The organism is Mycobacterium sp. FW102-FHT13B02 (assembly GCF_058790275.1).
This window is the reverse complement of the sequence record NZ_JBYTCM010000004.1, coordinates 1-57,671: the sequence shown is the minus strand read 5'-3', so window position 1 is coordinate 57,671 and position 57,671 is coordinate 1. Positions and strand designations below refer to the sequence as shown.

At 67.4% G+C, this 57,671-nt stretch carries 48 protein-coding genes, 3 tRNA genes and 2 pseudogenes; 24 read left to right on the top strand and 29 right to left on the bottom strand.

The genetic code is table 11. From position 1 onward, the window contains the following. Nucleotides 1-79: 79 nt before the first annotated feature. Nucleotides 80-162: transfer RNA gene (locus AC3WTE_RS08365), tRNA-Leu, on the bottom strand. Nucleotides 163-438: 276 nt separating this feature from the next. Here AC3WTE_RS08365 and AC3WTE_RS08360 point away from each other — a divergent pair. The 7 genes from AC3WTE_RS08360 (at nt 439) to pknB (ending at nt 10,228) form a co-directional block, all read left to right on the top strand. Further along, nucleotides 439-1,956 carry an FHA domain-containing protein gene (locus tag AC3WTE_RS08360; protein WP_492436895.1) on the top strand — a complete coding sequence of 506 codons (1,518 nt, stop codon included), beginning with the start codon at nt 439-441 and terminating at the stop codon, nt 1,954-1,956. A gap of 124 nt (nt 1,957-2,080) precedes the next feature. Next, nucleotides 2,081-2,548, top strand: a complete 468-nt coding sequence (locus AC3WTE_RS08355; RefSeq protein ID WP_138232339.1) for an FHA domain-containing protein FhaB/FipA — start codon at nt 2,081-2,083, stop codon at nt 2,546-2,548. After that, on the top strand, nt 2,545-4,107 hold the full coding sequence (locus tag AC3WTE_RS08350; RefSeq protein WP_492436894.1) for a PP2C family protein-serine/threonine phosphatase: 1,563 nt from the start codon (nt 2,545-2,547) through the stop codon (nt 4,105-4,107). Before AC3WTE_RS08355 ends, AC3WTE_RS08350 begins: the two co-directional genes overlap by 4 nt. 34 nt (nt 4,108-4,141) lie before the next feature. Beyond that, nucleotides 4,142-5,647 (top strand): FtsW/RodA/SpoVE family cell cycle protein, encoded by a 1,506-nt coding sequence (locus AC3WTE_RS08345; RefSeq protein WP_492436893.1) that lies wholly within the window; start codon nt 4,142-4,144, stop codon nt 5,645-5,647. Continuing rightward, on the top strand, nt 5,644-7,122 hold the full coding sequence (gene pbpA / locus AC3WTE_RS08340; RefSeq protein WP_492436892.1) for a D,D-transpeptidase PbpA: 1,479 nt from the start codon (nt 5,644-5,646) through the stop codon (nt 7,120-7,122). The genes AC3WTE_RS08345 and pbpA overlap by 4 nt, the downstream gene beginning before the upstream one ends. Next, nucleotides 7,119-8,348 carry a protein kinase domain-containing protein gene (locus AC3WTE_RS08335; RefSeq protein ID WP_492436891.1) on the top strand — a complete coding sequence of 410 codons (1,230 nt, stop codon included), beginning with the start codon at nt 7,119-7,121 and terminating at the stop codon, nt 8,346-8,348. The genes pbpA and AC3WTE_RS08335 overlap by 4 nt, the downstream gene beginning before the upstream one ends. Then, nucleotides 8,345-10,228: a Stk1 family PASTA domain-containing Ser/Thr kinase gene (pknB, locus tag AC3WTE_RS08330; protein WP_492436890.1), complete on the top strand. Its 1,884-nt coding sequence runs from the start codon at nt 8,345-8,347 to the stop codon at nt 10,226-10,228. The genes AC3WTE_RS08335 and pknB overlap by 4 nt, the downstream gene beginning before the upstream one ends. Before the next feature lie 20 nt (nt 10,229-10,248). On the opposite strand, the gene AC3WTE_RS08325 is transcribed toward pknB, so the two are convergent. Further along, on the bottom strand, nt 10,249-10,917 hold the full coding sequence (locus AC3WTE_RS08325) for an aminodeoxychorismate/anthranilate synthase component II (protein WP_492436889.1): 669 nt from the start codon (nt 10,915-10,917) through the stop codon (nt 10,249-10,251). A 33-nt stretch (nt 10,918-10,950) separates the two neighbouring features. Then, complete coding sequence (locus tag AC3WTE_RS08320; RefSeq protein WP_492436888.1) at nt 10,951-11,772, bottom strand: DUF881 domain-containing protein; 822 nt, start codon at nt 11,770-11,772, stop codon at nt 10,951-10,953. An 80-nt stretch (nt 11,773-11,852) separates the two neighbouring features. Between AC3WTE_RS08320 and crgA the strand changes: the two genes are divergently transcribed. Both crgA and AC3WTE_RS08310 read left to right on the top strand, forming a co-directional pair. Next, the gene (crgA, locus tag AC3WTE_RS08315) at nt 11,853-12,137 is read left to right on the top strand and encodes a cell division protein CrgA (protein WP_155900292.1); all 285 of its coding nucleotides are present in this window, start codon (nt 11,853-11,855) and stop codon (nt 12,135-12,137) included. Between the two features lie 148 nt (nt 12,138-12,285). Continuing rightward, nucleotides 12,286-12,699 (top strand): PH domain-containing protein, encoded by a 414-nt coding sequence (locus AC3WTE_RS08310; protein ID WP_492436887.1) that lies wholly within the window; start codon nt 12,286-12,288, stop codon nt 12,697-12,699. Nucleotides 12,700-12,820: 121 nt separating this feature from the next. Here the strand turns inward: AC3WTE_RS08310 and AC3WTE_RS08305 are convergent, their stop codons facing one another. Continuing rightward, entirely contained in the window at nt 12,821-13,348 is a 528-nt protein-coding gene (locus AC3WTE_RS08305) for a peptidylprolyl isomerase (protein WP_492436886.1), read from the bottom strand. A 133-nt stretch (nt 13,349-13,481) separates the two neighbouring features. On the opposite strand from AC3WTE_RS08305, the gene cwsA reads away from it, so the two are divergent. Further along, the gene (gene cwsA / locus AC3WTE_RS08300) at nt 13,482-13,850 is read left to right on the top strand and encodes a cell wall synthesis protein CwsA (protein WP_492436885.1); all 369 of its coding nucleotides are present in this window, start codon (nt 13,482-13,484) and stop codon (nt 13,848-13,850) included. Between the two features lie 68 nt (nt 13,851-13,918). On the opposite strand, the gene AC3WTE_RS08295 is transcribed toward cwsA, so the two are convergent. From AC3WTE_RS08295 to dnaA, 12 genes and pseudogenes are all read right to left on the bottom strand, one after another. Beyond that, on the bottom strand, nt 13,919-14,284 hold the full coding sequence (locus tag AC3WTE_RS08295; protein WP_492436884.1) for a hypothetical protein: 366 nt from the start codon (nt 14,282-14,284) through the stop codon (nt 13,919-13,921). A 118-nt stretch (nt 14,285-14,402) separates the two neighbouring features. After that, nucleotides 14,403-14,475 (bottom strand) — tRNA-Ala (locus AC3WTE_RS08290). Beyond that, nucleotides 14,466-14,588, bottom strand: coding sequence for a hypothetical protein (locus AC3WTE_RS08285; RefSeq protein ID WP_492436882.1), 123 nt, complete (start codon nt 14,586-14,588; stop codon nt 14,466-14,468). The genes AC3WTE_RS08290 and AC3WTE_RS08285 overlap by 10 nt, the downstream gene beginning before the upstream one ends. 42 nt (nt 14,589-14,630) lie before the next feature. Further along, nucleotides 14,631-14,704 (bottom strand) — tRNA-Ile (locus AC3WTE_RS08280). Between the two features lie 91 nt (nt 14,705-14,795). Beyond that, on the bottom strand, nt 14,796-15,713 hold the full coding sequence (locus AC3WTE_RS08275) for a DUF3566 domain-containing protein (protein WP_492436881.1): 918 nt from the start codon (nt 15,711-15,713) through the stop codon (nt 14,796-14,798). 42 nt (nt 15,714-15,755) lie between these two features. Then, nucleotides 15,756-18,275 (bottom strand): DNA gyrase subunit A, encoded by a 2,520-nt coding sequence (gene gyrA, locus AC3WTE_RS08270; RefSeq protein WP_492436879.1) that lies wholly within the window; start codon nt 18,273-18,275, stop codon nt 15,756-15,758. Between the two features lie 91 nt (nt 18,276-18,366). Next, nucleotides 18,367-20,394, bottom strand: a complete 2,028-nt coding sequence (gene gyrB / locus AC3WTE_RS08265) for a DNA topoisomerase (ATP-hydrolyzing) subunit B (RefSeq protein ID WP_492436878.1) — start codon at nt 20,392-20,394, stop codon at nt 18,367-18,369. Between the two features lie 219 nt (nt 20,395-20,613). Further along, entirely contained in the window at nt 20,614-21,222 is a 609-nt protein-coding gene (locus AC3WTE_RS08260) for a DUF721 family protein (protein WP_492436877.1), read from the bottom strand. Further along, on the bottom strand, nt 21,219-22,382 hold the full coding sequence (gene recF / locus AC3WTE_RS08255) for a DNA replication/repair protein RecF (protein WP_492436876.1): 1,164 nt from the start codon (nt 22,380-22,382) through the stop codon (nt 21,219-21,221). The genes AC3WTE_RS08260 and recF overlap by 4 nt, the downstream gene beginning before the upstream one ends. Continuing rightward, nucleotides 22,383-23,291: pseudogene (gene gnd, locus AC3WTE_RS08250) on the bottom strand (phosphogluconate dehydrogenase (NAD(+)-dependent, decarboxylating)); the annotation flags it as partial. It lies immediately after the preceding gene. Between the two features lie 13 nt (nt 23,292-23,304). Further along, nucleotides 23,305-24,495 (bottom strand): DNA polymerase III subunit beta, encoded by a 1,191-nt coding sequence (gene dnaN, locus AC3WTE_RS08245; protein WP_492436875.1) that lies wholly within the window; start codon nt 24,493-24,495, stop codon nt 23,305-23,307. A 644-nt stretch (nt 24,496-25,139) separates the two neighbouring features. Beyond that, nucleotides 25,140-26,609 (bottom strand): chromosomal replication initiator protein DnaA, encoded by a 1,470-nt coding sequence (dnaA, locus tag AC3WTE_RS08240; RefSeq protein WP_492436873.1) that lies wholly within the window; start codon nt 26,607-26,609, stop codon nt 25,140-25,142. Nucleotides 26,610-27,206: 597 nt separating this feature from the next. Between dnaA and rpmH the strand changes: the two genes are divergently transcribed. The 10 genes from rpmH (at nt 27,207) to pip (ending at nt 34,512) form a co-directional block, all read left to right on the top strand. Further along, complete coding sequence (gene rpmH, locus AC3WTE_RS08235; protein WP_162460742.1) at nt 27,207-27,350, top strand: 50S ribosomal protein L34; 144 nt, start codon at nt 27,207-27,209, stop codon at nt 27,348-27,350. A gap of 22 nt (nt 27,351-27,372) precedes the next feature. Next, complete coding sequence (rnpA, locus tag AC3WTE_RS08230) at nt 27,373-27,750, top strand: ribonuclease P protein component (RefSeq protein WP_492436871.1); 378 nt, start codon at nt 27,373-27,375, stop codon at nt 27,748-27,750. Beyond that, the gene (yidD, locus tag AC3WTE_RS08225) at nt 27,747-28,022 is read left to right on the top strand and encodes a membrane protein insertion efficiency factor YidD (protein ID WP_492436869.1); all 276 of its coding nucleotides are present in this window, start codon (nt 27,747-27,749) and stop codon (nt 28,020-28,022) included. Before rnpA ends, yidD begins: the two co-directional genes overlap by 4 nt. Beyond that, nucleotides 28,012-29,079, top strand: coding sequence for a membrane protein insertase YidC (gene yidC, locus AC3WTE_RS08220; RefSeq protein ID WP_492436868.1), 1,068 nt, complete (start codon nt 28,012-28,014; stop codon nt 29,077-29,079). Before yidD ends, yidC begins: the two co-directional genes overlap by 11 nt. A gap of 58 nt (nt 29,080-29,137) precedes the next feature. Beyond that, nucleotides 29,138-29,692, top strand: coding sequence for a Jag family protein (locus AC3WTE_RS08215; protein ID WP_492436867.1), 555 nt, complete (start codon nt 29,138-29,140; stop codon nt 29,690-29,692). 66 nt (nt 29,693-29,758) lie between these two features. After that, nucleotides 29,759-30,442: a 16S rRNA (guanine(527)-N(7))-methyltransferase RsmG gene (gene rsmG, locus AC3WTE_RS08210; RefSeq protein ID WP_492436866.1), complete on the top strand. Its 684-nt coding sequence runs from the start codon at nt 29,759-29,761 to the stop codon at nt 30,440-30,442. Between the two features lie 149 nt (nt 30,443-30,591). Next, nucleotides 30,592-31,461 (top strand): ParA family protein, encoded by an 870-nt coding sequence (locus tag AC3WTE_RS08205; protein WP_459370556.1) that lies wholly within the window; start codon nt 30,592-30,594, stop codon nt 31,459-31,461. 2 nt (nt 31,462-31,463) lie between these two features. After that, nucleotides 31,464-32,489: a ParB/RepB/Spo0J family partition protein gene (locus tag AC3WTE_RS08200; protein ID WP_492436865.1), complete on the top strand. Its 1,026-nt coding sequence runs from the start codon at nt 31,464-31,466 to the stop codon at nt 32,487-32,489. Between the two features lie 230 nt (nt 32,490-32,719). After that, nucleotides 32,720-33,472 (top strand): acetyltransferase, encoded by a 753-nt coding sequence (locus AC3WTE_RS08195; RefSeq protein WP_492436864.1) that lies wholly within the window; start codon nt 32,720-32,722, stop codon nt 33,470-33,472. An 89-nt stretch (nt 33,473-33,561) separates the two neighbouring features. Next, complete coding sequence (gene pip, locus AC3WTE_RS08190) at nt 33,562-34,512, top strand: prolyl aminopeptidase (protein ID WP_492437334.1); 951 nt, start codon at nt 33,562-33,564, stop codon at nt 34,510-34,512. 2,136 nt (nt 34,513-36,648) lie between these two features. Here the strand turns inward: pip and AC3WTE_RS08185 are convergent. The 9 genes and pseudogenes from AC3WTE_RS08185 to AC3WTE_RS08145 form a co-directional block, all read right to left on the bottom strand. Beyond that, nucleotides 36,649-37,101: pseudogene (locus AC3WTE_RS08185) on the bottom strand (AAA family ATPase); the annotation flags it as partial. Nucleotides 37,102-37,210: 109 nt separating this feature from the next. Beyond that, the gene (locus tag AC3WTE_RS08180; protein ID WP_492436863.1) at nt 37,211-38,404 is read right to left on the bottom strand and encodes an N-acetylmuramoyl-L-alanine amidase; all 1,194 of its coding nucleotides are present in this window, start codon (nt 38,402-38,404) and stop codon (nt 37,211-37,213) included. Between the two features lie 158 nt (nt 38,405-38,562). After that, a complete protein-coding gene (gene trxA / locus AC3WTE_RS08175; RefSeq protein WP_138232308.1) occupies nt 38,563-38,895 on the bottom strand; it encodes a thioredoxin in 333 nt (110 codons plus the stop codon). Between the two features lie 41 nt (nt 38,896-38,936). Continuing rightward, nucleotides 38,937-39,902, bottom strand: a complete 966-nt coding sequence (gene trxB / locus AC3WTE_RS08170) for a thioredoxin-disulfide reductase (RefSeq protein WP_492436862.1) — start codon at nt 39,900-39,902, stop codon at nt 38,937-38,939. 121 nt (nt 39,903-40,023) lie between these two features. After that, nucleotides 40,024-40,788, bottom strand: coding sequence for an RsmA family anti-sigma factor (locus AC3WTE_RS08165; RefSeq protein WP_492436861.1), 765 nt, complete (start codon nt 40,786-40,788; stop codon nt 40,024-40,026). An 86-nt stretch (nt 40,789-40,874) separates the two neighbouring features. After that, nucleotides 40,875-41,426, bottom strand: coding sequence for an RNA polymerase sigma factor SigM (sigM, locus tag AC3WTE_RS08160; RefSeq protein WP_492436860.1), 552 nt, complete (start codon nt 41,424-41,426; stop codon nt 40,875-40,877). A 96-nt stretch (nt 41,427-41,522) separates the two neighbouring features. Beyond that, nucleotides 41,523-44,909, bottom strand: a complete 3,387-nt coding sequence (gene murJ / locus AC3WTE_RS08155; protein ID WP_492436859.1) for a murein biosynthesis integral membrane protein MurJ — start codon at nt 44,907-44,909, stop codon at nt 41,523-41,525. After that, complete coding sequence (locus AC3WTE_RS08150; protein ID WP_492436858.1) at nt 44,906-47,329, bottom strand: hypothetical protein; 2,424 nt, start codon at nt 47,327-47,329, stop codon at nt 44,906-44,908. Before AC3WTE_RS08150 ends, murJ begins: the two co-directional genes overlap by 4 nt. After that, nucleotides 47,326-48,123 (bottom strand): NUDIX hydrolase, encoded by a 798-nt coding sequence (locus AC3WTE_RS08145; protein ID WP_492436857.1) that lies wholly within the window; start codon nt 48,121-48,123, stop codon nt 47,326-47,328. Before AC3WTE_RS08145 ends, AC3WTE_RS08150 begins: the two co-directional genes overlap by 4 nt. Before the next feature lie 198 nt (nt 48,124-48,321). Here AC3WTE_RS08145 and AC3WTE_RS08140 point away from each other — a divergent pair, with 198 nt between their 5' ends. After that, nucleotides 48,322-49,752, top strand: coding sequence for a CCA tRNA nucleotidyltransferase (locus tag AC3WTE_RS08140; RefSeq protein WP_492437333.1), 1,431 nt, complete (start codon nt 48,322-48,324; stop codon nt 49,750-49,752). An 18-nt stretch (nt 49,753-49,770) separates the two neighbouring features. Further along, entirely contained in the window at nt 49,771-50,262 is a 492-nt protein-coding gene (locus AC3WTE_RS08135; protein WP_492436856.1) for a pullulanase, read from the top strand. Here AC3WTE_RS08135 and AC3WTE_RS08130 read toward each other — a convergent pair. Both AC3WTE_RS08130 and AC3WTE_RS08125 read right to left on the bottom strand, forming a co-directional pair. Next, the gene (locus AC3WTE_RS08130) at nt 50,259-51,041 is read right to left on the bottom strand and encodes a TIGR03084 family metal-binding protein (protein ID WP_492436855.1); all 783 of its coding nucleotides are present in this window, start codon (nt 51,039-51,041) and stop codon (nt 50,259-50,261) included. The two genes, AC3WTE_RS08135 and AC3WTE_RS08130, sit on opposite strands and share 4 nt — an antisense overlap. A gap of 9 nt (nt 51,042-51,050) precedes the next feature. Continuing rightward, nucleotides 51,051-52,340 (bottom strand): MFS transporter, encoded by a 1,290-nt coding sequence (locus tag AC3WTE_RS08125; RefSeq protein ID WP_492436854.1) that lies wholly within the window; start codon nt 52,338-52,340, stop codon nt 51,051-51,053. Between the two features lie 118 nt (nt 52,341-52,458). Between AC3WTE_RS08125 and AC3WTE_RS08120 the strand changes: the two genes are divergently transcribed. Continuing rightward, entirely contained in the window at nt 52,459-53,079 is a 621-nt protein-coding gene (locus tag AC3WTE_RS08120; protein ID WP_492437332.1) for a YqgE/AlgH family protein, read from the top strand. Here AC3WTE_RS08120 and AC3WTE_RS08115 read toward each other — a convergent pair. Together AC3WTE_RS08115 and AC3WTE_RS08110 are read right to left on the bottom strand one after the other, a co-directional pair. Continuing rightward, nucleotides 53,076-53,432: a hypothetical protein gene (locus AC3WTE_RS08115; RefSeq protein WP_492436853.1), complete on the bottom strand. Its 357-nt coding sequence runs from the start codon at nt 53,430-53,432 to the stop codon at nt 53,076-53,078. The genes AC3WTE_RS08120 and AC3WTE_RS08115 overlap by 4 nt on opposite strands. Before the next feature lie 49 nt (nt 53,433-53,481). Then, on the bottom strand, nt 53,482-54,486 hold the full coding sequence (locus AC3WTE_RS08110; RefSeq protein WP_492436852.1) for an LpqN/LpqT family lipoprotein: 1,005 nt from the start codon (nt 54,484-54,486) through the stop codon (nt 53,482-53,484). 195 nt (nt 54,487-54,681) lie between these two features. On the opposite strand from AC3WTE_RS08110, the gene leuS reads away from it, so the two are divergent. Then, the gene (gene leuS / locus AC3WTE_RS08105; RefSeq protein WP_492436851.1) at nt 54,682-57,564 is read left to right on the top strand and encodes a leucine--tRNA ligase; all 2,883 of its coding nucleotides are present in this window, start codon (nt 54,682-54,684) and stop codon (nt 57,562-57,564) included. Nucleotides 57,565-57,671 lie beyond the last annotated feature (107 nt).

Below are 57,671 nucleotides of genomic sequence, written 5' to 3'. Positions count from 1 at the left end.
CAGTCCACCAAACACAAAGGTCACGAACCCTTTTGGGTTCGTGACCTTATGCGCATCAGTTCGTAGAACTGCTGTTGAGTGGGCGAAGGGGGACTTGAACCCCCACGTCCCGAAGGACACTGGCACCTGAAGCCAGCGCGTCTGCCATTCCGCCACTCGCCCCAAACAACTGGGAGAGAGTATCACCACCCCTACCCCCGCCTCCAAATCCGCTGCTGACCACCGGCTTCTGCACAATTCGCCTCGCGGAAACCGGAAAATCGCGCGAACGGCTGGTCCGCGTGCCGGCCCGCCACCTCCTGACCTGCACCTTTGGAATTCTCACGATTCTGTTGGTCACGTATTGCAAGGTCAGGCCGATACCATGCGTAACAGTGATGTCCGCATTTATTGCTCACATCACATCTGGACCACCGAGACGAAGCGAGGCAGGGGTACATGGGTCTGGTCGACCGGATCGAGCGCAAGCTCGAGACCACGGTCGGAGACGCTTTTGCCCGCGTCTTCGGGGGGTCGATCGCGCCCCCGGAAGTCGAGGCCGCATTACAGCGGGAAGCAGAATCCGGTGCCCACGATGTCGGTGGCGGCCGTATTTTGGCACCGAACCAATACGTCATTACGCTCAGTAACACCGATTTCGAGAAGGTGAACGCCGATCCTGACCTCACACCCAGTGCTTTTGCCAAACACCTCGAGGGATTCGTCCATGAGCGGGGATGGCAAACGTATGGTGAGGTGGTCGTCAGGTTTGAGCCGTCACCTGGCCTTCATACCGGCCAATTCCGCGCCCACGGCGTGGTCAACCCCGACTCAACCGCCGGGCCACCGCGGCCGGCACCCAGCGACCGCGTGCACACCGCAGAACCAGGAGTACCAACGATGACTGACAACCCGACCCACCGCCCCGGCCAGGGACAGGGCCAGCCAGGCGACGAGTACGACTACGGACGGCAGCCCGACGAGCAGCGCGGTCAGCAGTACCCGCAGGACCCGAACCAGGGCTACGGCCAGCCCCCGCAGGGTTACGGACAGCAGGGCGGCTACGGACAGGGTGGCCCCGGCTACGGCGGACAGCCGGGCGGATACGGGCAGCAGGGTGACCAGGCCGGTTACGGCGCGGGACCCTCCGGCTACGGCCAGGGCGGCTTCGGCGGCCCCCAAGGTGGTCCTCCCGGACCGCCGCCCGTCGGCCCGCAGGGTGGCTACGGCCAGCCCGAGCAGGGTTACGGCCAGCCCAACTACGGCCAGCAGCCCGACCAGGGTTACGGCGGCCAGCACGGCGGCTACGGACAGCCCCCGCAGGGTGGCTACGGCCAGCCCGAGCAGGGTTATGGCCAGCAGGGCGGTTACGGACAGCCCCCGCAGGGTGGCTATGGACAGCCCGACCAGGGCTACGGTCAACCGACTGGCCAGCCCCAGCAGAATTACGGTCAGCCGAGCTACGGCCAGCCTTCGGGCCAGGGCGGCTACGGCGAGCAGAACTACGGACAGCCGCAGCAGGGCTACGGCCAACCCCCGGTGGATCAGGGCTACGGCCAGGCCCCTGCGGACCAGGGTTATGCCCCGGCCCCGGCCGGCTACGGCGACCAGGGCTACGGCGCCGGCGCCGGCTATGCCGAGCCCGACTACGGACAGCCGGGCGGCTACGGCGGTGGCTACGGTGCCGCCGGCGCGAACATCACCCTGCAGCTGGATGACGGCAGTGGCCGCACCTACCAGCTGCGCGAAGGCGCGAACGTCATCGGCCGCGGCCAGGATGCCCAGTTCCGTCTGCCCGACACCGGCGTCTCGCGTCGTCACCTCGAGATCCGCTGGGACGGGCACACCGCACTGCTGTCGGATCTGAACTCGACCAACGGCACCACCGTCAACAACGCCCCGGTTCAGGAGTGGCAGCTGGCCGACGGCGACGTCATCCGGGTGGGTCACTCCGAGATCGTGGTCCGCGTTCACTGAGCCCGGTTTCCCTCACCGGCCGGATGATGTGCACACCGGCCGGTGATCGCCAAAGTATCGTGACGATGCCGACGGCTACCGGGCACCGGGCCCAGCCTCGACGCGGCAACGGAGAGGACGTCGGATGCAGGGGTTAGTTCTGCAGCTGACGCGTGTCGGTTTCCTGCTGTTGCTCTGGCTTTTCATCTGGTCGGTCCTGCGCGTGCTGCGCACCGACATCTACGCACCCACCGGAGCCGTCATGGTGCGACGCGGCCTGGCGATCCGGGGCACTTTGCTGCCCAATCGGGACCGCCGCCGGTACGCACGCCAGTTGGTGGTGACCGAAGGCGCCCTCGCCGGTACCCGGATCACCCTGACCAGCCAGCCCGTCCTGATCGGCCGGGCCGACGACTCCACCCTGGTGCTCACCGACGACTACGCCTCGACACGGCACGCCCGGCTGTCGCCCAGAGGCTCCGAGTGGTACGTCGAAGACCTAGGATCGACCAACGGTACATACCTGGACAGGGCGAAAGTGACGACGGCGGTAAGGGTTCCAATGGGAACGCCGGTTCGAATCGGCAAGACGGTAATTGAGCTGCGCCCGTGACACTCGTACTCCGATATGCCGCGCGCAGTGACCGCGGCCTGGTCCGCGCCAACAACGAGGACTCCGTCTACGCCGGGGCCCGCCTGCTGGCCTTGGCCGACGGCATGGGTGGCCACGCCGCGGGCGAGGTCGCCTCGCAGCTGGTCATCGCGGCATTGGCGCACCTGGACGACGACGAACCCGGCGGCGACCTGCTGGCCAAGCTCAATGACGCGGTCCACGACGGCAACACCGCCATCGCCGCGCACGTCGAGGCCGATCCCGAACTCGAGGGCATGGGCACGACCCTGAGTGCCATCCTGTTCGCGGGTACACGGCTGGGCATGGTGCACATCGGCGACTCCCGCGGCTACCTCATGCGCGACGGCGAGCTGACACAGATCACCAAGGACGACACCTTCGTCCAGACCCTGGTCGACGACGGCCGCATCACTGCCGAAGAGGCCCACAGCCACCCGCAGCGCTCACTGATCATGAAGGCGCTGACCGGCCACGAGGTCGAGCCGACGCTGACCATGCGCGAAGTCCGCGCCGGCGACCGCTACCTGCTGTGCTCGGACGGGTTGTCCGACCCGGTCAGCCACGAAACCATCCAGGCCGCCATGCAGATCCCGGATGTCGTCGACTGTGCCGACCGGCTCATCGAGCTGGCACTGCGCGGCGGCGGCCCGGACAACGTCACCGTTGTCGTGGCCGACGTCGTCGACTACGAATACGGCCAGACCGCACCTATCCTGGCGGGCGCGGTGTCCGGTCAGGACGACGACACCCTGCCGCCCAACACCGCGGCCGGACGCGCCTCCGCCTTCAACCCGAAGCGCGCGGCAGCGGCGGCGAAAAAGCCGGTGGCACAACCTGATCCACCGCAGCGCAAGCGCCACACCCGACGTAACCTGATCATCGGCGCCATCCTGCTGATCCTGCTGCTCGTCAGCGGACTGGCCATCGGGCGCTACCTGATCCGCAGCAACTATTACGTGTCCGGCTACAACGGCTCGGTCTACATCATGCGCGGGATACCGGGCTCCCTGCTCGGCCTCCCGCTGCAAGAGCCGTACTTGCTGGCCTGCCTGGACACCCACTCCGAGATGACGATCATCGGCGTCGACGACACCCATCCCGGCTGCCAGCCCATGAAGGTCGCCGACCTGCGCGAGTCGGGCCGGGCCCAGGTCACCGCCGGCCTGCCCACCGGCACGGTCGACGACGCGATCCGTCAGCTCAAGGAACTCAGTCGCAGCTCGCTGCTGCCGCTGTGTGCGCCGCCCGTCGTCGCCCCGCCCGCCCCGGCGCCCGCTCCCGGCGCACCCGCGCCGTCGCTGTCTGTGGTGCCCCAGCCGCCGCGCGGTCCGGCCCCCGGACCTGAGGCCCCGGCCTCCACGACGCCGGCCCCCACCACTGCGCCGACCGCGGCTCCCAGCCCGGCACCGGTCCCCAACCCGTCCAGCCCAGCGCCTGTCCCGGCCACCCCCTCCGTGCCCGCGGCTCCGTCCCCGACGGCCACGGCACTCCCTCCGCCACCTCAGGAGCCGGGCACAAACTGCCGGAACGCGTCATGACCGGAGGACGACCGGAGCGAGCGGGAGTCGACGCATGACCACGCCGGGGGGAGCGCAGCGACAGGAGGACACTCCGGGGGGAGCGAAGCGACGGGAAGACACCCCGGGGCGAGCGAAGCGACGGGAAGACACCCAGCCGCAGTCCCCGGTCGCGGTCGCTCCTCCACTGCCAAACCGGCGGAATTCCGAGTTGGTCCTGTTGGGATTCGCCGCCGTGATCACGACGGTGGCGCTGCTGATCGTCGAGGCCAATCAGGAGAGCGGCCTGCGGATGGACCTCATCCAGTTCATGGTCGGCTTCATCGTGCTGTTCGGCGGCGCTCACCTGGCCGTGCGCCGCTACGCGCCCTACGCCGACCCGCTGCTGTTGCCCGTGGTCGCGCTCCTGAACGGCCTGGGCCTGGTGATGATCTACCGGCTGGACCTGTCGGCGCACGCCCGGCCGGCGGGCATCGTGCCGGGCGGCAACGCCAACCAGCAGCTGCTGTGGACGCTGCTGAGCATCCTGGTGTTCACAGCGATGCTGATGGTCGTGCATGACCACCGGATGCTGGCCCGCTACGGCTACATCTGCGGCCTGGCCGGCCTGGTACTCCTCGCCATCCCCGCGGTGCTCCCCGATTCGGTGGCCGAGCAGTACGGCGCCAAAATCTGGATCCGGTTGCCGGGCTTCTCGATTCAGCCCGCGGAGTTCTCCAAGATCCTGCTGCTGATCTTCTTCGCCAGCGTGCTGGTCACCAAGCGCAGCCTGTTCACCAGCGCCGGCAAGCACATGTTCGGCATGGACCTGCCCCGGCCGCGCGACCTGGCGCCGCTCATGGTGGCCTGGGTCGGCTCCATCGGCGTCATGGTCTTCGAGAAGGACCTCGGGGCGTCCCTGCTGCTGTACGCGACGTTCCTGGTGCTGCTGTACGTGGCGACCGAGAAGCTCAGCTGGGTGGTCATCGGGCTGAGCTTGTTCTGCTTGGGAAGCTTTGTGGCATACCAACTTTTCGACCACGTGCGGGTGCGCGTGCAGAACTGGCTGGACCCGTTTGCCGATCCCGACGGCGCCGGTTATCAGATGGTGCAGTCCCTCTTCAGCTTCGCCACCGGCGGCATCTTCGGCACCGGCCTGGGGAACGGGCAGCCCGGCACCGTGCCCGACGCCTCCACCGACTTCATCATCTCCGCGGTGGGCGAGGAGCTCGGGCTCGTCGGGCTGGCCGCGGTGCTGATGCTCTACACCATCGTCATCATCCGGGGCCTGCGCACCGCCATCGCGGTGCGCGACAGCTTCGGCAAGCTGCTGGCCGCCGGCCTCGCCGCCGCGCTGGCACTGCAGCTGTTCATCGTCGTCGGCGGTGTCACGAAACTGATCCCGCAGACCGGCCTCACCACGCCATGGATGTCCTACGGCGGCTCGTCACTGTTGTCCAACTACGTGCTGCTGGCCCTGCTGCTGCGGGTCTCACACGTGGCCCGCCGGCCGCTGTCGACCCCGAGCCCCAACACCTCGTCGATCGCGTCGGCCAACACCGAGGTGATCGAGAAGCAATGAACACCTCGCTCCGTCGCGTCTCCGGACTGGTCATGGCACTGGTCGTGCTGCTGCTACTCAACGCCACCACCACCCAGGTGTTCGCGGCCGACAGCCTGCGCGCTGATCCGCGGAACCAGCGGGTGCTGCTCGACGAATACTCGCGCCAGCGCGGTCAGATCACGGCCAACGGCCAGCTGCTGGCGTACTCGATGCCGACCAACGGCCGGTTCCGGTACCTGCGCATCTACCCGAACCCGCTGGTCTACGCGCCCGTCACCGGCTTCTACTCCTTGCAGTACTCGAGCACCGGCCTCGAACGCGCCGAGGACAGCATCCTCAACGGCTCGGACGAGCGGCTGTTCGGCAACCGCATCGCGGACTTCTTCACGGGCCGTGACCCGCGCGGCGGCAACGTCGACACCACGATCGTGCCGCGAGTGCAGCAGGCCGCGTGGGACGCGATGCAGCAGGGCTGCGGCGGCAATCCGTGCAAGGGCTCGGTGGTCGCGCTGGATCCGTCCACCGGCAAGATTCTGGCCATGGTGTCGTCTCCGTCGTACGACCCCAACCTGCTCGCTTCGCACGAGGGCGACAAGCAGTCCGCCGCCTGGCAGGAGCTGCGCGACAACCCCGACTCACCACTGCAGAACCGGGCGATCTCCGAGACCTACCCACCCGGGTCGACGTTCAAGGTGCTGACCACCGCCGCAGCGCTGCAGGCCGGCGCCACCCCGGACACCCAGCTGACCTCGGCGGCACGAATCACGTTGCCGGACAGCACCGCAACGCTGGAGAACTACGGTGGCGCGACGTGCGGCGGCAGCCCGACGGTGTCGCTGCGCGAGGCATTCGCCAAGTCCTGCAACACCGCCTTCGTCGAACTGGGACTGCACAACGGCGCCGACGCGATGCGGACCATGGCCAAGCAGTTCGGCCTGGACACCCCCCCGCCGTCGATCCCGCTGCAGGTCGCGGAGTCGACCGTCGGCCCGATCTCCGACGCCCCGGCCCTGGGGATCTCCAGCATCGGCCAGAAGGATGTCGCCCTGACCCCGCTGCAGAACGCGATGATCGCCGCGACGGTCGCCAACGGCGGCGTCAGCATGGCCCCTTACCTGGTCGACGACCTGAAGGGACCCGACCTTTCCAACATCGCGGCCACCTCGCCCCATCAGCAGCGGCGGGCCATCTCATCCCAGGTCGCGGCTACACTTACGGATCTGATGGTCGGCGCCGAGCAGGTGACGCAGCAGAAGGGAGCCATAGCCGGCGTGCAGATCGCATCCAAGACGGGCACGGCCGAACACGGCACCGATCCACGTAACACCCCACCACATGCGTGGTACATCGCTTTTGCCCCGGCGAAATCCCCGAAGGTCGCAGTCGCCGTCCTCGTGGAGAATGGTGGAGACCGTTTGTCCGCAACCGGCGGTGCGCTGGCCGCACCCATCGGGCGGGCCACCATCGCCGCGGCGCTACGGGAGGGATCATGAGCGCGCGGGTCGGAGTCACACTTTCCGGCCGCTATCGACTTCAGCGACTCATCGCCACAGGTGGCATGGGTCAGGTCTGGGAAGGCGTCGACAGCAGGCTCGGCCGACAGGTCGCCATCAAGGTGTTGAAGGCCGAGTACTCCACCGACCCCGAGTTCGTCGAGCGGTTCCGCGCCGAAGCGCGCACGGTCGCCATGCTGAACCACCCCGGCATCGCCAGCGTCTACGACTACGGTGAGACCGAGCTCGACGATTCCGGCCGCACCGCCTACCTCGTCATGGAACTCGTCAACGGCGAGCCGTTGAACTCGGTGATCAAGCGCACCGGCCGGCTGTCACTGCGGCACTCGCTGGACATGCTGGAGCAGACGGGCCGGGCCCTGCAGGTCGCGCACAGCGCCGGCCTAGTGCACCGCGACGTCAAGCCCGGCAACATCATGATCACCCCGACCGGCCAGGTGAAGCTGACCGACTTCGGTATCGCCAAGGCCGTCGACGCGGCCCCCGTCACGCAGACCGGCATGGTGATGGGCACCGCCCAGTACATCGCTCCCGAGCAGGCCCTGGGCCACGACGCCACCGCCGCCAGCGACGTCTACTCGCTCGGTGTCGTCGGCTACGAGTCCGTGTCCGGCCGCCGGCCATTCACCGGCGACGGCGCCCTGACCGTCGCGATGAAGCACATCAAGGAAGCGCCGCCGCCATTGCCGGCCGACCTGCCCCCGAACGTCCGCGAGCTGATCGAGATCTCGCTCGCGAAGGACCCCGTCCACCGGTACCGCAGCGGTGGCCCGTTCGCCGACGCCGTCGCGGCGGTCCGCGCCGGACGCCGTCCCCCGCGGCCAAACCAGGCACCGACCATCGGACGGGCCGCCCCCGCGGCGATCCCGTCGAGCACCCAGGCCCGGGCAGCCGTAGAGCCCGCCCGTCCGGCTCCCGCGACGCCGCGGCCGCGGCCCGCAACCGGGAACCACCGCACGTCCCCGCCTGCTCGGCGGACGTTCTCGCCCGGTCAGCGCGCGCTGCTGTGGGCCGCGGGTGTGCTGGGTGCGCTGGCCATCGTCATCGCGATCCTGATCGTGCTGAACGCCCAGGACCGGCAGGACCACAAGAACCAGCAGCAGCCCACCGTCACCAACACCATCACCGAGACCACGAAGACGCCCGGCGCACCGGCGGGTCAGTCGGCTTCGCTCCCTGAGCTGTCAGGACCGGCCATCACATGACCACGCCCCAGCACCTCTCCGACCGCTACGAACTGGGGGACATCCTCGGTTTCGGTGGCATGTCAGAGGTCCATATCGCCCGCGACCTGCGGTTGCACCGCGACGTGGCGGTCAAGGTGCTGCGCGCCGACCTGGCTCGGGACCCCAGCTTCTACCTGCGGTTCCGCCGCGAAGCCCAGAACGCCGCGGCACTGAACCACCCGGCCATCGTCGCGGTCTACGACACCGGTGAGGCCGAGACGCCGAACGGACCGCTGCCGTACATCGTCATGGAATACGTCGACGGCGTGACGCTGCGCGACATCGTGCACACCGAGGGTCCGCTGCCGCAGCAGCGGGCCATCGAGATCATCGCCGACGCCTGTCAGGCCCTGAACTTCAGCCACCAGCACGGCATCGTGCACCGGGACATCAAACCGGCGAACATCATGATCAGCAAGTCCAACTCGGTCAAGGTCATGGACTTCGGCATCGCCCGTGCCATCGCCGACAGCAGCAACCGGATGACGCAGACCGCGGCGGTCATCGGCACCGCCCAGTACCTGTCGCCCGAGCAGGCCAGTGGGCAGAACGTCGACGCCCGCTCGGACGTCTACTCGCTGGGTTGCGTGCTCTACGAACTGATCACCGGTGAGCCACCCTTCGTCGGTGACTCCCCGGTCGCGGTGGCCTACCAGCACGTCCGTGAGGACCCGGTGCCGCCGTCGCAGCGGCACGCGGGCATCTCGCCGGAGTTGGACGCCGTCGTGCTCAAGGCCCTCGCGAAGAACCCGGACAACCGCTACCAGAGCGCCGCGGACATGCGGAACGACCTCATCCGCGTGCACGCCGGCGAGGCTCCCGATGCGCCCAAGGTGCTCACCGACGCCGAGCGCACCGCGATGATGGGCACCGGCGGGTTCGGTGGACCGCGGAGCATGATGCCGCAGCAGATCAGCGTCGATCCGCAGCCGTACCGGTCGACGGACCGGACCGCAACGCCCATCGGCCGCTGGCTCATCGCCGTGGCCATCCTGGCCGTGCTGACGGTCGTCGTGACCGTCGCGATCAACCTGATCAACGGCAGGCCGCACGACCAGCAGATTCCGGATGTCCGCGGGCTGGCTCAGGCCGACGCCGTCGCCAACCTGCAGAACCGCGGCTTCAAGACCCGCACGCAGCAGCGGCCCGACTCCACGGTGGCGCCCGACCACGTGATCGGCACCGAGCCGTCGGCCAACACGTCGGTCGCCGCCGGTGACGAGATCACCATCAACATCTCGACCGGTCCGGAACAACGCGAGGTGCCGGACGTCTCGAAGCTCTCGCCCGCGGACGCGATGGCCAAGCTGCAGTCCGCTGGTTTCCGGAACATCCAGCAGACGGTCTCGCAGTCGCTGCCGGAACAGAAGGACCGGGTCATCGCGACCAACCCGCCGGCGCATCAGACGTCGGCGATCACCAACGTGATCACCATCATCGTCGGCTCCGGGCCGGGCCTGGTGCCGATTCCGGATGTCAACGGGCAGACCGTGGACGTCGCGACGAAGAACCTCAACACCGTCGGCTTCCTGACCATCCTGACGGCCCCGACCGACAGCCCGAAGCCGGCCGGCGAGATCATCGGCACCGACCCGCCCGCGGGCGCCCCGACCGCCAAGGACGCGCCGATCACCCTGAAGGTGTCTCAGGGCAACCAGTTCGTCATGCCGAACCTGTCGGGCCAGTTCTGGACCGACGCCGAGCCGAACCTGCGGGCCCTGGGCTGGACCGGCGTGCTGATCAAGGGTGCCGACGTGCAGAACAGTGGCCAGCGCAGCAATTCGGTGGTGAGCCAGATGCCGGCGGCCGGCAGCGGCGTCAACTTCAACGCCTCGATCACGCTGAGCTTCGCCTCGTAAGCGAGGCTCAGCGAGTTCGATCAGGCGGTGCGGGTTGCGGCCGAGACCGCGTCGGCGACTTCCTGCTCGAGGCGACTGACCAGCCCCTCGTCGAGAGCCTGACCGCAGAACGCGAGCCAGTTGGCCAGCATCCGGTGGCCGCCCTGGGTGAGGATGCTCTCCGGGTGGAACTGCACGCCGTGGATCGGCAGCTCGCGGTGCCGGACCGCCATGATCACGCCGCTGTCGGTCTGCCCGATGGCCTCGAGCTCATCAGGCAGTGTCTCCGGCAGGATGGTCAGCGAGTGGTAGCGCGTCGCCGTGAACGGGTCCGGAAGTCCTTGCAGCACACCACTGTTCGCGTGGTGGACCAGACTGGTCTTGCCGTGCAGCAGTTCCGGCGCGCGATCCACCGTGCCACCGAAAGCCACCCCGATGGCCTGGTGTCCGAGACACACCCCGAGTAGGGGAGTGCGCGTCTCGGCGCAGGCGCGGACCAGGGGAATGGAGGCGCCCGCGCGTTCGGGAGTGCCGGGGCCGGGGCTCACCAAGATCCCGTCGAACTCCGCGGCCACGGCGGCGACGCCTTCCGGGGTGGAGACGCGCTCGTCGTCGCTACGCCAGACCTGCGCGTGCACCCCGAGCTGGCCCAGGTACTGGACCAGGTTGAACACGAAGCTGTCGTAGTTGTCGAGGACGAGAACCTGCATGTCGTCAGGCTACTGGGTCACCCGCCGACCCGATCAATACGTAACCGGTCCGGCCGGTTGGGCGTACTTGAGTTTCACCGGCATCCGGTGGCCGACGACGTCCACCGACGCCCGCGGCTCCTCGGTGTAGCCGAGCCCGAACCGCACCACGTACTGCTTGTACAGCGTCACCAGCGGCGCGGCGGCGAGCGCGGCGCGCATGCCGTCGACGTTGCCGATGACGGTGATGACGTACGGCGGGCTGTACGTACGGCCGTTGAGCAGCAGGGTGTTGCCGACGCAGCGCGGGGCAGAAGTGGCCAGGATCCGCTGGTCCTGCATCTGAACGGCCTCGGCACCACCCAGCCACAGCGCGTTGAGCACCGCCTGGACGTCCTGCTGGTGCACCACCAGATCGTCGGGCGTGGCGTCGCGGGGGTATTGACCCTGCGCGTTGCGCTGCGCGTCGTTGAGGGTGATCACCAGGCCCGGGCCACGCATGGGATCGAGACCCAGTTCGAGCCCGAGTTCGTTGGCCCGGCTGGTGATGGCACCGAGCGCGGCATCGGCGCCGGGCGTACCGCCGTGATGGTTGTCGAGCTGATGCTGCAGGCTGTCGCGTTCGGCGGTCCGGGCAGCTACCGTGCGCTGGGCTTCCTTGACCATGTCGACGAGGCGGGGCGCATCGCTGCGCCGGATCTCGCTGCCCCCGGACACGCTGTGGGTGGTCGCGAGCAGAAGGCCCGCGAGCACACAGACCACCGGCACGCCGAAACGCCAGGCGGAGTGCCGCGACGGCTGGGCAGGTTCCGTGGTCCCAGCTGTCCGCCAGGGGCTGCGAGGCGACACGTCTTCTGCGTTAGGCTCTGAGTGCATACCGCTCCATCGTCGCACCGAATTGCCGGTTTTGCTCTACCGGCGCGGGAGTGCGGCACCGACTGTCCGCGAAGGTACCAATGCCCAAGTCCAAGGTTCGCAAGAAGAACGACTTCACCATCAACCCGGTGAGTCGGACGCCGGTGAAGGTCAAGGCCGGACCGTCGAGCGTGTGGTTCGTGGTGTTCTTCTGCTCGCTCATGCTGATCGGGCTGATCTGGCTGGCGGTGTTTCAGCTCGCCGCGCTCAACCCGGCCGGTACTCCCCACCTGCTGAAGTGGATGGCCGACCTCGCCCAGTGGAACTACGCGATTGCCTTCGCGTTCATGATCACCGGCCTGCTGCTGACCATGCGGTGGCGCTGACCTGGGTTTTCAGCCCCGGATCGTGACAACCGGGTCTCGCTGCGTAACCCAATCGGCAACCTCAAGGCCACACAATCACATCGATGTGATTCATCCCCATTGGGGATAGTGCCTGTGGATAACTTGCCCCCGAGGGTGTGGATATCTCATGGAACAAACTCAATGGAGCCCGCCGACGGCCGGCATCGCGGCCTGCGGAGCGGGCGGTCTCGTCCTCGCCGCGGTCGCCCTGACGTCGGTCACTGACCTGCCGGGACGCTTTCTCGGCGGCATCGCCGCCATCGGTCTGCTGGTCTTCGCGATCATGTCCTGGCGCGCCCGCCCGAAGCTGGCGATCACGCCGGCGGGGTTGGTGGTGCGCGGGTGGTTCAGCACGCAGACTTATACACAGGCCGACCTCAAGAGTGTGCGCATCACCGAGTTCCGGCGGCTCACCCGCAAGGTCCGGCTGCTCGAGCTCGACACCGTCGACGACCGACTGCTGGTCTTCACCCGCTGGGACGTCGGCACCGACCCCATCAACGTCCTGGACGCTCTCACCGAGGCCGGTCTCATTCCGTAATTTCGTTGATCCTGTACCGGTGGCGCAGAAGTACGAGTAGCCCAGACCCCCACTACAGGCTCAACGCAAACGGCGCGACAGCCCCGGTGGGGGACTGCCGCGCCGCGCGTCAGGCTGAGAACTAGGAAACGGTGACCGAGTCGACGACGACCGGCTCCGTCGGGCGGTCGCCGCGGTCGACGGCGGTGGAGGCGATGGCGTCCACAACCTTCTGCGACTCCGGGTCGACGACCTCACCGAAGATGGTGTGGCGACGGTTCAGGTGCGGGGTCGGGCCGACGGTGATGAAGAACTGCGAACCGTTGGTGCCCGGGCCGGCGTTGGCCATGGCAAGCAGGTACGGCTTGTCGAACTGCAGCTCCGGGTGGAACTCGTCGGCGAACTGGTAGCCCGGGCCGCCGCGACCGGTACCGGTCGGGTCGCCGCCCTGGATCATGAAACCGTCGATGACACGGTGGAAGATGACGCCGTCGTAGAACGGGCCGGAGGTGCCGCCAGAGGCGTTCTCGGTGGAGTAATCCTTGGTGCCCTGAGCCAGTCCAACAAAGTTGGCGACGGTCTTGGGCGCGTGGTTACCGAACAAAGCAATCTTGATGTCGCCGCGGTTGGTGTGCAGCGTCGCGGTCGCAGTCTGAATGGGGCTCGTCACGGAAAGTCAGTCTGCCACTCACATTTAAGACCCCGAAGTCGCCCCCCACCGAATAACGTGGAGGGCCGAGCGAAGAACCGAGCCCCTGCTTCGGTCGCTCCATATAAATCGTGTCCGCCAGAGAGGTTGGTTGATGAGCACTGTCACCGAGAATGTCCCCGAGGTCAGCCGCCCCAGCTCCGGTGCCCGCCTGGGTCGTGGGCTGAAGTACTCCATCGTCGGGCCGCTGCTGATCCTGCGCGGCGTGCTCGGGCTCGGCGTCGGATCCACCGTGGGTACCGCGCGTTGGGTAGGTCGGCGGTGCCACCGCAGCGAGGACGCCGCGGGTGATCTGGCCGTGGTGGTGCAGTCGGGCAGCAAGCGTCGGCGCCCGCTGTTGATCGCGGGCGCGACGGTCGCGGTCCTGGCCCTCGGCGGCATCACGTTCTCGATCGTCCGGCGCTCGATGCAGCCCGAGCCCTCGCCGCTGCCCCCGAGCGTGGATGTGACGCCGCAGCCCTAGCCTTTCGCATCGAGACTGAGCTTGTGTTGCCAGATCCAGGCCGGATTTGGCACACAAGCTCACGTTCGTCACCGTGCGCAGGCTGCGATGAGGGCATCCGGGTCGGTCACGCTGACCCCGAGTTCGCGCAGGGTTACCGGCACACCGCAGACGTTGGCCTTGACGGGCGGCTCGATGGTCAGCGCCACGACGCCGTCTGACGAGCCGTTAATCAGCCAGCGTCCGCGCCAGCCATGCACACCCCACGACGTAATACGGCCTTGCCAGCGGGAGGCGTCCTTGATGGAAGCCAACGGAATCTCGGCGGAGAAGCCCCAACCCATCGACACGTGCAGCGCGCCGTCGCGCACGTCGACCTCGCTGTGTTTCGGTCCGAGGCCGAACGGCACCGACAGCGGCAACATCCACTTTGCGTAGCTGATCTCTGTCGTCATGACGGCCAGGGTAGGACGGCGAGGTTGGAGCCGCTTTGGAATGCCGACCGACGCCGAACGAAAAAGCGGCCCCGACAACTGCTCTCGGAACCGCTTGGCGATCTGCTGTGGATTTTTGTGGAGCCTAGGAGATTCGAACTCCTGACATCTGCCTTGCAAAGGCAGCGCTCTACCAACTGAGCTAAGGCCCCTCGATGGTGTCCGGTTGAACGGAGTGCCAGACCTCTGCGCCATGCCTGGTGCGCCACACGAAGCCGGCGGCGACTGCGACCATGGCACCGAGCACCAGCAGAACCAATCTCACGGTGCACCCTTCCGGTGGGGGAGTCGGTGATACCGACTTCCGTGGGCCTAGGAGGACTCGAACCTCCGACCTCTTCGTTATCAGCGAAGCGCTCTAACCGCCTGAGCTATAGGCCCGAAAGTGGCCTTGCGGCCGAGCGATGAGATTACCGTATGGGTACCTCTGCGCCCAAAACGCGACGTCAGTCGCGCCCGCAGGCCTTGCCGACTAGTCGCGATCGGCGAGCGTCACCTCAACGCCGCCGACCAGATCGGTCGTCAGGTTGTAGACGAACGCCGCCACGGTGGCCATCGCCGTCAAGAGCACGATGTTGACCAACCCGATGAGGGTCGCGCCGCCGAAAATCGTACTGGCAGAAACCAATTCACCGCCGCTGCCGCCACTGCTGGTGAGCAGATCACCGACGTTGCTGTTGAGCTTGCTCCACACACCCATGCCACCGAGGACGAGGTACAGGAACGCGACGGCGATCATCCAGACGAAGAACAGCGCCACCGACAGCACCAGCGAGACTTTCAACACGCTCCACGGATCGACGCGGCGCACCTGCATGCTGGCCCGCACCGGGCCCTCCTGCCGGGCACCCGCGCGGGACCGCGGCGCCGCCGAACGCGGCGAGGCCTGGGAGACGGTGGCGACGGTGCTGCGGGGCTCCCGCGGCTCGCCCGCCCGGCGCTGCGGCTGACGGGACAGGTCCGGGATCTCGCTCGCGTACGCGGCGTCGGGACGCGTTTCCGTCCGGACCGTTTCGGTCGTCCGCACGGGCTTCGGCGGCACGTTGCCCGTCGGGGTCACAGCCGGTACCGGGGGAACAGCCGGCGCCGGGGGCGGGGTGTCCGGAGTGATGGCCGGCGTGATGGTCGTCTCCGCCTCCGAAGCCGAACCGCCGGGCGCCCCACTACCGCTGACGAACCGGTTCAGCCTGTCGTCGAGGCTCTGGCCGCCAGCCGCGGGTCCGTCCGCCGGTGCCCCCGTGCGGGCTCGCTGCCAGGGCGGTGCCTCACCGCTCTGGTCGGCCGCATGGGCGCCGCCACCCGATCCGGTGGCCGGCCCGGCCGCAGACGAATTGCTGCTCGCGGGTCCGTCACCGGCGCGGGTGTATCCCGGCTCGTTCGGGGAACTCACCTGGCGGCTCCTTCAATCGGTGCGGCTGGGGCAGCCGCAGCACTACGTTTCGTCGGTCTCGGTTTCGGGCGCGGTTTCGATCTCGGTGTCAGCGTCGTCGCCCTCGGCCTCTTCGGCGTTGCGCGCGACGGCAATCAGTGTGTCGCCCTCACCCAGGTTCATCAACCGCACACCCTTGGTTTGCCGCCCGGCCTTGCGCACCTGACGTGCCGCGGTCCGGATGACACCACCGCCGGAGGTGATGGCGTACAACTCGGTGTCGTCATCGACGATCAACGCACCGACCAGACTGCCACGCTTCGGGTCGTACTGGATCGTGAGGATGCCCTTGCCGCCGCGGCCCTGCGCCGTGTACTCATCGATGGCCGTCCGCTTGGCGTAACCACCGGCCGTCGCGACCAACAGGTAGGTGTCCGGAATCACGACGTTGAGCGACAGCAACCGGTCGTCCTCGTTGAATCGCATGCCCTGCACACCGGAGGTGGCACGACCCATGGGCCGCAGTGCCTCGTCGGTCGCCGAGAACCGGATGGACTGGCCGTTGGCCGACACCAGCAGCAGGTCCTCTTCGGCCGAGCACAGCACCGCACCGACCAGTTCGTCACCGTCGCGCAGGTTGATCGCGACGATGCCGCCGGAGCGGTTCGAGTCGAAGTCGGCCAACTTCGACTTCTTCACCAGTCCGTTGCGGGTGGCGAGCACCAGGTAGGGCGCGTCCTCGTAGCTCTTGATCTGGATGACCTGAGCGATGCGCTCCTCCGGCTGGAAGGCCAGTAGGTTCGCCACGTGCTGACCGCGCGCGGTCCGCGAGGCCTCCGGCAGGTCGTACGCCTTCGCCCGGTACACCCGACCCTGCGTGGTGAAGAACAGGATCCAGTCGTGCGTGGAGCACACGAAGAAGTGGTTGACGATGTCGTCCTGCTTCAGCCCGGCACCCTGCACGCCCTTACCGCCGCGCTTCTGGCTGCGGTACAGGTCGGTCTTGGTGCGCTTGGCGTAGCCGGTCTCGGTGATGGTGACGACGACGTCCTCACGCTGGATGAGGTCCTCGTCGGTGACGTCGCCGTCGGCCGCGATGATCCGGGTGCGACGGTCGTCGCCGTACTTGTCGGCGAGCTCCTTGAGCTCGTCGTGGACGATCGCGCGCTGCCGCTCGGGCTTGGCCAGGATGTCCTCGAGGTCGGCGATCTCGGCTTCGATCTTGGCCAGATCGTCGACGATGCGCTGCCGTTCCAGGGCGGCCAGGCGACGCAGCTGCATGTCGAGGATGGCCTGGGCCTGGATCTCATCGACCTCGAGGAGCTCCATCAAGCCGGTCCGGGCGGCGTCGGCGTTGGCCGACGCGCGGATCAGGGCGATGACTTCATCAAGGGCGTCGAGGGCTTTCACCAAGCCGCGCAAGATGTGGGCGCGCTCGTTGGCCTTGCGCAACCGGTACCGGGTGCGCCGGTTGATCACGTCGAGCTGGTGGGCGACGTAGTACCGGATCATCTGGTCCAAGCGCAGGGTGCGCGGCACGCCGTCGACGATCGACAGCATGTTGGCGCCGAAGCTCGTCTGCAGCTGGGTGTGCTTGTAGAGGTTGTTCAGCACCACCTTGGCGACGGCGTCGCGCTTGAGGTCGATGACGATGCGTAGACCCACACGGTCACTGGACTGGTCCTCGATGTTCGAGATGCCGGCGATCCGGCCGTCGCGCACCTGCTCGGCGATCGAGGTGATGAAGTTGTCGTGGTTGACCTGGTAGGGCAGCTCGGTGATGACGAGCGAGGTGCGGCCCTTGGCGTCTTCCTCGATCTCGACGACGCCGCGCATCCGGACCGAGCCGCGGCCGGTGCGGTAGGTGTCGGAGATGCCCTGCGTCCCGACGATCAGGCCGTGCGTGGGGAAGTCCGGGCCCTTGACCCGCTCCATCACCGCTTCGAGGGTGGTCTCCTCGTCGGCTTCGTGGTTCTCCAGGCACCAGTACACGGCCTCGGCGAGTTCGCGGAGGTTGTGCGGCGGGATGTTGGTGGCCATACCGACGGCGATACCGCCGGAGCCGTTGGCCAGCAGGTTCGGGAACCGGCTGGGCAGGACGGTCGGCTCTTGCACGCGACCGTCGTAGTTGGGGATGAAATCGACTGTCTCCTCGTCGATTTCACGCAGCATCTCCATGGCCAGCGGGGTGAGTCGGGCCTCGGTGTAACGCATGGCGGCCGCGGGGTCGTTACCCGGCGAGCCGAAGTTCCCCTGACCGTCGACCAGCGGGTAGCGCAGCGACCACGGCTGGGCCATGCGGACCAAGGTGTCGTAGATCGACGAGTCACCGTGCGGGTGATAGTTACCCATGGTCTCGGCGACCGAGCGCGCAGACTTGGCGTGCGAACGATCCGGCCGGAAGCCCGAGTCGTACATGGCGTAGAGCACGCGGCGGTGCACCGGCTTGAGGCCGTCACGGACCTCGGGGAGGGCGCGGCCCACGATGACGCTCATGGCGTAATCGATGTAGCTGCGCTGCATCTCCTGCTGGATGTCGACCGGTTCGATCCGATCGCCTTCGGGAGGCAGGGTGTCGGTCATCGAATTCCTTCTGCGGATTGTTTCACGTTAAACATTGATTTTTCGTGGTCGCGTCGGCCCAGGCTCACCGTGTTCCGGTGCGGGGTGACCGCTAAACATCAAGGAAGCGGACGTCTTTCGCGTTGCGGGTGATGAAGCTGCGCCGGGCCTCGACGTCCTCGCCCATCAGGATCGAGAACAGTTCGTCGGCCGCCGCGGCATCATCGAGGGTGACCTGGCGCAGCACACGGACGGACGGATCCATGGTGGTCTCCCACAGCTCCTTGGCGTCCATCTCGCCCAGACCCTTGTACCGCTGGATGCCGTCGTCGGTGTTGATTCGCTTGCCCGCCGCCTTACCGGCTTCGAGCAGACCATCGCGCTCGCGGTCCGAGTAGGCGAATTCCGGCTCGCTGCGCTGCCATTTCAGTTTGTACAGCGGCGGCTGAGCCAGGAAGATGTGGCCGTTTTCCACCAGCGGCTTCATGAAGCGGAACAGCAGCGTCAGCAGCAGGGTCGAGATGTGCTGTCCGTCGACGTCGGCGTCGGCCATCAGCACGATCTTGTGATACCGCAGCTTCGACAGGTCGAACTCGTCGTGAATACCCGTGCCCAACGCGGTAATGATGGCCTGGACTTCGTTGTTCTTCAGCACGCGATCGATGCGGGCCTTCTCGACGTTGATGATCTTGCCGCGCAGCGGCAGGATCGCCTGGAACATCGAGTCGCGACCGCTCTTGGCCGAGCCACCGGCCGAGTCGCCCTCCACCACATACAGTTCGGACTTCGTCGGGTCGGTGGAGCGGCAGTCGGCCAGCTTGCCGGGCAGACCACCGATGTCGGTCGCGCTCTTACGGCGCACCAACTCACGTGCCTTGCGCGCGGCGAGGCGCGCCTGGGAGGACGAAACCGCTTTGTTGACAACAGTTTTGGCTTCGGCAGGGTTAGCCTCGAACCAGTGCGTCAGCTGCTCGTTGCAGATCTTCTGCACGAACGACTTGACCTCGGTGTTGCCCAGCTTGGTCTTGGTCTGGCCCTCGAACTGCGGCTGCCGGACCTTGACCGACACGACCGCCGCGAGACCCTCACGGATGTCGTCACCGGTGAGGTTGGCTTCCTTTTCCTTCAGCAGCTTCTTGTCGCGCGCGTACTTGTTGACCACCGTGGTCAGCGCCGCACGGAAGCCCTCTTCGTGCGTACCGCCCTCATGCGTGTTGATGGTGTTCGCGAAGGTGTGCACCGACTCCGAATACCCGGCGTTCCACTGCATGGCGATCTCGACCTCATGGCCGTCACCCTTGCCGGCGAAGTCGATGATGCTCTGCTGGATGGCGCTCTTGGTGCGGTTGATGTGCTTGACGAAGTCGACCAGACCGTCGGGGTAGTGGAAGGTCCGGTGCTTGACCTTCTGCGGACCCGCCGCCTCGGCGGCCTTTTCCTCAGCGGTCTTGGGCGCTTCGGCGTGATCGCTGACGACCTCGTCGACCACCGCGGCAGGGGTCACACGCTCGTCGGTCAGCTCGATGGTGAGGCCCTTGTTCAGGAAGGCCATTTCCTGCAGACGCCGGGCGATGGTCTCGAAGTCGTAGACCGTGGTCTCGAAGATGTTCGGATCGGCCCAGAACCGGATGGTCGAACCGGTCTTCTTGGACGGTTCGCCCTTACGCAGCGTGCCGGGGACCGATTTGTCATACGTCTGGTGCCATTCGAAGCCGTCTTTGTGGATGTCCGCCTCGAGCCGCGTCGACAGGGCGTTGACGACCGAGACGCCGACGCCGTGCAGACCACCGGACACCTGGTAGGCGCCTTCTTCGAACTTTCCACCGGCGTGCAGCACCGTCATGACCACATCGATGGTCGGGATACCGGTGGCATGCATGGCGACGGGAATACCGCGGCCGTCATCGGTGACCTGGACACCGCCGTCCTCCAGGATGCGGACGTCGACCTTGGTCGCGAAACCGGCCATCGCCTCGTCGACCGCGTTGTCCACAACTTCCCAGATCAGGTGGTGCAGACCGCGCTCGCCGGTCGACCCGATGTACATACCGGGACGCTTACGAACCGCTTCCAGACCTTCGAGGACCTTGATCGAATCGGCACCGTACTCAGCCGGCGCATCCTTCTTTTGGGCAGCCACGTCGGACGCGTCTCCTTGGGGTTCGCGGGGGCGGTGAGGACACCGCACTCAGATCTGTCGACAGTCTACCGGTAGCGACGGGCGGCACTGACTTTCTGACAGCGTTTTGACACGTCTGTTCGCGCCGTGCGGGGAATTTCTCGGGTCATGTCGCGTCCGGACGCTTCAGGGGCGTCATCTTCGACTCATCGGCGCGCTGAGCGACACCGCAAAACTGACTCAGCCGAAGGTGTCGCGCGGCCCGCGGGCGCCGTAGTTGCGCGGGCCCTTCTGCCACGTCGGGCCCGACGGACCCACGATCTTCAGCGACGTGACGACCCCGTCGCCGACGGAAGCCGCGATTTTGGCCAGAATCTGAGACTGCACCATCCGCAGCTGGGTCGCCCAAGCCGTGGATTCGGCCGTCACGGTCAGGATGCCCTCGCGCAGGGAGGTGGGGGAGGCGTGTTCCGCGATCTGGTCGCCGACCACCGTCGACCACTGGCCGAACACCGATCCTTCGGCCATCCGGCCGGACCAACCCCGGATGCGTGCCATGTCCATGGTCGCCGAGCCCAATAGCTGCGGGTCCCGGCGATCGGGCCCGGGTCCGGACCACGTGCGCCGACCGCCGCCACGACGGGCTTTCGAAACCGGCGCATTACGGCCCCGGCCGACATCTTTTCCTTGGCTGCGCGCCGCGCCGCGGGCTTCCTCCAGCGTACGGCGCACCAGGTCCATGCCCTTTAGATGCGCGAGATGCGCTGGCGGGAAAGCACTTTCGGGTACGTCGGGCTTCGCCGGATCAGCCGCGCGATCCGGTTCATTCGCTGGGCCAGCCTCGCTCACGCGTCCACCACCGAAATCCGCCCGCCGTCGTCGTCACGCATCACCACATTGACCCGGGTGCCGTCCCAGTCCTGAGGAATGTCGTCGGGCACCGCCGCGGTGACCAAAACCTGCTCCGCCGATTGTGCCACGTCGGCGAGCGCGCGGCGGCGTGCCGAATCGAGTTCGGCGAACACGTCATCGAGGAGAAGGACGGGATCGGTGCCGTCGGTCCGCAGCAGCTCGTATGCGCCGAGGCGCAGGGCCAGCGCCAACGACCACGATTCTCCGTGGCTGGCAAAACCTTTCGCGATCTGGTCACCGAGGCGTAGTTCAAGGTCGTCGCGGTGCGGCCCGACCAGGCAGACGCCGCGCTCGAGTTCCGCCGACCGACGACGGGTCAGTTCGTCGAGTAGTGCGGTCTGATATGCCGCGACGTCGACGGAGCCGGCGCCGGCCTGTTCTTCGACGGCCTCCACCGAACTGCGGTAGCGCACCGACGCCGGACGCGACGCGGGTGCCAGCAGGTGGTAGGCCTTGGTGATCTCCGGATGGAGCTCGTTGATCAGGCCGACGCGGGCGGCGATCAGCTCGGCGCCGTGGCTGGCCAGATGACCGTCCCAGACGTCGAGGGTTTCGAGCGCACCCGCGTCGCTCCCACGAAATCGGCTGGCGCCCGCAGATTTCAGCAGTGCGGTCCGCTGCCGGACCACTTTTTCGTAGTCCGCGCGGACCCCGCCCAACCGCGGCCGGCGGGTGCTGGCCAGTTCATCGAGGTAACGCCGGCGTTCGCCGGGATCCCCTCGCACCAACGACAAATCCTCGGGGGCGAACAACACCGCCCGAAGGGCGCCGAGAATTTCCCGGGCAGACCGGACGGGAGAGCGGTTCAGCCGAGCCTTGTTGGCGCGGCCGGCGGTGATGTCGAGATCCACCGCAAGTTCCCGGCCCTCGTTGACGACGATCGTGGAGACCACCGCACGGTCACACCCGGACCGGATCAGGGGTGCGTCCGAAGCGACCCTGTGGGAGCCGAGTGTCGCGGTGTACCACAGGGCCTCAACGATATTCGTCTTGCCGAATCCGTTCTGGCCGACGAACACGGTGCGGCCCGGCGCCAATTCCAGGTCGAGTCGCGGCCATGATCGAAAATCGGTCAGGGTGAGCTGTCGAACAAACACCTAGCCGGACTTACTGACCCTCTGTACCGCGTGGCCACCGAACTGGTTACGCAGTGCCGCAACGGCTTTCATGGTCGGCGAGTCATCCTGCCGGGACAGGAACCGCGCGAACAATGACGCCGCGATACCCGGCACCGGTACCCGCAACCGGATCGCTTCCTCGACGGTCCAGCGGCCCTCACCGGAATCCTCGGTGTAACCACTGATGTCTTCGAGCTTGGGATCTTCCTTGAGCGCCTTGGCCAGCAGCTGCTGCAGCCAGGACCGCACGACGGTGCCGTTGGTCCAGGCTTGATAGACCGCCTGCGGGTCTTTGATCAACGGTTCGGCGGCGAGCATTTCGTAACCCTCACCGTAGGCGGTCATCAACGCGTACTCGACTCCGTTGTGCACCATCTTGGCGAAGTGGCCGGCACCGACCGGGCCGGCGTGGACGAAGCCGTCGGCGAGATCTCCCTCGGGCCGCAGCGTGTCGAAGATCGGCATGGCGCGGGCGACGTCGTCGTCGCTGCCGCCGACCATCAGACCGTAGCCTTCGTGCAGACCCCAGACACCACCGGAAACACCGGCGTCGATGAAGCCGATTCCCTTGTCCGCCAAGAGCTTTGCATGGATACCGTCTTCGGTGTACCGCGAGTTGCCGCCGTCGATCACCAGGTCACCCGAGCTGAGCACCCCGGCGAGATCCTCGATGGTCTCGCGGGTGATCTCACCCGACGGCACCATGACCCACACCACGCGCGGCGCTTCCAGCTGCTCGGCGAGGGCGGCGAGCGACGGTACGTCGCTGACTTCTGGCCGCGGGTCGTACCCGATGACTTCGTGGCCGCCACCGCGCAGACGCTCGCGCATGTTGAAGCCCATTTTTCCGAGGCCGATCAACCCCAGCTGCATGTGTGCGTCCTCCGCTGTTCTGGTCCGGTCAGCCCGGTAGGCGCACCGGCATCAACAGGTACACGTAGTCGGTGTCCCCGGCGGGGAACGGTCCGGATCCCGAGTACTGATTCTCTCCGGCCGGACGCAATACCGCAGGCTTGCTGGGTGTCGTGAACCCGAACGTCACCCGATCGGCATGCAACGAACCCAGACCGTCGGTCAAATAGGTCGGGTTGAACGCGATGGTCAACGGTTCGCCGTAGAACTCCACGGGCAGGTCTTCCTCGGCACGACCGACGTCGTCCGCACCGGCCGACAGCCGCAGGATGTCGTCGGCGAACTCCATGCGGACCTGCGCGCCGCGATCGGCAACCAGCGCGACGCGCTTGATGGCTTCGGCCAGCTCGGCCACGCCGATGGTGGCAACCGCGGTGTGCTCGGCGGGCAGCAGCTGACGGAATTTCGGGAATTCCGCGTCGAGCAGGCGCGTGGTGGTGCGCTTGCCGTTGCTGCGGATACCCAGCATGCCGTCCTTGCCGACAGCCTGGCCGGCGCCCAGCGACAAGTGCACCTCGGTGCCGTCGGTGCCGGACTTGGCGGACTCGGCCAATGTCTTGGCCGGAACCAGCACGGCGGCTTCCAGATCCGGCACCGCCGAATTCCAGGTGAGTTCACGAACCGCGAGGCGGAATCGGTCGGTGGCGGCCAGCACGACCTTCTCGCCCGAGATCTCGACGCGGACACCCGTCAGCATGGGGAGGGTGTCGTCCCGACCGGCGGCGACGGCCACCTGACCGATGGCTTCGGCGAAGACGCTGGCGGGCACGATGCCGGTCTCGTCCGGCAGCGCCGGCAGCGCGGGGTAGTCCTCGACTGCCATGGTCGGCAGCGAGAAGCGGGCACTACCGCAGCTCAACGCCACGCGGGTGCCCTCCACGCTGAGCTCCACGGGCTTGGCCGGCAGCGCCCGGGTGATGTCCGAGAGCAGCTTGCCCGACACCAAAACGCTTCCGGGAGAGGAGATTTCAGCCGCGACACGCACCTCGGCGGATACCTCGTAGTCGTAGCCGGAGATGGTCAGACCGTCGTCGGAGCCGGTCAGCAGCACACCCGCAAGGACCGGGTTGAGGGGCCGGGACGGCAGGATCCGGGCCACCCAGGCCACGGCGTCGGCGAAGTCTTCCCGAACGAGACGGAACTTCAAATCGGTCAGACCCGCTGTCGTCGCCACGTCCATAGCGTCCCTTCGCTGTAACCCCACCACGCTTGTCTGCCGGATCCAGTCGACGCAGGTCGCATGGGCGCTGGGCGCGTGCGTTTGCATCGGCTTTGGTTCCGGCTATCGAAGAACACCGTAGAGCGTTCTGCGTGAAGTTGAAAGCTAAACGATCAGCCCGGACAGCCGGTGACGACCCCCGGAAACCCGTCGGGATCCGGCTGTCCACCGGGAGTTTCCCCAACGGACTGCTTTTAGAAGAAGATCTAGAGGGATCTAAAGGTATTAGTAATAGGGGCTGTGCACGCTGTGGATGGATCCACGGAGTTGCTGGTCGGGGGCTCACCGGCGGGATCTCGGGCTGTGAGCAGACTGTGCACGCGCCGTTAATCCAATCCGTGTATTTGTGGAGCGTTCCGGCCATGTGGATTGTTCTGAGCAAAATCCCACGGTTTATCCCATGTAGTCCACAGCGCTGTGCACACCCGAAACGTGTGACTAAAGGTGCTTGTGATGCCAAAGTTTTTTCTCACGATGCGGTCCGCCGAAGGGAAAATCGCCCTGGATCTCGTCGGATGCAGGTGAGATGAAGGGCACGCTTGTGCCGAAAAACAACACCGGCCCGCAGGCAGGATCGCCTGGGGCCGGTGTCGAAAAAGTCAGATTCAGTGCTTGGACCGTTGCCGGATCCGGGTGGTGAGTTCCTTGACGTGATCGAAAACCTCACGCCGCGAGGCCATTTCCTTCTTGATCTTGCGCTCGGCGTACATCACCGTGGTGTGGTCGCGCCCGAAGGCCTGGCCTATGCGCGGCAATGACAGGTCGGTGAGCTCCCGGCACAGATACATCGCGATCTGCCGGGAGAGGGCCACCGCGCGGGTCTTTCCGGGGCCGCGGAGTTCCTCCACGGTCGTCTCGAAGTACTCGGCGGTGGCGGCCATGATCGTCGCAATACTGATCTGGGTGGTGCCGGCGTCGGCGATGAGATCTCGCAGCACGATCTCGGCCAGAGACTTGTCGATCATCGTCTTGTTGAGCGACGCGAACGCCGTCACTCGGATCAACGCACCCTCGAGCTCTCGGATGTTGCGGTCGATGCGACTGGCGATGAGTTCCAGCACATCGTCCGGTACGTCCAGGCGATCCATCTGCGCCTTCTTGCGCAGGATCGCGATGCGCGTCTCCAGCTCGGGCGGTTGGACGTCGGTGATCAGACCCCATTCGAACCGGGTCCGCAACCGGTCTTCCAGCGTCGCAAGCTGTTTCGGCGGCCGGTCCGACGAGATGACGATCTGCTTGTTCGCGTTGTGCAGCGTGTTGAAGGTGTGGAAGAACTCTTCCTGAGTGCTTTCCTTGCCTTCGATGAACTGGATGTCGTCGACGAGCAGCACGTCGATGTCACGGAAGCTGCGTTTGAACGACGCGGTCCGGTCGTCACGCAACGAGTTGATGAAGTCGTTGGTGAACTGCTCGGTCGAGACGTACTTGACCCGCATGCCGGGGAAGAGCTTCTGCGCGTAATTACCGGCCGCGTGCAGCAGGTGCGTCTTGCCGAGACCGGATTCACCCCAGATGAACAGTGGGTTGTAAGCCCGGGCCGGTGCTTCGGCGATGGCCAATGTCGCGGCGTGCGCGAAGCGGTTGGATGCCCCGATGACAAAGGTGTCGAAGGTGTAGCGCCGGTTGAGGCTCAGATCGGCCGATTCGTCGGCGGGCGGCCGGTTGAAGTACCGGGGCCAGGTCTCTTCCGCGCTGGACAGCTCTTCGGCGTCGTCTTCCAGGTCATCGACGGCGGTGAGCGGTTCGGGCTCGGGTGCCTCCACGGATTCCGGTGGGGCCGGCCGGTCCTCGCTATCCGGGACTGCGATGCGAACGCCCAGGTCAACGCGCTGTCCGAGGTGTCGGCTCAACGAGGCGATGATCGGTTCGCGCAGGTGCCGTTCGATCTCGTTCTGGACGAACTGGGTCGGCACCGACAGCAACGCGAAACCTTCGGTGAGCACGAGCGGTTGCACCATGCGCAACCAGGCCCGTTGCTGGGCGGTCAGCGTGGTGGTGCCGCCGAGGTCGCCGTTGAGTTCGGCAACCACGCTCTTCCAGATGTCGGCGAACGATGCACTGGGGTTAGCGGTCAACGACTACTACCCCCTCGGAACCGCCTCTGACCGGCGGCTCAATAAAACGACGACAATCTGTCCACATAGTTATCCACAGACTGTGGACAAAGTAGGAGAATGCCGTCGTGCTCGTGTTTTGCATGCAGGAGACCCGCGCGCTGAGGCTCGTCACAGGAACGTCTGTGGGCTCGTAGCGTCGGGACCTCTCTGGCTTGTTGTCTTGCGCCGTCGTGCAACGGCATTGGCAGAAGCTAACAAGTTTTCCGTTCGTCCGCCAACCGTTCGGCAACATTGCTTCGAGGTTCTTGGGCGTGTCGGCTTGCCACGTGGCGAGTGGGACAACTGTGACGAGCGCAAGCTCGATCGGGCTTCGCTTCACGCTCGAACGGGTAACGGTTGCTGACGAGGAGGAGCGAGGTTTGACCGTGGGATTTCAGATCAGTACCCTCGAACAGTCGCCCCCACGTGGCGATACGGCTGCGACCGGTATCTGACCGGTACCGCGCCGGCTAGCAAGCAAGATGCGCGAGCTTACCAGCGACGACCGTGCCCACCGGCATGACTCGTTCATGTCGGTGGTGAGTACGGGCGTCACATAGTTGAGGAGATACAGCCGTGGCCAAGGGCAAGCGGACTTTCCAGCCGAACAACCGTCGTCGGGCCCGTGTGCACGGTTTCCGTCTGCGGATGCGGACCCGTGCCGGTCGCGCCATCGTTGCGGCTCGTCGCGGCAAGGGCCGTCGCTCTCTTACTGCGTGACCTGACGCAGGATCGAAGCACCGTGCTTCCGGCTCGTAACCGGATGACGCGCTCGATTGACTTTCGAGTCACCGTGAACCGCGGTGTCCGTTCGGCACAGCGGGATCTTGTGGTGCATTCATTGGCCCCGGGATCTGCCGCCGATGCCGGCTCACACGCCCACGATGCGCCGAAAGTCGGTCTCGTCGTTGGCAAATCCGTTGGTAATGCCGTGCAGCGACACCGCGTGTCCAGGCAGCTCCGTCACGCCAGCCGCGACTTGCTGTCCGAGTTACGGTCCGGCGAGCTACTGGTGATCAGGGCCTTGCCCGGTAGTCGCGGCACCGCCACCTCGAAGCTGCAGGACGAACTGCGGTTGGCCGTGCAGCGCGCCCACGCCAAATCCGGATCCCGGCCATGACCGCGCGGCTGGCCCGCGGGCTGATCTTTCTCATCGAGCTGTACCGCAACATGGTGTCTCCGATGCGTCTGCCCAGCTGCCGGTTCAGCCCCACCTGTAGTGAGTACGCCGTCGAGGCATTGACCGAGCATGGACTCTTCCGCGGTTGTTGGTTGACGACAGTCCGGCTGGTCAAGTGTGGTCCGTGGCATCACGGGGGATGGGACCCCATTCCCGAAAGACGGTCCGCGGCAACCGCCGCGCAGTCAAGGAGCGATTCGCTTGTCTTTTAACTGGTTCAGTCTGGACTACATCTATTACCCGGTGTCGGGCATCATGTGGCTCTGGTACAAGCTCTTCGGCGCCATCTTCGGTACGGAGAACTTCTTCGCGTGGGGCCTGTCGGTGATGTTCCTGGTGTTCAGCCTGCGCGCCCTCCTGTACAAGCCGTTCGTCCGTCAGATCGAGACCACCCGGCAGATGCAGGAACTGCAGCCCCAGATCAAGGAACTGCAGAAGAAGTACGGCAAGGACCGCCAGCGGCTGGCCCTCGAGATGCAGAAGCTGCAGAGCGAGCACGGTTTCAACCCTCTCCTGGGCTGTCTGCCGATGTTGGCCCAGATTCCGGTGTTCCTTGGCCTGTTCCACGTTCTGCGGTCGTTCAACCGCACTGACGGTGCCGGCATGGGCATCGGTGCCCAGGCGCTGTCCCTCGAACAGAACCGGACGACGGGCAACTATTTCTTCAGCGCCACTGACGTCAGCCACTTCCTGAACACAGACCTGTTCGGTGCTCCGTTGGGCGCCACCATGATTCAGCACGGTGAGAGCCTGAAAGCGTTCGCCCACTTCGACCGCATGTCGGTGATCCTGGTCGGCATTCCGCTGATGATCATCTCTGGCATCGCCACCCATATGAACAGCCGCGCCTCGGTGGCCCGGCAGAGCGTCGAAGCCCAGCAGAACCCGCAGACCCAGCTGATGAACAAGCTCGCGCTGTACGTGTTCCCGTTGGGCGTCGTGGTGTCCGGGCCGTTCCTGCCTATCGCCATTCTCATGTACTGGGTCGCCAACAACATCTGGACCTACGGTCAGCAGCATGTGGTGTTCAACCGGATTGAGAAGCGTGAGGCCGAGGAGAAAGAACAGGCGATCGCACGCCGTTCGGCCAATGCTCCTGCGCCCGGTGTGAAGCCGAACCGGTCCAAGAAGGGCAATCCGCCGGCCGCGGCGGTGACTACGGACACCGACGTCGAGGAGACCGGCACAGAGTCCGCGGGCACGACGGATTCCGGTTCTGCAGGGGCGAAGCCGGCCCCGGGCGCCAAGCCCAACAAGAAGAAGCGTTGACCGGCCAGAGGGTAAAGACCCTGAGCGAGGGCCGGTGCAAGAGGGAGAAGGCAGGGATATGACAGACACAGAAACGCAGGCGGAGGCGACGGAAACTCCAGAGGCCCCGACGACGGCTGCGGCCGCTCCGGCAAGCAAGGGCGAGGATCTGGAAGAGCGTCTGGTTGCCGAAGGCGAGATCGCCGGAGACTACCTCGAGGAGCTCCTCGATCTGCTGGACTTCGATGGTGACATCGATCTGGACGTCGAGGGCGACCGTGCGGTCGTCAGCATCGACGGCGGCGACGATCTGAGCAAGCTGGTGGGTCGCAAGGGTGAGGTGCTGGACGCGCTCCAGGAACTGACGCGGCTGGCCGTGCACCAGAAGACCGGCGAGCGTAGCCGGCTGATGCTGGACATCGCTCGGTGGCGCCGGCAGCGTCGTGACGAACTGGCCGCACTGGGCAAGAAGGTGGCTGAGCGGGTGCTGGCATCGGGCGAGCGCGAAGAGCTGTCGCCGATGACGCCCTTCGAGCGCAAGATCGTGCACGACGCCGTGGCGGTCGTGGACGGCGTCCATAGCGAGAGTGAGGGCGTTGAGCCGTCTCGCCGGGTGGTTGTTCTGCTCGATTGAGCATCTTAATTACATCGATGTTGTTCGTCGGCGGCGAGCTGGCGGGGAAAACGGAGGCTGTTTCACGTGAAACATGGTGAAGCTCCGTCCCCGCCGGCCGCCGCCGTCGATGTTTTTGGCGACCGTGCCGAACTGGCGCAGCGCTACGCGCAAATCCTTGCCGGCGACGGAATTGAACGTGGGCTGATCGGACCGTCGGAGGTCGGCCGGTTGTGGGATCGTCACGTGATGAATTGCGCCGCTATAGGTGAGTTGGTCTGCAGCGGTGAACGAATCGGCGATATCGGCAGTGGAGCCGGTCTTCCCGGCATCCCGCTGGCGCTCGCTCGGCCCGATGTTCACGTGGTTCTGATCGAGCCGCTGCTACGCCGGGCAGACTTCCTTCGCGAAGTGGTCGCCGAGCTCGGTATCGACGTGACTGTGATCCGCGGCCGAGCCGAGGAGCGGACCGTCCGAGCCGAGGCGGGGGAGTTGGACGTCGTCACCTCCCGGGCGGTGGCGGCCCTCGACAAGTTGGCCAAGTGGAGCCTGCCGCTCCTGAAAGTCGACGGCCGGATGCTGGCCCTCAAGGGGGAGCGCGCGGCCGACGAGGTCGTCGAACACCGTCGGGCACTCAACTCACTCGGTGCTGTGGACGTAAGGGTGGTGAAATGTGGCGTGAACTATTTGGCTCCGCCGGCAACCGTGGTCGTGGCCAAGCGCGGAGCCAAGCGCGCGGCGACCGGTCGACCGGTCAAGAACCGGCGATGAGATCGTCGGCCGGGGAGGGCAATGTGTCCCGGGCTTCGGAAGCGGCCGACCCGGCCGCCACATCAGGAAAGGCAGTGAGCGATGCCAGGGGCGAGCACAGCGACGAGAAAGCAGATGTTTCACGTGAAACGTGGACGACAAGCGTGACGATGGATACGCCGATCGGGGCGGAAGCCGAACGCGCGGTGCAGATAATTCACGGAGCCAAGGGACAGCAACTGCCACACCCGCAGCACCAGCGAGTGTTCACCATCGCCAACCAGAAGGGCGGCGTCGGCAAGACCACCACCGCGGTCAATATGGCTGCGGCGCTGGCGCTGCAGGGACTGAACGTTCTGGTCATCGATCTGGACCCTCAGGGCAACGCCAGCACCGCGCTGGGCATCGAGCACCGGCCGGGTACCGCGTCGTCGTATGAGGTGCTGATCGGCGAGATCACGCTCGAGAGCGCCCTGCAGCGCAGTCCGCACAACGAGCGTTTGTACTGCGTGCCGGCGACCATCGACCTGGCCGGTGCCGAGATCGAGTTGGTCAGCATGGTGGCACGTGAAACCCGGCTGCGGAATGCGCTTGCCACGCTCAAGGACCACAACTTCGATTACGTCTTCATAGACTGCCCGCCGTCGCTTGGTCTGCTGACCATCAACGCTCTCGTGGCAGCGCCTGAGGTGCTCATCCCGATCCAGTGCGAGTACTACGCACTGGAGGGGGTCGGCCAGCTGCTGCGCAATATCGAGATGGTCAAGGCGCACCTCAACCCCCAGCTCGACGTCACCACCGTGGTCCTCACCATGTACGACGGCCGCACCAAACTCGCCGACCAGGTCGCGATGGATGTTCGCGATCACTTTGGCGATAAGGTTTTGCGGACCGTCATCCCACGCAGCGTCAAGGTCTCCGAGGCGCCGGGGTACGGCATGACGATCCTGGATTACGACCCGGGATCACGTGGAGCAATGAGCTATTTGGACGCCAGCCGTGAACTCGCCCAACGCGGCGAGCCGGGAGTGAGGAAGTAACGATGTCGCAGCCGAAGAAGCGCAGCGGACTCGGTCGGGGGCTGGCGGCGCTCATCCCGACCGGTGCACCCGAGGACGGGCAGCAGGACACCTCGCTGCGGATGGGGTCCGCGGCTGCCGACGTGCTGATCGGCGGCGGTCCGACCGCACCGGTCAATGGGGCGGCGGCTGCAGAGTCAGCCGCGGCCGCCAAGGCGGAAGCCGAGGCCATCGGCGCGGTGTACCGCGAGATCGAGCCGACTGCGATCCAGCCGAACCCGCGACAGCCGCGCAGCGTCTTTGACGGTGACGCGCTCGCCGAGCTGGTGCACTCGATCCGCGAGTTCGGTCTCATGCAGCCCATCGTGGTGCGCGAGCTCAGCGAGCCGTCCGGGCCGCATCGCTACCAGCTGATCATGGGCGAACGCCGGTGGCGCGCTTCCCAGGAGGCCGGTCTGACGGTCATCCCGGCGATCGTCCGGGAGACCGCCGACGACAACATGCTGCGCGATGCGTTGCTCGAGAACATCCACCGGGTCCAGCTCAACCCACTCGAAGAGGCGTCGGCCTACCAGCAGCTGCTGGAGGAGTTCGACGTCACCCACGAGGAACTCGCGACACGGATCGGTCGATCACGTCCGGTGATCACCAACATGATTCGTCTGCTGAAGCTGCCCATTGTGGTACAGCGTCGCGTCGCCGCCGGCGTGCTGTCGGCCGGCCACGCCCGTGCGCTGCTCGCGCTCGAAGGGGGAGCGGAGAAGCAGGAAGCGCTCGCCGCCCGCATCGTGGCCGAAGGACTGTCGGTTCGCGCGACGGAAGAAGCCGTCACTCTCGCCAACCGCGACGGTGACAAGCCGACCCCGGCCCCGAAGCGTAAGCCGATTCAGATGCCCGGACTGCAGGACGTTGCCGAGCAACTGTCGACCGCCTTCGACACGAAGGTCACAGTGAGCCTGGGCAAGCGCAAAGGCAAGATCGTCGTGGAGTTCGGTTCGGTCGACGACCTTCAACGCATCGTCGAACTGATGAAGGCCGAACAGAGCTAACCGGCCGGTTTTCAGGGTTGTGACGGCACGACCAGCCACCAGTGCCCGTTACGTCACTGTGACGGTGACGTTTTTGGCGGGCGGGACGGGGAAGGGACGGCGATGTTTCACGTGGAACACTCCAACGTGCGGTGCCCGTCGATCCCGGCTGATCAAACCGGGTCGACGGCGCCGGGTTCTTTTATCCTGAAGAGGCAGCCTGATCCGATCCGGCTTACGACGGGAGTCTGGTGACATCACGAATCACGCCGCTGCGCCTCGAGTCCTTCGAGAGGCTGCCGAAGCATGCGCGGCGTTGTGTGTTCTGGGAAGTCGATCCGTCAACCCTCGGTGATAGTGACCATCTCAGCGACCCCGAGTTCGAAAAGGAAGCATGGCTGTCGATGGTCATGCTCGAGTGGGGATCGTGCGGACAGTTGGCCGTCGGCTGCGACCCCGACCGCGCCGAGGACCCCAACGACGATGCGCCGTGTCTCGGCTACGCGTTCTACGCGCCGCCGCGCGCAGTACCGCGAGCGGGACGCTTTCCGACCGGACCGGTCAGTCCCGACGCGGTACTGCTGACCTCCATCGGTGTCGATTCCAGCGAGGAAGGGGAGGCGCTGCGGCGCCATCTCATTGCTGCCGTTGTGACCGATCTGGTTCGACGTGGTGTACGCGCACTGGAGGCATTCGGCCGCACGACAGAGGTGGCGCAACTCGGTGGGCTCCACACCTGCCCGGTAGAGCTCGCGGCGACGGTGGAGGCGTTCGGGGAATGCAGCGTCGAGCAGTGCGTCATCGACGCCGACTTCCTTCAGGACAACGGCTTCGAGATCATCGCGCCGCACCCGTACTTCCCTCGGCTCCGGCTGGAACTGGAGCAGGGACTCGGCTGGAAGGCAGACGTCGAGGCGGCCCTGGAGCGACTGCTCGACAGCGCGCAGCTGCAGCAGCCCGTCGGGGCCGTCCCCAGTGCGGTGTTGTGGACGCCGCAGCGCTGAGTGCGTAAGCGCCGTGCAGTGGGCGGCCTCCGATCGGTTGGTTCCACGTGAAACAGCGATCGTCCCGTACGCTCGCGGCCGTGGGGGAGATGCCGTTGAAACCGGACGATTCCGGACTGCTCGATGTCGGTGACGGCAACAAGATGTACTGGGAGACTCGGGGCAATCCCGCCGGCCGGCCGGTGCTCATCGTCCACGGCGGGCCGGGAGCCGGCCGCTCCCGCACTGCACACAAGCAATTCGACCCCGAGCTGTTCCACGTGGTGCAGTTCGATCAGCGCGGTTGCGGGGACAGCGTGCCGAGTGCGGCCGATCCGTCGACCGACATGTCATGCAACACGACGGAGCATCTGCTCTCCGACATGGAGGCGTTGCGATGCCATCTCGGCATCGAGCAGTGGCTGCTGTACGGCGGCTCCTGGGCCTCGACGTTGATCCTCGCCTACGCACAGCGGTACCCGAATCGGGTGCTGGGCATCGTGCTGATCGGCGTGACGATGACGCGGCCGCAGGAGGTCGACTGGCTGTACCGCGGGCTGCGGCTGATCCGTCCGGCCGAGTGGGAGCGGTTCCGGAACGGCGTGCCCGAGAAGCTCCGGGACGGCAATCTCGTCGAGGTCTACCGGCAGCTGTTGGAGCATCCCGATGCCGCGGTAAGGGAGCGGGCCGCGCGTGACTGGTGTGCGTGGGAGGACGCCGCAATCGCCCACGAGTCGTTGGGGAAGCCCGGCCAATACTCGGCGAAGATCGACGCCGCGCGGATGGCTTTCGTGCGGATCTGCACTCACTACTTCGCCCGCGCGGCCTGGCTTGAAGATGGCCAACTGTTGCGCGATGCCCACCGGCTTCGCGGAATCCCGGGTGTGCTGATCCACGGTCGCCTCGATCTTTCCGCGCCCGTACGTACGGCATGGGAACTGGCGGAGGCATGGCCCGACGCGGACCTCCGGATCATCGAGGACTCAGGCCACACGGGCAGCCCCGCGATGGCGGCTGCGATCACGCAGGCCGTCGCGAGGTTCGCTCCGCGTAGGGGATAGCGGCGGTTCCACGTGAAACGTCGTTGCACCGCCAGACCTTGGTGACGGAAAAGATGCGCGCCTGCGCTGGCTCTGCGCCCCGCTGAGTCCGCCGTTGTCGGGCATGAGCGAACCGCGTTGCGCATGCCCCGGCTGACTGGAGCGACGTGGGTGAGAGAGCGAGTTGCCGACCGGAGCTGTGACGATGCTCTTGGCTGAAGTAGAAGGCTCGACGCGGCTGTGAGAGACCCGGTCGGATGAGATGGTCGTCGCCACCGCTCGCTGCGATGACACCGTGTCGGCCGCATTGGCCAATCACTGCGGGTCCGTCGAACAGCGGAGGGCGACAGCGGCGCTGCGCCTGCGGAAGTGCCTCGGTCGCTCGCTCTACCCGCCTCGGACGCCAAGCTGCGCCCCGGCTGACGAACTCCGTGCGGGCGCTGGGCCGAGATGACGAACCGATTCCAGGCGCTCGCGATCGACTCCCTCGTCACCCGGACGGGAGCCGGCGGGGGTGAGTGTTGACGCGGCAGCCGAGACGCGTCGATTAGCGCGACGGCGTCTGGCACCTCGGCCTGGCGCCCGTCACCGACGCTGACGGCGTTCCCGCCACGGCAACCCGTGCACGGACTGCGGACCAAGGCGGCCGCGCGCCGACCGACAGGCTGCTGCGGCTCGTCCGCGGCAGACGGCTTTTGGCGGTGCTCGACAACTGAGAGCATGTGCTCGATGTGCGGGCCACTCTGATCAGCTCGGTGCTCGGGTTCGTACAAGCCGTCATCGTGCTCGCGACGAGCCGTGAGCCGACGGGTATCCCCAGCGAGGCGGTTTGGTCGCATGCCAATCTCAGTGACAGGAGCCCGTCCTTTTCTGCCGGCGGGTGGTGTTCCTAGGTGGTTTCGATCTGGACGCGGCGGGGTGTGGCCGGCGGTGCTGAGTTCTCGATCAGCTGAGCCTGCTCGGGAGTCGGGAGTGCCGACGCTGTGCCGGTTGCGGCATGGCGACCACTGCGGGGCGGTGGCCGCCGTGCTCGAGGCGCCGGGCGGCCGGCAAGCAACCAGCCGTCCTCGACGACGTCGAGCCGAGACCCGACGCCCTGCGCGACGTTTGAGTAGACCTGGGAAACCGGCGACGCTGTGGTGCCAGCGCGGCCGCATCCGTGAGGGGGTTCGGCAGGCCTGCTCGTAGACGAGTCCCTGACGACCCTCCAAACGGCACCTGTGGCCTACGCGCGGGTTCTGGCGGTATCGCGGGAGACCCCGTGACGGTTCCTGCGGCGGCTGAAGAAACTCGTCGTCTCGTCGAGGCAGCAGGCACCCGGCTCGACTCGTTCGCATGGTAGGCAATCTCGGGGGAGCACAACTGATGCAGGGGACTGGCATGCCGCGGTGGCGGACATCCGGGCAGCTGTCGCCGAAGCCGAGGCGGCGCATGATCCGATCCGGACTGCGTGTGCCGAGGTCTCGTCGTTGCCTCGGGCTGGCGGGGTGAAGCGGCAGCCGCGCGGGCCACGGCAGAGACCGCCATCGCGATGGCGGCGGAACTCGGTGAGTTCGTGCTCGGCGTCGGCACTGCGGCAGCGGCATGGACAGCCCTCACTCACCGAGATGCGGTGACGACCCGGGAGACCGGTTCAGCGGCCCGACGGCATCTCAGTATCCGCCCGCGGCGATGGTCACCGCGTACGCGCGGACGGCCGAAGCCGAACGTGCGGGAAGTGGTCGCGCGGCGGCTGGCCGACGACGGGGCGGAAAGGAATGTGGGCCGGCATTTGAAGGTCGCGGGCATCACCAGGCCCCCGTGTGGCGATGGCCCAGGACCAACCGGGTCTAGCGTCACGTGACGTTCACACCGCGCTTGCCCTGGCCGTCGGCGCTGCAGTCGGGTTTCGGAGATCTTCGAATACCTGGCGGCGTTGTCCGGTGACGGCAGAAAGGCAGCCCAGGCTCCACGGAGCCGGTGAGCCGATCCGGAGACCGAGTCGGGTGCCGTCCGCTCCCGGTTCACCAGGCGGGGCTATGAGGTGTCAGTAGGAGCCCGGCGGGAGGCCATGGGGGAGACGGAGTTCGACGCGGCATGGTCCGAGGGCGGTGGACTGTCCACGGGCCGTGGGTCGGCGCGAGCGACCGCATCGCGGTCGACCGCCGTCTCGGCGATACGGGCCAGAGCGTCGATGACTTCCACGAGCGGCTGGGTCGTGTCGATCTCGTGAGTGGCCGACCGCCGCAACAGCGGCCCGATCTCTTCGATGTCGGCCAGGATCCGGGCCCGCTCCGCTGCGGACTTGCCGAACGGATTGTTGGTCCGACGCTGCACCCGCTCCAACACGACTTCGGTTGGGGCGGTGAGGAGTACGACCGCGTCGAACCGGTCGTAGAAGCGCCATTGGTTGGCGACCGTGCCCTGAACGAACAAGGGCTGTGTTCGCGGTTGCTTGAGCAGCGCGTCGATCAGCGGCTCTCGCCAAAGAGGCTCGTCCCCGATGACTTCGGTCCACGGTTCGTCGTCGGTATCGACGGTGGCGTAACCCCGCCAAGCCAGCTCGGCCAGCGCCGTCGACTTGCCCACCCCGGACATGCCTGTCACGAGAACCGCAGCGTTGCGATTCATAGCGACTGATTCAACCAGGATTCGCACCGAGGCGCCCGCGCCGAGCACTCAGCACCCCACACACGCGATCTCCGCGCGCTTACCGCACCCGACGGCGGAAGGACAGAAACTAAGCGCCGGCCTGGCCGGCCTGCTCCACGGACATCTCGTGGGCCAGCAGCTCGGCGAAGGTGAAAGTGCCTGTGGGACGGTCGTTCTTGCCCAACAGGTACAACCGTTTCACCGCGGCCAGGATGCCTTCGGCGATGGAGTCGCGGGAACCGGGAGAGGTCAGGAGCTCCCGGTCGTGCGGGCTGCTGACGTAGCCGATGTCGACCTGCACGGTGGGCATCCGGGTGAGCCGCAGCAGGTCCCAGGTCCGGCCGTGGGTCCGGCAGTCGCGGAAACCGCTGCGTGCCACGACTTCCCGTTGAATGAAGTCGGCGAGGTTGCGACCGATGGTGGACACCGAACCGTGTGAGTTGCCGAAGTAGAACGATGCGACACCATTGGCGGCCGGGCTGGGCAGGCTGGCGCAGCGCAGGCTGATCATCAGATCGGCGCCGACGGCGTTGGCGGTCGAGGCGCGCTCGGCGTCGGTCGGGCTGCCACTGACGGGGCGGGACAGGAACGTGTCCATGCCGATGGCCGTCATACGGCCTTCCAGGCGGCTGGCGAGATCCCACAAGACGTCGGCTTCACTGACCGGGCCGGACCGGCTGGTCATGATCAGCCCGCGATCTTCGCCGCCGCGGCCCGGATCGATGATGATCCGCTTTCCGGTCAGGCGGGGGCCGCTGCGCCGCACGAGTTCCTCTTCGCGGATCGCGTGCGGTGAACCGCCGGTGACCCGCGAACCCAGGAAGTACAGGGAGCGCAACGTCTCGGGACCGCAGATGCCGTCTGGGAACATGCCGTACTCGCGCTGGTAGGACATCAGGCCGTTGTGGGTCTGCAAGCCGAAATGACCATCGACGAGACCGGTGTAGAAACCGAGATCCTGCAACCGTGCCTGCAGGGTGGCGACGTCGTCGCCGTACATGGGGGCACCGAACTGGTGCGAGAGCGTGCGCGCCCCCAGCCGGTACGAGGCCTCTTTGAGCGCTCGGTAGGTGGCCTCACCGACCATGCCGTCGACGAGCAGTCCACGCTGCTGCTGGAAGGCCCGCACGGCCTGGTCGAGATCGTCGTCGAAGAGATCGAGAGCGACGTGCCTGCCGGTGGTGAGATCCGCGTCGGGACTGTCCAGCAGTCCCAGGGCGGTCAGCGCCGCCCGAATCTCGGTGACCGAACCTCCCCGGTCCCCGCGACGCAGTATCGACATTCCTGGCCTTTCAATCACTGACGCCAGGCGGGCGGACAGCTGCGCACTGGCGGGACGCCGAGTCCCATTGTCGCAGACTCTCCGCTGAATCCCGCAACTTCACTGGCAGCGGCGGCGCGGCCCATCCTCTCCGGACGGACCGCACCCCGCCAGGTGAGTCAGAGTTGGTCTGCGATCTCCCGCAGCAGAGCTGCCTTGCCCTTGGCACCGACGATGCGCTTCACCGGTTCGCCATTCTTGAACAGGATCAGGGTCGGGATCGAGACGACCTGGAAGTTACGGGCGGTCTCGGGGTTGGCGTCGACGTCGAGCTTGGCGACGGTCAGCTCACCGGCCTTCTCACCCGCCAGCTCCTCGAGCACCGGGGCGATCATCTTGCACGGTCCGCACCAGGTCGCCCAGAAATCGACCAGCACCGGGGTGCCGCTCTTGATGACGTCGCTGTCGAACGAACCGTCGGTGACGGTCAGCGTCGCGCTGCCCTCGCTCATGTATTGCTCCTCTCGGGTGAACTCTGTGGGGGATAGGACGATCAGTTGTGCTCGGCCAGCCAGCGCTCGGCGTCGATGGCCGCCGAACAGCCGCTGCCGGCCGCGGTGATCGCCTGCCGGTAGGTGTGGTCGACCAGGTCGCCGGCGGCGAACACACCATCCAGTGACGTGTTGGTGGTGCGACCCTGCACCTGGACGTAACCCTCGTCATCGAGATCCACGAGGCCGCGCACCAGGTCCGACCGCGGGTCGTGGCCGATGGCGACGAATACGCCGGTGACGGGAAGCTTGCTCTCCTCGCCGGTGGCGGTGTTGCGCAGGACCAGGCCGCTGACCTTTGAATCGCCTTCCACCGCAAGAACTTCGGTGTTGGTGACGAAGGTGATCTTCTCGTTGGCCTGCGCGCGTTCCAGCATGATGCGGGACGCGCGGAACTCGTCCCGGCGGTGAATAAGCGTCACCGAACGGGCGAAGCGCGTCAGGAACGTCGCCTCCTCCATGGCAGAGTCGCCGCCGCCGATCACGGCGATGTCCTGGTCGCGGAAGAAGAAACCGTCGCAGGTGGCACAGGTGCTCACGCCCTGGCCGATCAGTTCCTGCTCACCCGGGATACCGAGGTGCCGGGCGGCGGCACCCATCGCGAGGATGACCGCGCGCGCCTGGTAGGTCTCGCCGTCGACGGTGACGGTCTTGATGGGGCCGTCCAGAGACACCGCGTCGACGTCCTCCATGCGCAGGTCGGCGCCGAACCGCAGGGCCTGCTCGCGCATCTCCTCCATGAGCTCGGGGCCGGTGATGCCCTCCTTGAAGCCCGGGTAGTTCTCCACCTCAGTGGTGGTCATCAACGCACCACCGAACTGGACACCTTCGAAAACCAGCGGCTTGAGCTGGGCGCGAGCCGTGTACACCGCGGCGGTGTAGCCGGCCGGCCCGGAGCCGATGATGATCACGTCGTGCACAGCCGGGGCGAGCGAAGCGACGGGGGAATCGGTGTCTTGGGTGGTCATGGCCGCCTTTCATATGGCTCTGGTGAGGCTCATACCTGGCTGGCCTGCTGCCAGAGTCGGTACGCCTATAACACCAGGGTAAGTGCCGGTGTTCCCGGGCGGTTGACGGGCTCCGGGGCGGTCAGCGGCTGGATTGTGTCGGTGGGCCCGGAGCATCGAGGATCACGGCATCGGCGATCAGGCCGGCGTTGACGGAATTGCAGTCGGCAGACACGACCAGGGCCATCGTCGGGCCGCGGTCGGCCCCAGGCAGCAGCAGGAGCACCTGGGCGCGGTCGTGCACGGTCAGGGTGGCGGCACCCAGAATCGGGGTTGTGGGGGAGTAACCGAGCCCCTGCAGACAGGACTGCAAGCGGTCCGGCGGGGCGAGCGCTCCCAACTCGGCAGGCCGGCCTCGCAGGTCGAGGATCTGCCGGTCGGGCCACGGCATGCCCGCCTGCCGCTGCACGGTCAGCGACGCCGCCTTGGGGCCGGCGGAGACCCGCGCCGGTTCGTCAGACCCGCTGAGCACGACGGTGGCGCCGATGGCGATCGCGATCAAACCGGCGGCGGCGCCGGCGATGACGACGGGATGTGCGCGACGCGCACCATGGCCGGCCGAGTGCCCAGGGACGACGGCGTGGCGGGGCGGACGGGTGCCGGCCTCGCGCAGGGCTGATCCGATGTGCGCGGTGACGTCGGCGGGGATGTCGCTCTCGCCGGTGTCGTCCGCCAGGTCATGGAGGTCGCGGCGCACCCGCTCGAGTTCGGCGTACTGCCGCGCCACGACGGGGTCGTCCCGGATGCGCCGGCGCAGTCGGGCGGCCGTGGCGTCGTCGAGCAGTCCGGCCTGGAGGTCGGCGAGCAGTTCCAGGGAGACGGGCTGGTCGGCGTGTTCGTCGTCCACCTGCCGAAGCCTAATCCGGCCGTAGCGGGGCGCGACTGCCCGTCGAACCCGGTGTGCGGTGGAAAAACGTCACGTGACCGGCCCGGTCAGTCGGAGAGATGTGCCAACGACTGGGCGAGCTTGGCCCGGGCCCGCGCGCAGCGGCTCTTCACCGTGCCCTCGGCGATGCCCAGCATTGCCGCGGTCTCGGCCACCGAGTAGCCCTGCATATCGACGGCGACCACCGCTGCCCGCTGTTCGACCGGCAGCCGCAGCAGTGCGCGTTCTACGACGATGGTGGTCTCGACCCGGTGCGCGGGGTCCGCGGTCTGGCAGGCGGTATCGCTGAGTTCTTCAGTGCGGTGAAACTTGTTGTGGCGCAGGCGGTCCAGGCATGAGTTCACCACGATGCGGCACAGCCAGCTGCGGACCGAGCTGTCGTGCCGGAACCGCGGCGCATGGCGGTGGGCTTTGAACAGCGCGTCCTGCAGGGCGTCCAGGGCGTCTTGCGGGTCGTGGCTTGTCAATCGGGCGAGCCGGTACAACTGGTGGCGATGCCGGTAGAACAGCACCTCGAACGCGTACCGCTCACCGGCGACATGTGCCGCGAGCAATTCTGCGTCGGATGCGTCCGACTGTGGCCCCCCGAAACTCCCCACTTCCGAACCATAAAGCGGATTCGGCAGCGGTCTCGACGCGAATTGAGCGGAGCGGTCCTGACCTGCGCAGATGGCCTGCTCAGGCCTGTGGATAACTTACGCCGCCGCCTTCACGACGACGTTCGAGATGTCAGTCTTGCTCTTGCCGTCGACGGTCCCCAGCGTGGAGATCCAGATCAGCAGATGCTGCGTCGGCTGCGCGCCCGAGATCGTGATCGTGTTGGTTCCGGGCTTCATGGTCGCCGGCTGCGTGAGGACGGTCGTGGCATCCAGCGAGGCCGGGGTGGCCGTCTGTGCGGAGCGGATCTGGATGGCGGTGCCCGTGCTGGTCAGGTTGAGGCTGACCGATGCCACCGTGGTCGACTGGGGCAGAGTCAGCATGAGGCCGACGCCGCTCTTGAAACTGGGGAACGGCGTGGGATCGGTGTAGATATCGGTGGACCACGCATCGCCTGCGGCGCCGGTGATGGCCTTGCCTGCGCTCTCCGGGGAGTCAGCGCCACCGCCGGGTGAAAACACCGTAACCCCAACGGGTTTCACCACATTGCCGGGGGTCGGAGCGCCGCTCGAGGTCGGATGCTGGCTGTTGAGACCCAGCTGCTGCTTGTCCAGGCCGCCGCCGACGTCACCGAAGATGCCCTTGAGCACCGACGCCAGCACCAGTAGCGCCACGAGGAGGACGGCGCCGCCGACACCCACCCCGATCAGCAGTGCCTTGCGTCGCTTCGCCGCCGCGTCGAGTTCTGGCGCGTCTGCGGCTTCCGGATGCTGCGAGCCATCGACGGGCTCCAGCAGTTCCGTGGTGTCGGCGACGGTGGTCGCCTGCTGAAGCAGATTCAACAGCGTTGGCGCCGAACGGATTCCGCCACCCTCCTGGACCGCCCGGGCCGCCGCCGCGGAAATCTGGAAGGGGATGGTCCCGTCGACCGCGCGGGGTTCGATGGGCTGGCCGGCGCTGTTCTTCGTCGCGGGCAGCATGCCGCTGAGGGCACCGGATTCGGGCAGGGGCCAGCGGTTGGTCAGCAGCGCGTACAGCGTGGCGCCGATGCCGCGGATGTCGTCTTCAGGTGTGGCGGACGGCAGCGTGCCGGGGAAGGCGAGCACCACGTCGCCCTCGATGCTGACCCGGATGCGGCCAGGGTGGTCGACCGACAACGCGACGCCGGACCGGTGTGCGGACTCGGCCGTCGACGCCAGGGACTGGATGGCGCGGGCACCGCCCATCGCGGACGGTTCCGTCGCGGCCACCTCGGCCAGTGAACCGCCGCGGATCCATTCGCTGACCACCAGGCCGCCATGGCCGAGCCGGGTGACGTCCAGGATCCGGGCCAGCCCGGGTCCCTCGATGTGGCTCAGTTTGCTTGTCCGGGTGAGGATTTCCTGCACCATGGACTGGGGCAGCTCGCCGTCGTGGTCGACGAACGTCAGCGCCACCTGGCGATCGAGCGGAATGTCTAGAGCATGCCAGAACTGCAGATCGGGCGGACCGCCATGGAAGACGAGCAGCCGGTAGCGTCCGTCGGCCACCACGGCGCCGGCCCGCAACGCGACGTCGTCGGCGCTGCCTGACGTATCCGGGATGTGGGCGGATCCCTGATCCGCGGGTGCGTCGGTCACCGCAAATCCTTTCCGAAGGCCGCCCGTGGTACCACTTTCCGGGCTTGCCGCGCCGTTGGCAGACGCGCCGGGCCGGCGTGGTACCGGAGATGAATTGCCGTGTCCAGGGTACGGGACCACGGTCCGTCCCGAGTCCGGTACAGCAGAGCTGACCTGGACTGCGGGGGCGGGTGCCGGGTTGCCGCGGCCCAGCCGGCGCTGCACGAAAGCCACTGCGGCCAAGGCGTCGGGCACCTTCGCGGCCACCAGGACCGCCACGATCACCGGGAGCATGATCAGCCCGAGCAGAAACAGCCGCAGCAACGATCCGGCGGCGCCGCCGTGCTCGGTCAGCCGACCGAACCCCAGCAGCCGGTCGGCGACATAGGCCAGCAGCCCCGAACCCAGGGCGGCACAGATGGTCACCAGAATGGTCCGGACCACCGGCAGCTCGACCATCCGGCCGTGCGGCGGCCGCAGCGCCGACCGCAGCAGGATGTAGCCGACGGTCGCGCCGGCCAGGAACCCCAGGCCATTGGCCAGGCCCAGGTATCCGGCCACGAGTTCCCGGTCATCGGTCAGGTGGGGGGCGATCAGCGAGCCGACGATCTTCACCACGGTGATCACGACGATCAGCACGATCGGGATCCACGGTTGTTCGCGGGCGTAGAACACCCGAAGTTCCAGCAGCACCATGGAATACGGGATGAGGGTGAACGCCGACAGGGTGATGGCCACGCCGAGATAACCGGCATCGGTGGCACCGAAGTTGCCGTACGCGAAGAGGGCACTGCCGATGGCGGGGCCCGCGACGGTCATGAAGGCGACGATGGGGATCAGCGTCACCATGGTCAGCCGGGTGGCCAGCGAGAAATCGGCGAGCACCGCGGGGTTGTCGTTCGCGGCGGCGTTGCGGGACAGCCGCGGCATCACCACTGTCAGCACCGTCACGCCGATCATGCCGAATGGCAACTGCAGCAGCAGCCACGCGTAGTTGTAGATCGCGGGACCGGATGCGGCTGCGTGGCTGGCGATTTCGTTGCCGACGATCAGACCGATCTGACTGATCAGGACGTACAGCATCATGGCGACAGCCATGGTCCCGAACTTCTTGAGCCGGTCGTCGATGCCCCACAGCGGCCGCAGGTCGACGCGGTGCCGGTGCAGGGAGTACAGCAGCATCCCGGCCTGGGCCACGACGCCGAGCGTGGTGCCGATGCCGAGTACCAGCAGCTTGGCGTTGCCCATCTCGACGGGATCGATCGAGAGTTCGCCCGGGACAAGCACATACACGCCCAGCGTGATGATGGCCACCACGTTGTTGAGCACCGGCGCCCAAGCTGGCGGCCCGAAGACGTTGCGGTTGTTCAGGATTGCCATGTAGACCGAGGTCAACCCATAGAAGATGATCTGCGGCAGAAGCAGATACGCGAAGGCGGTGGTGAGCGGCGTGTTCACCTGGGGGTCGCTGCCCAGCATCAGCCGCACCAGCAGCGGTGCTGCCGCGACAGACAGCACCGTCGTCACCAGCAGCAGCGCGGTGGCCAGCGTGACCAGCCGCCGCACGAAGGCGGCGCCACCGTCGGCGTCGTCGCGCTCGGCCCGGGCCAGCACCGGCACGAAGATCGCGGTGAAGGTGGCTTCGAGCACCAGGGCGGCCACCATGTTCGGCAGCTGGTTGGCGACCGTGAACGAACTGGACAGTGCCGCACCGAGAATCGCGGCGAGCAGCACGATGCGCAGGAAGCCGGTGATGCGGCTGACCAGGGTGGCGAAGGCCATGCCCCAGGACCGCGAGACCACGGCGGCGTCGGACAGCTCAGCCCGCCGAGGTGGTGGTGGCGGCGACACCATGGCCTGCGGCCGGGGACCGCGCGGGGCGCTCATGAGTCCTCCGGGGCGTGGGCGATGGCGGTGTCGAGCGGGTCGGGGCGGTCGGGGTGGGAGGTATCTGCCGGGACCGGGCGGGCGTGGTGTGGCCGGTCCAGGTCGGCCCGGTCAGGCTGACCGCGGAACCGGTGCCACAGCCGGCGGCCGGCCAGCAGGAACAGCACCGCGCCCGCGGACAGCGTGATGAAGAACAGCACCTTGCCGTAGGCGTTGGAGTGCACCGACAACCGGACCGGTTCGCCGAGCGTCAGTCCGTTGACGGTGCGCAACGCGACGTCCACCGCCACGCGCTGGGTGAAGTGCACCTCGATGGGCACGCGCAGCGGCAGATAGCCCGGCGGCAGTTCGATCTCACCCATGTCGGTGACGGTCATGCCGGGTGGCGCGTCGATCACCAGTCGCACCCGGATGGGCAGCGGGAGGTCGTTGCGCAGGGCGAGGGGGAGGGGACTGCGTTCGGTGGCCAGCGTGTACGAGCCGCCGGGGTTGACGACGGTGACCGCGTGGAAGAGGTCGTCCATCGTGGCCTGCGTGGTGGTGACGCGCTGCTGGGCCAGGGTTTCGCGGACGGTCGGTGGTACCGACTGGGTCAGCGCCCGCAGCATGTCCTCGCGCAGCGGCGCCGTGTACTGATCGCCGGTGAGCCCGGTTTGGGTGTTGACGGTCAGCGCGGCGGTCAGGCCCCAGATGCGCTCCATGGCGGTCGAGATCTGGCTGGTGATGCCGTCGCCGTAGCGGGCCTTGGGGTTGCCGGTTCCGTTGTCCGGCGGTGTGGCGGACGGCGTGGACGGCTGGGCCTGGGCATCGGCGATCACCGCGGGCATCGGGCGGGCGACCGCCAGCCCGGAGTGGATCGCCGTGGCCACCGACGTCAGGATCGCCTGCGCGTCGTCGGGGGTGACGTCCCACGCCAGCGGGGGCATCAGGATCTGGTTGCGGGGCTGCGCGTCCGGCTGCAGGCCACGCCACAGGACGGAGGCGATGGCGTCCTGGCGACGTGCCACCGGCGAGTCATGGATGAGCGGCACGTGCAGCGACGTGTCGAGATATCCCGGCGAGAGCGGGGTACGCCCGGCGCCGGCGAGGGCGGCCGCGACGCACGGGTCGAACGGAGCCACGGTGACCTTGTCGCTGTATCGCCGGGGTGCGGTGTCGGCGGGATGATCGGACTCGTCGGCGGTGATCGGCGCCGCGGCGATCGCGACGGTCGGTTCGGGCTGCGCGGACAGCAGTCGGACGGCCGGGCCGGTGAGCGGGCCGTCGCCGACGACCGTGGCGCCGCGCAGGGATTGGATGCCGAGAAGCTGGTTGACGATCGGTCCGGCGTCGGTGGTGGCGGTGGAGCTCAGGGCGGCGTCGCCGACGCGCTGCAGCGCGCGCAGGTCAGCCTGGGCGTACACCGTCGGGGTGACGCACACCCGCTGTGCCAGCTCTCGCAACCGGTGCAGCCACTCGGTCGCGGCCTGTTGTCCGGTACCCGGGTGGGTGGGGGAGTTGAGGCCGGCGGCGGGGTCGTCGGATACGACGTAACCGCCGCTCATGGCATTGACGGTGATGAGCAGGTCGGGGTCGATGGCCAGACACATCGCACCGCGCATCAGGCCGCCGGGATCCACCTGGTCGTTGGTCGCGAAGTCGGCGGCGGCCAGCAGCGTGTCCAGGCGGCCGCCGTTGGCCAGGGACGTGGCGAGGTCGTCGTCGGCCAGGCGGGCCGGTTCGGTGCGGCCGGGTACGCCGGCGGCCAGGTGCGGACGGTCGGCGAGCGGCCACAGCAGGGTCAGTGCGACGGGACGCGCGGTGTCGGGCGGGACGACGGCGTCGATGGGCTGCTGGCCGGTGCCGCCGGGGACGGCCGGGGTGGCGGGCACGCCCAGCACGGGTAACAGGAAGCGGGCGTCGTCGAGCCGGGCGGCCGAACCGTAGTCGGGTGTCCCGTTGACGTTGACCAGCAGTGGATACACCCCGGGCTGGTCGATGCCCAGTGCCGGATGGTCGGCCGACCGTACCGGGTAGGCCAGCCGGAACGGCACGCTCTGCCCGCGCGCCAGATCCTGCGAGACGGTGGTGAAGTCGCCGACCGCGGAGTAGTCCGTCGGGTCGGCGGCGAGCGTGGTCCGCAGCCCGGACGACGACGTCACCGCGGGCGAGTGCTCGAGACGAACCATGACGTCGTGCACCGGGCGGTCACCGACATTGGTGACGGTGCCGGTGACCGTCACCACCGGCTCGCTGGTGGTGGTGACGACGTCGGGGGTGACGTGGTCGATGCGCAGTTGCAGGAACGTCGTCCCGCCCGGTTCCCCGGCCGATGACTGCGGCGTGATGGGAGCGGTGAGCAACAGCAGCAGGGCGGTGACCGCCAGGATGCGCAGGAGAGCTGTCGAGGCTGGCCCCAACAGCTCCCGCCTGACCTTCACGACCCGGGTCCGCAGCCGTTCGCGCGGCGGCCGGGCTGAGTGTGGGCGGAGTCGTCGTTGCGATGGTTCCGCGTGCGGGAATGGGTCTGTGGGCGGCGGCGCGGCGCGGTGCGCGGCAGCGGCGGCAGGGCGCCCGGTCCATCGGTGTGCAGTTTGTCGATCAGTTCGCCGGCCACCTCGGCAAGCTTGCGCTCGTCGGCGTAGGCCAGGCGGGACGGCAGTTCCCGCAGCGGCACCCAGGCCACTTCGGTGACCTCGACGTCGTCGTCGGAGAGTTCGCCGCCCTGGAATCGCATCAGGTAATGGTGCACTGTCTTGTGGACGCGCCGGCCTTCGGTCACGAACCAGTAGTCGATGCTGCCGAGCGCGGCCAGCACGCTGCCCTGCAGTCCGGTCTCCTCGGCGACCTCACGGATGGCGGTCTGTTCGGCCGTCTCGCCGAGTTCGATGTGTCCCTTGGGCAGTGACCACAGCATCCGGCCGCGGCGGTCGATGCGGCCGATGAGCGCGGCCTTCTGGGTGTCCTTGGGGCCGTCGAGCCCGTCGATCACCAGTCCGCCGGCTGAGGTTTCGTGCACGGTGCGCAGCCGGTCGTTGTTCGACTTGCGCGGCGCAGGAGCCGACGGTGCGGAGGTAGCGGCGGTGGGAACAGACTGGGCGGTCCCGTTGTTGCGGCTGGCAGCTGCCGAATCGGAGTCGGCGCGCTGGGTGCTGTCACTGGGCGGACCGGCCGAGCGTCGACCGCGACGTCGCCCGCGGCGTCGTCGTGGTTTGGCACGCTCGCCTTCCGACACCCAAGCGATAGTAGCTGCTCAGCTTGGGCGGTCTGTCCCCACTCGCCGGTCAGTGGCCCAGTTGTGACCGTGCCGCGATGGTCGGTACCGGCCGGTGGGGTGGGCGCATTAGGCTCATCGGACGTGCCGAACGATGCAAGTGCCGACGCCGGGTCGGAGCGGAGTCCCCAGAGTGCTGAGGGCGGCGACCCGACAGCATTGCTGACCGCTGCCGCGGTCGCGCTGAACAAGCATGCGGATTTGCTTGTGGACCTGGGCCGGGTATTCGCCACGGCCGGTCATGAGCTGTATCTGGTGGGCGGCAGTGTGCGCGACGCGCTGCTGGGCCGGGCGCTGAACGACCTGGACTTCACTACCGACGCCCGTCCGGCGCAGCTGCAGAAGCTGCTGCGCGGCTGGGGAGAAGCGTTGTGGGACACCGGGATCGAGTTCGGCACCATCGGGGTCGCCAAGTATGGGCAACGCATCGAGATCACCACCTTCCGGGCCGACACCTATGACCAGGTGTCGCGGAACCCCGAGGTGGTGTTCGGTGACCGGCTCGAGGACGACCTGCTGCGCCGGGACTTCACCGTCAACGCCATGGCGGTCCGGATCGACCCGGACCTGCCCGGTGGCATCGGCGAATTCCACGATCCGCTGGGTGGACTGGCGGGTTTGGCCGATCGGGTGCTGGACACGCCGTCGGCACCGCAGGTGTCGTTCGGCGACGACCCGTTGCGCATGTTGCGCGCTGCCCGGTTCGTCTCGCAGCTCGGTTTCGCGGTCGCGCCGCGGGTGCTGGAGGCGCTGCTCGAGATGGCGCCGCAGCTGGGCCGGATCACCGTCGAGCGGGTGGCCGCAGAGCTGGACAAGCTGATGCTGGGCGCCGACCCGGTGGCCGGCGTGGACCTCATGGTGCAGACCGGACTGGGTGACGTGGTGCTGCCCGAGGTCGGTGCCATGCGGATGGCCATCGATGAGCACCATCAGCACAAGGACGTTTACCACCACTCGCTGACGGTGTTGCGCCAGGCGATCGACCTGGAGGACCAGGGACCCGACCTTGTCCTCCGCTGGGCAGCGTTGCTGCACGACATCGGCAAGCCGGACACGCGCCGCCACGAGGCGGATGGCGGCGTCAGCTTCCACCATCACGAGGTGGTCGGCGCCAAGATGACGCGCAAGCGCATGCGCGCGCTGAAGTATTCCAAGCAGATGATCGACGATGTCTCGCAGCTGGTGTATCTGCATCTGCGGTTCCACGGCTATGCCGACGACAAGGGCACCGGCAAGTGGACCGACTCCGCGGTGCGCCGCTACGTCGCCGACGCGGGGCCCCTACTGAGCCGGCTGCACAAACTGGTGCGTGCGGACTGCACCACCCGCAACCGCCGGCGCGCGGCGCGCCTGCAGGCCAACTACGACGGTCTCGAGCAGCGCATCACGGAACTGGCCGCGCGAGAGGATCTCGCGCGGGTGCGCCCGGATCTGGACGGCAACGAGATCATGACGCTGCTCGGCATCCCGGCCGGCCCGCAGGTCGGGGAGGCGTGGCGGTTTCTCAAGGAGCTCCGGCTGGACCGCGGCCCGTTGACCCACGACGAGGCCGTCGCCGAATTGCAGAAATGGTGGAACGCCAGGGGCTGACCATCCGTCCAATCAGGTATGGACTATTGCCTGAGTGATGGGGACGGGTCGGCGTCGTGGTGGCCGGGGGAGCCGGCGGTGGACGCCGACGGAGACGGCACGCTCGACGGCGTACGGCTCGATGTGGACGGCGACGGATTGTTCGATGACGCGCTGGCCGACTTCGACGGCGACGGCCGGGCCGACCACGCCGCCATCGACGTGGAGGACAGTGCGGCTCGGCGCACCCTCACCGATGACGGATCAGGTACCTGGGCGGTGGGCTCGGGGCTGCGGTGGTTCGGCTTGGACGGCACCGAGCAGAGCGGGGGAGCGGTCGTCGACTTCGACGGCGACGGTGTGGCCGACGACCGGCTGGTCGACGCCGACGGCAACGGTCTCGCGGACCGGGTGCTGGCCGGGTCTGTGGGCTACGTGGACACCGATGGAGACGGGCGGTGGGACATCCAGCTGACCGACACCGACGGTGACGGTACGGCCGACGCGGCCGCCCCGGTCACGCGCGGCTAGTTCCGGCCCGCTCCCGGCGGCCCGGCGAACGCCTGGGCGATGGTGAGCCACTTCTGGGCGTCCTCGCCGACGGCCTTCACGTCCAGCTCGCGCAGCGGCCGCCGCTGCGTCACCAGTAGACAGAAGTCTTCGGCCGAGCCGGTCACCCGCTGCCCGGCGTCGTCCGGGCCCCAGGTCCAGAGGGAGCCGTCGGGCGCGGAAAGTTCCACGTGAAACACGTCCGTCGGCGGGGTCAGCTCGTGGAGCGTGAACGCGAAATCCCTTGTCCGCACCCCGATGTGCGCAATAGACCGCAGCCGGGCTGTCGGCTCGCGCCGGACCCCGAGAGTGTCGGCGACGTCGGCGCCGTGCGCCCAGGTTTCCATCAGCCGCGCGCTGGCCATGGACGCGGCGCTCATCGGCGGGCCGAACCACGGCAGCTTGCGGCCGTCGGCGACCCCTTCGAGTGCGTCGTGCAGGGTGGCGCGAGTGGCGCGCCACTGCGCCAACATCTCCGCCGGCGGGGTCTGCGCAAGCTCTTCCGCCGCCACTTCCACGAACCCGAGCGGGTTCTTCCACGCTTCGGCGAGAGTCGCGGCGAAGGCGTCCTCGTCGGTCACCGCCAGCACGGACACCTGGTCGGTCCACCACAGATGCGCGATCTGATGGGCGATGGTCCAACCCTCGGCCGGGGTCGCGGCAGCCCATTCGGAGGGCGGCAGATCGGCGACCAGTCGGTCCAGGTCATCGCTCTCGGCACGCAGATCGGCGATCACACCGGCAGCAGCATTGGGGGCCATGGCAGCACCCTAGACGGTACCGACGGTTCTGCCGCGCTTGCCCAGCGTCGCGTGCAGGCCCAGGCCGATGACGTAGACGACAGCGCCGGCGGCCATCAGCGCCGACGACTTTCCGTCAGCCGGGATCACCGCCGCGGCGGCCGTGATCGCGACGATGAACGCCAGCCAGAACAACGCGTCCTGAACGGCGAACACGTGGCCGCGCAGGGCGTCGTCGACGTCGAGCTGCATGGCCGAGTCCGCGCACAATTTGACCACCTGCCCGGTCGTTCCCAGCACCAGACTGCAGGCGATGAGCACCGGTATCTGTAGGCCGGCGCCGGCCAGCTGGACCACCGCCGCGATGGCGAGGGCACCGTTTGCCGTGGCGTAGCGGCCCCAGCGTCGGACCGCGGGCGGCATGACGAGGTTGGCGAGGAACGACCCGAGCCCGGCGGCGGCCACGAACACGACGGTTACCGCGAACCCCGCCACGTGTTCGCCGCCGCCGTGCCGGACGATCACCAGCACCATGAGGGTGTTGATCCCGAACACCATCCGGTGGGCCGCCAGACCGGTGAGGGTGGCCGTCACCGTCGGTACGTTCGCCACCGACCGGAGCCCGTAGACCCAGCCCGTGATGACGGCGTACATGACCGAACCGTGCACCGCGCGGGCGCTGTCGTCGGGCCCCAGGAGATGACGGTGGAACCGCACCGACAGCCAGAGCGCCAGTGCGACGGGCAGCGCCGCCAGCCAGATCACCACCGCCGAGCTGGTGTCGCCCGCGCCCATCAGCCAGCGCGGCAGCAGCATCACGTTGGCGCCGGCGAACGCCGAGATGGCGCCGGCCGCGGTGGCGACCGAGTTCATCGACACCACCTGTTCGGTCGGTACCACGTGCGGCAGTGCGGCCGACAGGCCCGAGGAGACGAAGCGGGTGAAGCCGTTGACGATCAACGCGCCGAACAGGATCGGCCTGTCGGACGCGGCCGTGGCCAGCAGCGCGCCGACGCAGAGCATCACCAGCAACCGTGCGAGGTTGGCGCCGATGAGCACTTGCCGGCGGTCCCACCGGTCGAGCAGCGCGCCGACGAACGGACCCAACAACGAGTACGGCAGGAACAGCGCGGCGAACGATCCCGCGAGGGCCCACGGTGTGGCCGCCCGATCGGGGCTGAACAGCAGTGCGCCGACCAGGCCGGCCTGGAAGAGTCCGTCGGCGAACTGGCTGACCGCACGTAGTTCCAGCAGCCGGCGGAAGTCCGGCAGGGCCTGCACCGCATGCAGGACGACGTGGTGGGAACGGCGGTCGGTCACTGGAATATTCGTGTCCTGATTTGAGAGTGCCGGGCGTGATTGAAGCGACCCGCTCCACAGTACAAATATCCCGCCAAGCCGTGTGCGTTGGTCACGCCGACGGCGCGCGAGTGCGATGATGGAGGGCGTGGCGCAGTCAGAGGAACCGGAGGATTACCGTGATTTCGCTCCCGCCTCGCATGGGATTCGGGCCGGGACCCTGCTGCTCGCCAACACCGATTTGCTGGAACCGACGTTCCGGCGCAGCGTCATCTACATCGTCGAGCACAACTCCGGCGGTACCCTCGGCGTGGTCTTGAACCGGCCCAGCGAGACGGCCGTGTACAACGTGTTGCCGCAATGGGCGAAGCTCGCCAAGAAACCCAAGTCCATGTTCATCGGTGGCCCGGTGAAGCGTGATTCCGCGCTGTGCCTGGCGACCATGAGGGTCGGAGTCGACGCGGCCTCGGTCCCGGGGCTGCGCCATGTCCAGGGCCGCATCGCGATGGTCGATCTGGACGCCGAACCCGAGGACATCGAAGACGCTGTCGAGGGTGTCCGGATCTACGCCGGCTACTCGGGGTGGTCCGTCGGGCAGCTCGACGGGGAGATCGAACGCGACGACTGGATCGTGCTGTCCGCGCTGCCGTCGGACGTCCTGGTGGAACCGCGGGTCGATCTCTGGTCGCGGGTACTACGGCGTCAGCCGATGCCCATGGCGATGCTCGCGACGCACCCGATCGATGTGAGCCGGAACTAGCTGCAGGACAGCGTGCAGCTGGCGCAGCTGCCGGCGCAGCCGTCACCGGCGGGCGCGCTCTCGTGGGCCATCATGGCGGCTCCGGCCTTGGCGCCCTGGTAGCAACCGGCGGCGAAGGTGCCGACGGCGCCGATGACACACACCATCAGCACCGTCACGCCCGTGCTGCGCGGCGCGACGAGCGCAGCGGCACCGCCGGCGGCGAGCATGACGGCCGTCGCGAGTTGGATGGGCGCAACCGAGCGCAGCACCCGTGGCACGGTGTCGGTGGAATGGGGGCGGCGCAGCGACCAGGCGCCGACGCCCGCGGTCACCACGGCCGCGCACAGGCACAGCACCGCGGCGATCAGCATGCGTCTCAGGATAGGGGCGGCCGGGCGGCCACTCCAAACCGGCGACCGGTCAGCGGCCCAGTCCGGGAATCGATGCCGTGAGGGGCACGGCCCCGGCAGCATGCGGCAGGACGGCGGCCGGAGCCGGAACCATCGGTGCGGCGGGTGCCGGTGCGGGAACGGCGGCCGGTGCGGGAACGGCGGCCGGTGCGGGAACGGCGGCCGGTGCGCCCGGTGCGCTGATCTTGAAGCCGTTGACGATGGCGTCGGTGGCGCTGCCGGAGGCCACGGTCACCTGGGCGCTGGTGGTCACCGCCAGCGTCACGAGGTATCGGTCCGTGCCCGATGTCGCGATGACGTGCCGCCGCGAGGTGTTGAGCGTCATGTTGTTCTCGCGGTAGGTGCCTTCGATGATCGACGACGGCATGCCGTAGAAATCGGCCATCGAACCGTCGGTGGACCGCCAGGCGACCTGCTGCTGGCTGTCGATGAACCCGTGGCTGATGGCTTCGCGCGGGTCGAAGTCGCCGACCAGCTTGTAGACCTGCAGCGCGGCGTTCGAGGTGTAGAGGCCGTCGCCGCCGACGCGGTCCGCGATGACGGCGAAGGCGTCGGGCACGTTCGGATCGGGTACCGCGGCCCAGCCCGGGGGCACCGGCAGGACGATGTTCAGCGCGGTGAAGCCCGCGGCCGCCTGCCGCTGCATGACGACGTTGTGGGCGTGGAAGAAGTCGGCGATGGTGCCCGAGGCGGCCGGTGCGATAGCCGGTGTCGGGGCGGGGGCCGGCGCGATGACCGGTTGGGCCACGGCCGGCTGGGGAATCGTGGCTGGTTGGGGGACCGCTGCTGGCTGACCGGCGGGAATGAAGGCGGGCCCGGCCGGTTGTGCCGCGGCCGCCGGCGCCGGGGCGGCTTGCACGGTGACGGTTTGGGTCACCGTGGCGGGGGCCGGGATGACGGGTTGTGGCGGGAGCGGTTCGGCGGACGCGATGTTGCCGGCGAAGCCGACGACGCCTGCGAGACCCGCGGCGACACCTCCTGCCAGCAGTCGCCAGTGGCGGGCGTTCTCGAACATGTCGTGCCGATCCTTCCGCTTCACTTCTGCCTCACGCGTTGCACTGGAGCCGACTGTATGTAGGCGCAGGTAGGGCCCACCAGATCCGGCGCGCACCTGCAACCGTGCCCTGACCGCACTGCAACGGAACCGAGACCAACGGCCGTCCGCTGGCGTGATGCAGGTCGCGCCGGGGGTGTTGACTACCCTGTGCACGTGAGTGATTCCCCGAATGCGCAGGCCAACGTGCGTCCCGAGGCGGCCATGGCCGTCGACGCCGACAGCCCGCAGCACCGTTACACCGCCGAACTGGCCGGCCGCATCGAGGCCGATTGGCAGCAGGTGTGGACGGACCGTGGGACCTTTAACGTGCCCAACCCCGTCGGCTCCCTCGCGCCCACCGACGGCTCCTTGGTGCCGGCCGACAAGATGTTCGTGCAGGACATGTTCCCGTACCCGTCGGGCGATGGCCTGCACGTCGGGCACCCGCTCGGCTACATCGCCACTGACGTGTACGCCCGCTATTTCCGGATGACGGGCCGCAACGTCCTGCATGCTCTGGGCTTCGACGCCTTCGGTCTGCCCGCCGAGCAGTACGCGGTGCAGACCGGCACGCACCCGCGCACCCGGACCGAGGCCAACATCGTCAACTTCCGGCGGCAGCTGGGACGGCTGGGCCTGGGGCATGATGCGCGGCGCAGCTTCGCCACCACGGACACCGACTTCTACAAGTGGACGCAGTGGATCTTCCTGCAGATCTACAACGCCTGGTTCGACGTATCGCAGCAGAAGGCCCGGCCGGTCGCCGAGCTGATCGCTGAATTCGATTCCGGTGCAAGGACTCTCGATGATGGACGGGACTGGTCGGTGCTGTCGAAGGCCGAGCGGGCCGAGGTGGTCGACTCGTATCGCCTGGTGTACCGCTCCGACTCGATGGTGAACTGGTGCCCGGGTCTGGGCACCGTGCTGGCCAACGAGGAGGTCACCTCCGACGGGCGCAGTGAGCGCGGCAACTTCCCGGTGTTCCGGAAGCGGTTGCGGCAGTGGATGATGCGGATCACCGCATACTCCGACCGGCTGCTCGAGGACCTCGACTTACTGGACTGGCCCGACAAGGTCAAGGCCATGCAGCGCAACTGGATCGGTCGCTCCGTCGGTGCCGAGGTGTTGTTCTCCGCGGGGGACGCCGACATCGAGGTCTTCACCACCCGCCCGGACACGCTGTTCGGTGCCACCTATCTGGTGCTGGCGCCCGAGCATGATCTGGTGGACTCCCTGCTGGCCGAATCCTGGCCCGCCGGCGTCGACGACCGGTGGACCTACGGTGCGGCCACCCCGGCCGAGGCCGTCGCGGCCTACCGCGCCGCCATCGCGGCCAAGTCCGACCTGGAGCGCCAGGAGAACAAGACCAAGACCGGCGTCTTCACCGGCAGCTACGCCACCAATCCCGTTAACGGACACCAGGTTCCGATCTTTATTGCGGACTACGTGCTGGCCGGCTACGGCACCGGCGCCATCATGGCGGTGCCCGGCCACGACCAGCGCGACTGGGAGTTCGCGACGGCGTTCGGCCTGCCCATCGTGGAAGTCATTGCCGGCGGCGATCTCTCGGTCGGTGCACATGTCGGCGACGGTGCATTGGTCAACTCCGACTACCTCGACGGCCTGACCGTCGCCGACGCCAAGGCTGCCGTCACCGAGAAGCTGGTTGCGGACGGCCGCGGCCAGGCCCGCGTCGAATTCAAGCTCCGCGACTGGCTTTTCGCGCGTCAGCGGTACTGGGGCGAGCCGTTCCCCATCGTCTACGACGCCGACGGCCGGGCCCACCCGCTGCCGGATTCGGCGCTGCCGGTCGAGCTGCCGGACGTGCCCGACTACTCGCCGGTGCTGTTCGACCCGGACAACGCCGACAGCGAGCCGTCGCCGCCGCTGAACAAGGCCACCGAATGGGTGCACGTCGACCTGGATCTCGGTGACGGGCTGCAGGCTTACACCCGTGACACCAACGTCATGCCCCAGTGGGCCGGCAGCTCCTGGTACGAGCTGCGCTACGCCGACCCGCACAACTCGGAAACCTTCTGCGCCAAGGAGAACGAGGCCTACTGGATGGGCCCGCGCCCCGAGATCCACGGGGCCGGTGACCCGGGTGGCGTCGACCTGTACGTCGGCGGCGTCGAGCACGCGGTGCTGCACCTGCTGTACTCGCGGTTCTGGCACAAGGTGTTGTTCGACCTCGGCCACGTGTCGTCGCGTGAGCCGTACCGCCGCCTGGTCAACCAGGGTTACATCCAGGCGTTCGCCTACACCGACTCCCGTGGCGCCTACGTGCCGGCCGCGGAAGTTGTCCCGCGCGACGGCAAGTTCTTCTGGACCGGCCCGGACGGTGAGATCGAGGTCAACCAGGAGTTCGGCAAGATCGGCAAGAGTCTGAAGAACTCCGTCTCGCCCGACGAGATCTGCGAGGAGTACGGCGCCGACACCCTCCGCGTCTACGAGATGTCGATGGGTCCGCTGGAGGCGTCCCGGCCGTGGGCCACCAAGGACGTCGTCGGTGCGCACCGGTTCCTGCAGCGCGTGTGGCGCGTCGTCGTCGACGAAACCACCGGTGAGCCAAGGGTTTCTGACGACGAGTTGTCCGATGAGACGCTCAAGCAGTTGCACCGCACCATCGCCGGGGTCAACGAGGACTACGCCGCGCTGCGCAACAACACCGCTGCCGCAAAGCTCATCGAGTACACCAACCACCTGACCAAGGAGGGCGTCACCGCCCGCGCGGCGGTTGAGCCGCTGGTACTGATGGTCGCGCCACTGGCCCCGCACCTGGCCGAGGAACTGTGGCGCCGCCTCGGCAGCGACGCGTCACTGGCCCACGGCCCGTTCCCGGTCGCCGACGAGCGCTACCTGGTCGACGACACCGTCGAGTACCCGGTGCAGGTCAACGGCAAGGTGCGCGGCAAGATCGTCGTGGCGGCCGATGCGGACAAGGCCACGCTGGAAGCCGCGGCCCTCGCGGACGAGAAGGTGCAGGCCTTCCTCGCCGGCGCCACGCCCAAGAAGGTCATCATCGTGCCCGGCCGTTTGGTCAACATCGTCGCCTGACGCGGGATTTGTGCACGAAAAGGTACGTTCAGTGGTTGTTGCGTTTTGATTGAGCGTGTCTGGGTGTTTTGACCTGGCGTTTCGGCAGAATGTGTTGGTGGCCAAGA

Bases quoted from the DNA above. Each gene is read 5' to 3' on its own strand.
- murJ (WP_492436859.1), bottom strand. From the start codon at position 44,909: ATGAGCGCCCCGCGCGGTCCCCGGCCGCAGGCCATGGTGTCGCCGCCA.
- AC3WTE_RS08135 (WP_492436856.1), top strand. From the start codon at position 49,771: ATGGACTATTGCCTGAGTGATGGGGACGGGTCGGCGTCGTGGTGGCCG.
- pknB (WP_492436890.1), top strand. From the start codon at position 8,345: ATGACCACGCCCCAGCACCTCTCCGACCGCTACGAACTGGGGGACATC.
- crgA (WP_155900292.1), top strand. From the start codon at position 11,853: ATGCCCAAGTCCAAGGTTCGCAAGAAGAACGACTTCACCATCAACCCG.
- AC3WTE_RS08335 (WP_492436891.1), top strand. From the start codon at position 7,119: ATGAGCGCGCGGGTCGGAGTCACACTTTCCGGCCGCTATCGACTTCAG.
- trxA (WP_138232308.1), bottom strand. From the start codon at position 38,895: ATGAGCGAGGGCAGCGCGACGCTGACCGTCACCGACGGTTCGTTCGAC.
- AC3WTE_RS08295 (WP_492436884.1), bottom strand. From the start codon at position 14,284: ATGACGACAGAGATCAGCTACGCAAAGTGGATGTTGCCGCTGTCGGTG.
- AC3WTE_RS08205 (WP_459370556.1), top strand. From the start codon at position 30,592: ATGGATACGCCGATCGGGGCGGAAGCCGAACGCGCGGTGCAGATAATT.
- AC3WTE_RS08130 (WP_492436855.1), bottom strand. From the start codon at position 51,041: ATGGCCCCCAATGCTGCTGCCGGTGTGATCGCCGATCTGCGTGCCGAG.
- AC3WTE_RS08320 (WP_492436888.1), bottom strand. From the start codon at position 11,772: ATGCACTCAGAGCCTAACGCAGAAGACGTGTCGCCTCGCAGCCCCTGG.
- trxB (WP_492436862.1), bottom strand. From the start codon at position 39,902: ATGACCACCCAAGACACCGATTCCCCCGTCGCTTCGCTCGCCCCGGCT.
- AC3WTE_RS08345 (WP_492436893.1), top strand. From the start codon at position 4,142: ATGACCACGCCGGGGGGAGCGCAGCGACAGGAGGACACTCCGGGGGGA.
- pip (WP_492437334.1), top strand. From the start codon at position 33,562: ATGCCGTTGAAACCGGACGATTCCGGACTGCTCGATGTCGGTGACGGC.
- gyrA (WP_492436879.1), bottom strand. From the start codon at position 18,275: ATGACCGACACCCTGCCTCCCGAAGGCGATCGGATCGAACCGGTCGAC.
- AC3WTE_RS08215 (WP_492436867.1), top strand. From the start codon at position 29,138: ATGACAGACACAGAAACGCAGGCGGAGGCGACGGAAACTCCAGAGGCC.
- AC3WTE_RS08110 (WP_492436852.1), bottom strand. From the start codon at position 54,486: ATGTTCGAGAACGCCCGCCACTGGCGACTGCTGGCAGGAGGTGTCGCC.
- dnaN (WP_492436875.1), bottom strand. From the start codon at position 24,495: ATGGACGTGGCGACGACAGCGGGTCTGACCGATTTGAAGTTCCGTCTC.
- AC3WTE_RS08325 (WP_492436889.1), bottom strand. From the start codon at position 10,917: ATGCAGGTTCTCGTCCTCGACAACTACGACAGCTTCGTGTTCAACCTG.
- AC3WTE_RS08200 (WP_492436865.1), top strand. From the start codon at position 31,464: ATGTCGCAGCCGAAGAAGCGCAGCGGACTCGGTCGGGGGCTGGCGGCG.
- AC3WTE_RS08120 (WP_492437332.1), top strand. From the start codon at position 52,459: ATGGAGGGCGTGGCGCAGTCAGAGGAACCGGAGGATTACCGTGATTTC.
- pbpA (WP_492436892.1), top strand. From the start codon at position 5,644: ATGAACACCTCGCTCCGTCGCGTCTCCGGACTGGTCATGGCACTGGTC.
- cwsA (WP_492436885.1), top strand. From the start codon at position 13,482: ATGAGCACTGTCACCGAGAATGTCCCCGAGGTCAGCCGCCCCAGCTCC.
- AC3WTE_RS08115 (WP_492436853.1), bottom strand. From the start codon at position 53,432: ATGCTGATCGCCGCGGTGCTGTGCCTGTGCGCGGCCGTGGTGACCGCG.
- AC3WTE_RS08360 (WP_492436895.1), top strand. From the start codon at position 439: ATGGGTCTGGTCGACCGGATCGAGCGCAAGCTCGAGACCACGGTCGGA.
- AC3WTE_RS08310 (WP_492436887.1), top strand. From the start codon at position 12,286: ATGGAACAAACTCAATGGAGCCCGCCGACGGCCGGCATCGCGGCCTGC.
- AC3WTE_RS08180 (WP_492436863.1), bottom strand. From the start codon at position 38,404: ATGTCGATACTGCGTCGCGGGGACCGGGGAGGTTCGGTCACCGAGATT.
- yidD (WP_492436869.1), top strand. From the start codon at position 27,747: ATGACCGCGCGGCTGGCCCGCGGGCTGATCTTTCTCATCGAGCTGTAC.
- AC3WTE_RS08355 (WP_138232339.1), top strand. From the start codon at position 2,081: ATGCAGGGGTTAGTTCTGCAGCTGACGCGTGTCGGTTTCCTGCTGTTG.